Genomic DNA, 57,671 nt, shown 5'->3' with positions numbered 1-57,671 from the left:
GGCGCGGGACACGGCAGCCGGTGTGCCGGACGGCCACGCACCCGGGACGACGGGGTGCCTCCCGCCGTCATCGGCCTCCTCGCCGTGCCGCGCCCGACCGAGGGGCGGGACCGGGGGCGGAACCGGGAGGGGCGGCCTCAGGCCGGCTTGCGCCACACGGAGATGTGCTTCGCGGAGTCCTGGGCGAACGGCGCCCCGTCCCAGTCCGCGACGCGCCGCTCCAGCTCGAGCCCCGCAATCCGCGCCATCAGGTCGAGCTCCGCCGGCCACGCGTACCGGTGCCGGGATTCGCCGCGGCGGTAGCGGCCGTCCTCGCCGTCGCGGGTGAGGTGGTGCGAGACGAGGACCTGCGCGACCAGGTCGAAGGTGTCGAAGCCGAGGTGCCGGTCGGAGACGTCGAACGGCACCGCGACCTGCCCGGGCGGCAGGAACCGCAGGGGAGGGACACCCAGCTCGATGACGAACCGCCCGCCGGGCGCCAGGTGGCGTGCGGCATTGCGGAAGCACTCGACCTGCTCGTCCTGCGTGAGCAGGTTCGTGATCGTGTTGTAGACGAGATAGACCAGGGTGAACTCGCCGGGGACGACGGTCGTGGCCATGTCCCCGACGACGACCGGGAGCGCGTCCTCGTCGATCTTGCGCCGCAGGACCGCTGCCATGTGCTCGGACAGCTCGATGCCCGCCACGGGCACCCCCCGCTCCCGGAGGGGGACGCCCACCCGTCCGGTTCCGACGGCGAACTCCAGCGCACGGCCGCGTCCGGCGAGCCCGGCGAGGAAGTCGAGAGTCGGTCCGAGAACGGCGGCCGAGGACATCTCGCTCTCCTCGGCGTCGTAGCGTTCGGCGGTCGCACGGGTCCACAGCTCGCTGCTCGTCACGGGCGCCCACTCTGCCGGGAGCGGCGTGGGCTGTCCACGCAATTGCGACCTGCCCCGCGCCTGCGGCCCACGGGCCGCGACGGGACGGCGGCCGTGCCGGCCCTTCGAGCACGGCCCGGGGGCGGGCCTGCCCGGCCTGCTCCGTCCCGTCCGCACCGCCCTGTCCCGGCGGCGTCCCGGCGGTGTCCCGGCGGAGCCGCCCGGAAGCCCGCTCCGCCCCGCACCGGGATGCCCGGTGCGGGGCCCGGCGTCAGGGGCGGCGCGTCCGCGCGCCGACGGCGAGGGGGAGCCCGCCCGGCGCGGACCCCCCGCCCCGGCCGTGGGGTACGGACGGCACGGGTGGTGGGGGAGCTGCGTGGGACGCCGCCACGGGGGCAGGAGGTCTGCGTGCATCAGGGGACGGTGTGTCAGGAGAACCGGGGTGATCCGGCAGCCGCTCGGACCGCCCGCACCGGGGAGCACCCGGCGGGCGGTGCGGGGGGCGGGGCCGGTGCGGGCGACGGGCGGTGCGGTGGTGAGGGCGGCGCGCTGTCCGAGCTGGTCCGTCTCGTCGACCGCTACGCGGGCGCGTACGAGACGGCGGCCGGCGTCTGCTGGGCCGCCTGCACCGGGTCGGTGGTCCTCACCACCGGCCTGCTGGAGCTCGGTGCCCGCAGCCTGGCGCGTTCCGTGAAACGCCGACCGGCGGGCGAGGGCGGGCCGGAGCGTGCGGCGTGAGCGGCCGGGAGCAGCCCGACCTCGTGGCGTGGCTCGAACGCCGGGCCGCGCGGCCCCTGCAGCTGACCATCGACGGCGGCTCCGTCGCCTACCCCGACGAGCCCAACCCGGTGCCTCCGCCGGCACCGGCCGCACCGGCCGACGGCCCTGCCGACGCCGCTGCCGGCGACCCCTGACCCCGCCGCCGGAGGCTCCCTTTCCGGCGCGGCCGCCCGGTGCGCCGCCCGGTGGGACCCGCCCGCGGCCGCCCGTCGGGTGCAGCCGGGTGCCGTCCTCCGGTGCGACCGGAGGGGAGGGTCCCCGGGCGCGGGGGCATCCGGCTGCGCCCGCCCTGCTCCTGCCGCCGGGAGCGTGCGGCCCGGGCCGGTGTGCCTGGTCAACGGCTGTAGAGTGAGCGCCGTGGCAGAGGCATCTCCGATCCGGGCCGGACGCCGCGGCTCCGGACGGGCCGCCCTCGGCGGAGCCCGCCGCCCGTCCGGCGGTCCCGGCTCCGGGCGCACCCGCGCCCGTGCGGCCGCCGTGCCCGCCGGTGCCGCTCCCGTCCGCGCGTCTCCGTGTGCCGACCCGCTCGGCCGCCGGCCCGCCGCGGGGGTCCGCACCCGTCCGTGCGCCGTTCCCGCGCCCCTCCCCGAGAGCCGGGAAGCAGGCCTTGCCCGGAACTGACGCCCCGACTCCCCCGACGCCACGGGCGCGGTCCCGGTCCCGGGCGCTTCCTCCGGACCTGCCCGTCCCGGTCGCGGCCCTCGCCGGCCGACGGCCGCTTCCCGCGTCGGACGGCGCCCGGGCGCGCCTCGGCGCCGCCCGTGCGGCGGGCCGGGGCGGGTCTCTCCGGCGCGGGACGGTCCCCCACCCGCCCGACCGCTCTCGGAACGACTTGTAGGAGGTGGCCATGTCGGATGCGCTGTTCGACGCGGTCGACGCGCTGCTGGCCCGCGCCGGGGGAGAGGACCTGCCGCCGGCGGACGAGCGTGCCAGGCTCCGCACGGCGGCGCAGCTGACCCGGAGGCAGGTGGCCGACGCGCTCGGGGTGCGGCCGCAGACGGTCGCGGGCTGGGAGGGCGGGCGCAGCGAGCCGCGCTCTCCGCAGCGGGAGGCGTACGCGCACCTGCTGCGCCAGCTGGCCGCCCGCCACGGTTCGTCCTGGACCCCGCCCGGTGTCGCCCCGGCCGCCCCCGCGCCTGCCCCTGCTCCGGCCCCTGCGCCTGCCCCTGCCCCCGCTCCGGCGCCCGCTCCGGCCCCCGCCGGGGACCGGACGCCCGCGACGCCACGGGACGCCGGGGCCGAAGCCGTCACCGCCGGAGCCGACGCCGCCACCGCTCCGCCCGCCCCCGTGCCGGGCCCGGCCGCCCCTGCCGCCCCGGCGCCCGCCGCCCGCCCGGCCGTCGGCGGGGCGCCGGACGGACGGGACACGGCGGCAGCACCGTCGCCGGCCCGGACCCAGCCCCGGACCCCGGCCCGGGACCAGGGCCGGACCCGCACCCGATCCCAGGACCAGGACCGGCCCCAGGAGGAAGAGGGACGCTTCCCCGCCGGCCCGCTGGCGGTCCTCGACGCCGACGGCCGCCGGCTGGTCGCGCACCTCGCCGACGGCCGCACGCTGCCGGTGCCGGTGGCCGCCGCGTCGCTCGCCGAGGTCACGGAGTGGGCGTCGGAGGCCGGTCTGGGCTCGGGCCGGCTGCACCGGTTCGGCAAGGACGGCGACCCGCTGGTGGTGCTCACCGACGCGGCCGCCGAGTGCCTGGGCCTGCCGGCGGCGGGCGGCGGGAAGGGCGGGTTCGACCCCCGTACCGGCCGCCTGCCGGAGACCCACAGGGCGGTCAGGGCCCTGCTGCGGGCCGGATGGCTGCTGACCCGCCGCGGCTTCGGGCCGTGGGCGCGCGTCTACCGCACCCCCGAGGGCGGCCGCCGCGCGTGCGTGCAGTACTGCGTCCCGGCCTGGGGCGCCCTCTCCTCCGGCGGCTGGTCCGTCCCCGACGGCCTCGCCGCGCCCGAGCTGGCGCGCCTGCTGGGCACCTACGCCTCCCGCGTGCTCACCCCGCGCGGCTCGACGGCGGTGACGGGCCTGGAGCTGATGACCGCGCTGCGGCCGCCCACCCGCCCGGTGCGCACGCAGTCCGGCTGGACCTCCGGCCCGGTGGAGGGCTCCCTCACCCACCCGCTGGACCCCGCGCCGCCGGAGGCGCCGCCCGAGCACCCCCTGGCCGCCGGCCGCGCCGAGCACGACGTCCTGGAGGAGGAGGCGTGGGACTGGCACCGGCCGGTCGACCTCCTGGACCCCGGGGAGGTCGGGCTGCCGTACGCGGTGGGCGTCGACATCAACACCGCGTTCCTCGCCGCCACCAACCGGCTGCCGGTCGGCCTGTCGGAACCGGTCCACGAGCTGCGCCCGGCCTTCGACAGGAAGGTCCCCGGCTGCTGGCTGGTCGACCTGTCCGGGGTCGCCTCGGACCCCCGCCTGCCGAACCCCTTCACCCCCGACGGCCGTCCCCCCGCGGGCCCGGCCTGGTACGCCACCCCCACCGTCGCCTACGCCGTCGAGCTCGGCGCGGACGTCCGGCCGCTGGAGGGCTGGCTGCGCCACCGCACCGGCCCCTACCTCGACCACTGGCACGCCCGGCTGCGCGACGCCTACATCGCCGGCATGGACCGCCTCGGGGTCCCCCGCGACCTCGCCGACCGCGACCCGCACGCCTTCCTGGCCGCGATGGCCGCCCTCAAGGAGGCCGGCGACCCCGTGGAGGCGGCGGTCCTGGCCGCGGTCAAGGCCACCGCCAAGGGCGGCATCGGCAAGCTCCGCGAACGCCCCCAGGGCGCCGGCTACCGCCCCGGCCTGCCCTGGCCCGCTCTGGAGCGCCCCACCTGGCGTCCCGACATCCGCGCCGCGGTCATCGCCACCGCCCGGGTCAACATGCACCGCAAACTGCTCAGGACCGCCCAGGCCACCGGCCGCCACCCGATCGGGGTCCTCTCCGACTGCGCCGTCTACCCGGCCCCCGGGCCCTCGCCGCTGGACGTGCTGCCCTACCGGTCCGACGGCACCCCCGTCCCCGGCGCCCTGCGCCTGGGCGTCTCCCCGGGCCACGTCAAGCACGAGGGCACCCGGACCCTGGAGTGGGCGCTGGAGCTCCTCGCCGACGAAGCCAACCCCGCCCGCCACATCAAGACCGGCACCGACGCCGTCGCCGAAGGGGAGTGAGCCGCCGTGGGCGAGATCGAGGACGGCCTGGAACGCGCCCTGCACACCCGGCCCCTCCCGCAGTCCACCGCGGCCCGCCTGCGGTTCCTGCTCCGCCGGGAGAAGGGCTCCACCAGGGCGCTGGCGCTCCGGCTCGGGGTGTCCCAGCGCGCGGTGCAGCACTGGCTCAAGGGCGACCGCCACCCCAGGCCCGAGGCGGCGGCCCGGATCGAGGAGCAGGTGCGTGCCGACTGGCAGCCCCGGGTGCGCCGCCGCATCCGCCGGCAGGCGGAGGCCGGGGGCATGGTGATCCACACCCGGGCCCGGTTCGGTTTCACCGCGGCTCCCGGCTCCACCGACGACCCGCGGCTGCGGATGATCACCCAGCACGTCCCCGCCGAGACCGCGGCCGCGCTCTTCGCCGCCCGCGACGCGGGCGCCTCCGAGGACCACCAGGCCCGGATCCTCGCCCAGGGCCTCGCCCACGCCTACTTCCGCGACGGCGGCCGCCGGGCCACCGGCCTGGAGGTGGAGTTCACCGGCATCGACTTCGTCGACTTCGGCATCTGACCCTCCGCGGCGGCGCCGCCCAGGGGCTCCCGGGAGCCCGGGTGCGGCCGGACCCGGCGGGACGGCGCCCGGGACGCCCGAGCGGGTGTTCCGGGACGCCGGTCCCGGGTGCTCCCGGAATCGGCGCCCGCACCGGTCCGCACCGGGCGCTACAGGCGGACGCTCATCTCCACGGTCACCGTGTCCCCCGTCGCGAGGCCCTGCGGCCTGCGCACCGCGTCCTTGACCGGCAGCAGGTAGCCGCCGTCCCTCGGGAAGAGGGACGTGGTGAAGGTGCTCCCGCCGATCCGGGCCTCGACGGGGACGACGCCCCACCCGTACGTTGCCGCCGACGCCACGTCGCGGATGTCGGCGCACTGCTCCTCCGGCACCGGCACGAAGAAGAACGGGGAAGGCCCCCGCCATTCGACGACCTGCCCGGTGAAGGCGATGTCCATGGAGCCGGTCCGTTCTTCGAGGAGTGCGGGATCCCGCTCAGCGTACGGGTGGGGCCACCGTGCGGACCAGCGCCGACACCCGTCCCGGACGGTCCGCGTGACGGCTGTCCCCGCCGACGCCCCGCCCGCCGGGCGCCGTGCACGGGCGCAGCAGGCGTGTCCGGGCACCCGGGCCGAGCGCCGGGGCGCACACCGGACACCCCTGGGGGAACCGGATGTCCCGCCGCGCCCCGGCGGGCGGACGCGCTGCGGCGGCCGCACACGTCCGCCCCTACTTCTTCCTGCCCGTGGACCGGGCCTGGGACAGGGCGCTCGCGGCGGCGGACTTCTCGGCCTTGGTCGCCTTCTTGTCCGCCAGCGTCGCGGCCGCGGCGGAGGCGGCCTTCCTGCCGGTCCGGCCGGTGCTGTCGGGCGCCTGGGAGACGGCGCTGGCCGCCGCGGTCTTCTGCTTCCCGGTGGTCCTGGCGCTGCCGAGCGACTTCCCTGCGGCGGTCGCGGCCTTCTGCCCGGTCTGACGCGTGCCCTTCGTCATGGTCACATCCCTCGTGGTCCGGTGTCCTGACGGTCCGGCAGGACCGCTGTGGTGGAAGGCGCCTGCCCCGGACGGCGCCCGGCCAACACCCTTCCCGCGCCTCCGGTCCGCGTCCCTCCCCCGTCACGGCGCAGAGGAACCCGGACCGGCGCAGCTCACGCCCGCTGTCCGCATGCGCGCGCCTCCCGCCCCCGCCCGCCTCGCACCCGTTCGCCCGCCCCGCCCCTGCGCTCCCCGCCACCCCGCCCGCAGCCCTCAAAACGGCGGAAACTACCATCATCCCCATGCACCGCCTGCTCCACCTGCTGCGCCGCCTGGCCTACGCCCTGCCCGCCCCGCACGGCCCCCTCACCGAGTACCAGGAACTCAGCCAGCAGGCCGCCCTGCTGCGCCTGGACGCCGCCCTCGCACCCCGCCGCAACCCCGACCTGCAGCGACGCCTGGCCGTCCTCGAAGCCCGCCTGCGCCTTCTCGCCCCCGCCCAGCAGGAGCCCCCGCTCGGCCCGGCCGCCGTCTGGCGCCGTACCGTGCGCCAGTACCGCGCCCAGGCGCTCCCGCCCGCCTGACACCGGGCGACGGGGCTGCGGGCCCTCTGCGGCGAGCAGCCTCCCCTGCCCTGCCGGGCGGCCGCCCCGGCCGGACGCCGACGCGGACCGGGCCTCTCCGCCCGGCACCACCCGGGCGTGCCCCGGACGATCCGGCCGCACGGCCCACCCAGGGTGCGTCCGGCGGTCAGCCGCGCCGGACGAGCTGGTCGACCGGTCAGCCGCGCCGGACGAGCTGGTCGACCGGTCAGCCGCGCCAGACGAGCTGGTCGACGAGGACCCGCTCGGTGATGTCGTCGACCACCAGCAGGCAGGTGCCGCGATCGGAGAACTCCAGGATCCGCAGGTGCGGGGCGGAGTCGATGAGGGCCGGCAGCAGGTAGGGGTCGAGCGACGCCTCGAGGAGGGCCGTCTCGAGGTCCTGCCGGACGGGGTGGGGCAGCCGTTCGACCTGGGCGCGGAAGTCGCGGGGGAAGTCGATCACATGGGCCACCGGTCCAGGTTAGGGCCGCAGGCGGGGGAAGAGGGCCCGAACCTCGGCATCGGTGAGCACCTCGGGTGCGGGGGCGCCGGAGAGGCGTCGCTCCTCGGCACGGCCTGCGGCGTCCATCAGCTCGGGGGTGGCGAGGGCCCGCGCACGGACGTCCCAGGCGGCGAGGATCCGGGTGATCCGGTGCAGGGGGGTCTGCTCGATCTCGGCCTGGAACGCGGCGCGGTGGTCCTCGGGGAGCGCGTTGCGGATGCTGCGGATGGTGGGCTCGACCCGGGCTCGCGGGCGTGGTGCGGGCTCGTAGGGGTGGGCGCTCATCGTGGTCTCCGCATCTCGCGGGTGGCTGCCGTGGTCGGAGGCCCGGGTGCCGCACGGCATCCGGGCTTCGGGTTCCACGGTAGCGACTCGGGGGTGCGTTGGCAGGTGTCAGGGCGCGACTCGTGCCTCCGCTCCGCGCCGAGGACGCCCCCCGGCCGCCGCCCGTTCACCCCGAGGGCCCCCTCCCGTGACCGCCCGGGACCGGGGTGCCGGAACCGGCGGTCGTCCTGGATCCCGGTCCTGCCGGGGACCCTGCCCCGCCGCCCCGCCGCCCCGCCGCCCCGCCGCCCCGCTGCCCCGCTGCCCCGCCGCCCCGCCGCCCCGCCGCCCCGCCGCCCCGCCGCCGCTCCGGCGGCGCGGAGCCGGGCGGCCGGTGCCCGGGATCCCCGGCAGGTCCGCTCAACGGCCGTGCGCCGCTGGCAGGGCGACCGGTGCGACGGCGGGGCCGTGGGCACCGGCCGCCGGCCTGCGGCGGCGCCGGAGCGTCGTCCGGGCCGACCCGGCGACGGCTACGGCCGCCGCGCTCGCGGCGAGGACGGGGCCGCCGAGGGCGAGGGCGTGCTGGAGGGAGGCGGTGGCCGCGTACCCGGTGCCCGCCTCGGCGGCGGCCCACAGCGGGGCCGCGGCGATGCTGTGGCCGGCGATGCCGCGGTAGGGCAGACGGGCGGCGCCCGCGAGATGGGGGACGAGGGTGCGGACCACCGGGAGGAAGCGGGCCAGGAAGACGGCCCGCCCGCCGTGGCGGGCCGTCAGCGCTTCGGCCCGCCGCCACGCGGCGGAGGGGAGGCGTCGGCCGAGCCGGCCGGTGCGCAGGCGGCCGCCGAGGGCGCCTCCGGTGCGGTGGGCGAGGAAGTCGCCCGCCGCCGCCGCGCCCGCGGCCGCCGCGACCAGGAGGGGGAGGTCCAGCTGTCCCGCCCGTGCCAGCGCCCCGCCCGTCAGCAGCAGCGTGAACGTGGGGACGAAGGCCCCGACGAGCAGCACCGACTCGGCCAGGACGGCCGTGGCCACGATCGCGTAGGCCGCCGCAGGGGGCACGTGTCCGAGAGCGTCCGCCAGGGCGCTCAACGGTCAGCCCCGGACCCGGCCTCGGCCTCGGCCTCGGCCCCGGCCCCGGGCCGGGCGGGGCCGGACGCGGCCGTCGTGGGCCGCTCGAGCTGCCAGACCCTCGCCGGGGGGAGGTTGGCCCACACCGTCCGGCAGCCGGTGGCGCAGCGGCGCCGGTAGCCGGCCAGGACCTCTTCGACGGCCCGGTGCCGGAGCGTCCGGGCGCGGGAGGCGAGCAGGGTGCGGGCCTGCCGGGTGCCGAGGTAGGAGAAGTAGGTCAGCGTGCCGCCGGGGCGCAGCAGCTCCAGGTAGCGGCCCATGATCGTCTCGACCTGGCGGGGGGTGAAGTTGGCGAAGGGCAGACCGGAGACGATCACGTCGTACCGCCGGCCGGGGTCCAGGTCCTCCACCCGACGGGCGTGGACGCGGATCTGCCGCGTGTCCGGCCCCGTGTGCCCCGCCGGACGCGGGTGCGCGGCGGCGAGCCGGTCCAGGCGGGCGGCGAAGCGCGGATTGGCCTCGACGACGTCCAGGCTGCTGCCGGACGGCAGCCGGCCGATGAGGGAGCGGGTGACCGCGCCCGTCCCGGCGCCCGCCTCGAGGACGCTCAGCGGCCGCCCCGCCCGGGCGCGCACCGGTTCGGTCAGCGCGTGGGCCAGCGCCGTGCTGCTGGGGGCGACCGCGCCCGTGGTGCGGATGTCGCGGGCTGCCTCGATGAGGAACATCCAGCCCTCGGCATGGCGCTGCGCGACGGCACGGTCGTGCGAGGTGGTCCATGTGTCCATGGATCCGACCCTAGGAACGGGTTCGCGCCGACGGATCCGTCGCTGTGCGACGGCCTCCCCCTACGAAAGTGGGGGAGGGCCGTCGAAGATCGGCGGAGGCGTGCCCGGGGGCCCCTGCCTAGGATTTCCAGGTGAACCGCAAACGGAATTCCCGGTGGGCCGTCCCCGGACGCTCCCGGTGGGCCGTCCCCGGACGGTGCGGGGCGGTGCTGGTGCTGACGGCGGCCGCCGTCCAGAACGGCGCCGCGACCGCCGGCGGCCGGTACCTGACACCGTGCACCGCAGCCGCGGTGCTGTGCGGGACGGCCCTGCTGGTGCGCCGGCTCCCCTGGGCCGCCGCCCCGCTGCTCGCCACCGCGGCGACGGGGCTGTGCGGGTGGCCCATGCTGCCGCTGCTGCTCGTCGCCCTGTTCGACCTGGCCGCCCGCCGCCGTGTCGCGGCGGCCGTCGGCTGCTGCGCCGTCGCCCTGGCCGTCGGCGGGGTGGCGCCGGCCGCGGTCTCGCTGTGGCGGCCGCAGCCGTACGGCGCCGTCCTGTTCCTGCTGCTGGCCGTCGTGGGCGGGCTGTGGGCGGGGAACCGCCGCCGTCTCGTCGAGGCCCTCCACGCCCGGGTCGACCACCTGCGCGTCGAGCGCGAGCTGCGGGAGGAGGCCGCCCGGACCGCGGAGCGGTCCCGCATCGCCGCCGAGATGCACGACGTCCTCGCCCACCGCCTGAGCCTGATCGCCCTGCACGCCGGGGTCCTGTCCACCAGGGCCGACACCCTGCCCGCCCCGGTCGCCGAGCGCCTGGCCCTGCTGCGCACCGCCTCCACCGAGGCCCTGGCCGACCTGCGCGACGTCCTCGGGGCCCTGCACACCGGCCCCGCCGGGGACGGGGAGCCGCCCGCCCCCGTCCTGCGTGACGTGCGCGACCTGGTCGAGCAGGCACGCGAGGCCGGGCAGCAGATCGACCTGCAGGTCGAGGGCGTGCCCGAACACGCTCCCGCCTCCCACCGCCTGGCCCTGTACCGGCTGGTCCAGGAAGGGCTGACGAACGCGCGCAAGCACGCCCCGGGCGCGCCGGTGCACGTCCGCCTGGACCACGGGCCGCCCGCCACCCTCGTGGAGGTCACCAACGGCCCGGGCGCGGCGGCCGGGGACGCCGTCTCCTCCGGCTTCGGACTGGTCGGCCTGGGCGAGCGCGTCCGCGCCCTGGGCGGGCACCTGGACGCCGGGCCCCACGGCCCCGGCAGGTGGCGGCTGGCCGCCCGCATCCCCCACCCCGCACCCACCGAGCAGAACGGCACCCGTACATGATCCGCGCCATGATCGTCGACGACGACGCCCTGGTCCGCCTCGGCCTGGCCGACCTCCTCGACGCCGACGACGGCATCGAGGTCGTCGCCCAGGCGGCGGACGGTGTGCAGGCGGTCGAACTGGCCGCCGCCCACCGCATCGACGTCGCCCTGGTCGACGTCCGCATGCCCCGCATGGACGGCATCACCGCCACCGCCCGCCTGCGCGCACTGCCGCACCCGCCGAGGGTCGTCACCCTGACCACCTTCGACCTCGACGAGTACGTCTACAACGCCCTCGCCGCCGGTGCCGACGGCTTCCTCCTCAAGGACACCGACCCCGCCGAGATCCTGCGCGCCGTCCACCTCGTGGCCACCGGGTCCGCCATGCTCCACCCCGCCGCCGCCCGCCGCCTCATCGACCGCTACCACCGGGCCGGACGGCCCCGGGCCGCCGCCGCCCGCGCCCGGATCGAACGCCTCACACCTCGTGAACGCGACGTCCTGGCCCTCCTCGCCCGCGGCGACACCAACGCCGACATCGCCGACCGCCTCGGCATGCGGGAGAGCACGGTCAAGTCCCACGTCAGCCGCATCCTGACCGCCCTGGAGGTCTCCAACCGCGTCCAGGCCGCCCTCCTGGCCCGCGACGCCGACCTCGCCCCCTGACCCGCACCCGGCACCGGCGTGCGCCCCCGGCCCGGCGCGACCCCGCCGCCCGCCCCTGGACGCCCCCCTCCGGCCAGTACCGCGTCGAGGCCGCGGCGTACTGCGGGGATCCGCGGGCCGCGGCGGTCCGGCTCCGCCTCGGCGGCGGGTGAACCCGCGGACGGCCGAGCCCGGGGGCCCGGACGGCCGGGGGCGCGGTCGGCCGGGGCGACCGGGCGCGCCGCGCGTCCTCCCGACCCTCCCCGTCCGGCCCGGACGGCCCTGCCGAGCTGCAGGGGCGGGCAGTGGACGGGGAGTGGAGGAGCACCGCAACGGCCACCGACGCCGGTTCCGGGACGGGACCGCCGGCGCGCCGCAGGACGATGGCCCCCGTGACGGCGGACGGCACCGGCCGGCTCGCGCAGCCGCCATGCCCGCGGCCGCTCAGTCGAGACAGAACTCGTTGCCCTCGACGTCCTGCATCACGAGGCACGACTCGTTGAAGCCGTCGGCGCGCAGGAGCCGCACGCGTACCGCGCCGAGCGCGACCAGCCGCGTGCACTCGGCCTCGAGTGCGGCGACGCGCTCCTCGCCCACGAGCCCGGTGCCGACCCTCACGTCGAGGTGCAGACGGTTCTTGACGACCTTGCCTTCGGGGACGCGCTGGAAGAACAGGCGCGGGCCCACGCCCGAGGGGTCGGTGCAGGCGAACGCCGAACCCCGGCGTTCGGGCGGCAGCGAGCGGTCGAAGTCGTCCCACGTGGCGAACCCCTGCGGCGGCGGCGGGACGACGTACCCCAGCACCTCGCACCAGAAGCGGGCGACGCGCTCGGGCTCGGCGCAGTCGAAGGTGATCTGGACCTGTCTGATCGGCGGCATCGGCCCATCGTAGGGGCGGGGTCCCCCGCTGTCTCCGGGATTCCGACCCCGGCGGGGCCGTGACGCGTGCGGCCGACGGAAGGGAACCGCTGCCTGCCTGCCTGCCTGCCTGCCTGCCCGCCCGCCTGCCGGCACGGCCCGGTGGTCGCCCGTGCACGCCGCCGCCGGAGCGCCGCCGGGGGAGCGGCGGCCGGGCCGTGGCCGAGGCCGCGCCCCAGCAGCGCCGCCGGGCAGCCCCGGCCGTCCCCCGTCCCCCGCCCCTCCCGTCCCCCGCCCCTCCCGTCCCCCGCCCCTCCCGTCTGCGCCCCCGTCCTGGGCCTGCGCCGATTCTTGAAGGTCTTTTGACGACACCGCAGGACATGGAGGGCCGTCGCCGGGTGACGAGCGGGGGGTGATACGCATCGGATCGGTCGTCCGCACCCTGGCCGCAGCCCTCGCCGTGGCCGCCGCCTGGTGGATCTCCCCGTGGTGGTGGTTCGCCGCCGCCCCGCTGACCCTGCTGGGCCTGCTGGGCGCGCGGGACCTGGTGCAGCGCCGGCACGCGGTGCTGCGCAACTACCCCGTCATCGGGCATGCCCGCTTCCTCCTGGAGCGGATCCGTCCCGAGATCCAGCAGTACTTCGTCGAGCGGAACTTCGACGGCCGCCCCTTCGACCGGGACGTGCGCAGCATCGTCTACGAGCGGGCGAAGGGCACCGACGCCGAGCAGCCGTACGGCACCGAACGGGACGTCAACCAACCCGGCTACGAGTTCCTGATCCCGTCGATGGCGCCCCGGCCGGTGCCGCGGACGCCGCCGCGGGTGCGCATCGGCGGACCCGACTGCAGCCGCCCGTACGACATGGCGCTGCTGAACGTGTCGGCCATGAGCTTCGGCTCCCTGTCGTCCAACGCGATCCTCGCCCTCAACGGGGGCGCCGCAGCCGGGGGCTTCGCCCACGACACCGGTGAGGGCGGCCTGTCGGAGTACCACCTGCGGCCGGGCGGCGACCTGGTCTGGGAGATCGGCACCGGCTACTTCGGCTGCCGGACCCGGGACGGCGACTTCGACCCCGCCGAGTTCGCCGACAAGGCCGCCCACGACCACGTCAAGTGCGTCTCCCTCAAACTCTCCCAGGGCGCCAAGCCCGGTATCGGCGGGGTCCTGCCCGGGGCGAAGGTCAACGCCGAGATCGCGCGGGTCCGGGACGTCCCCGAGGGCCGGACGGTCGTCTCGCCCCCCTACCACCGGGTGTTCTCCACCCCGCGCGAACTCGTCCGCTTCATCGCCAGGATGCGGGAGCTGTCCGGCGGCAAGCCGACCGGCTTCACACTCTGCCCCGGCTCCCGCCGGCAGTTCCTCGCCGTCTGCAAGGCGATGCCGGAGGAGGGCACGGCCCCGGACTTCGTCATCGTCGACGGAGCCGAGGGCGGCACCGGCGCCGCCCCGCTGGAGTTCGCCGACCACGTGGGCGCCCCGCTCACCGAGGGGCTGCTCACCGTGCACAACGCCCTCGTCGGCGCGGGCCTGCGCGACCGCGTCAGGATCGGGGCGAGCGGCAAGGTCGCCACCGGCGCCGACCTGGTCAAACGCCTGGTGCAGGGCGCCGACTGCGCCAACGCCGCACGGGCGATGATGTTCGCCGTCGGCTGCATCCAGGCCCAGCGGTGCCACACGAACACCTGCCCCACCGGTGTCACCACCCAGGACCCCCGGCGCGCCCGCGCCCTCGACGTCGGCGACAAGACGGAGCGCGTCCGGCGCCTCCAGGAGGCGACCGTGGCCGGCGCCCTGCAGATCATGGCGTCCATGGGGGTCGCCGACCCCTCCCAGCTGCGCCCCCGCATGCTCCACCGCCGCATCGACCCGTTCACCGAACGCTCCTACGAGGAGCTCTGGACCTGGCTGGCCCCCGGGCAGCTGCTCGCCGAGCCGCCCGAGTCCTGGGCGGCCGACTGGCACGCCGCCGACCCCGACCGCTTCACCGTGTGATCTGGAGGATCCCGTGGCACGAACCGTTGCCCGCGTCATCGTGGACGCGCTGAGCGAACTTGGCGTGCGCCAGGTCTTCGGCGTGGTCGGCGACGCGCTCAACCCGCTGACCGACGCCATCCGCACCACCGACGGCATCGAGTGGGTGGGCTGCCGCCACGAGGAGGCCGCCGCGTTCGCCGCCGGCGCCCAGTCGCAGCTCGGCGCCACCCTCGGCGTGTGCACGGGCACCGTCGGACCCGGCTCCGTCCACCTGCTCAACGGCCTGTACGACGCGGCCAAGAGCCGCACGCCGGTCCTGGCGATCGCCGGCCAGGTCCCGCTCGCCGAACTCGGCAGCGACTACTTCCAGGAGGTCGACAACGACGCGCTCTTCGCCGACGTGGCCGTCTTCCGCGCGACGATCACCTCCCCCGACCAGCTCCCGCAGATGCTGGAGGCGGCCGTGCGCAACGCGCTGGGCCGCAAGGGCGTCGCCGTCCTCACCGTGCCGGGCGACCTCGGCGACCGCGAACTGACCGCCGACCGGCCCGCCCGCTTCTCCCTGAGCGCCCCCGTGAGCCGCCCGGAGGAGTCCGCCGTGCGCCGCGCCGCGGAGCTGCTCGACCGCGCCGAGCGGGTCACGCTGCTCGTCGGACGGGGCGCCCGTGCCGCACGCGAGGACGTCGTGGCCCTGGCGGACCACCTGGCCGCGCCGATGGTGCTCACCCTGAAGGCCAAGGAGGGCTTCGAGGGCGGGGCCAACCCCTTCCAGGTCGGCCAGACCGGCCTGATCGGCAACCCCGCGGCGGCCTCCGCCCTCCAGGACGCGGACACCCTCCTGCTGCTGGGCACCGACTTCCCCTACCGGGACTGGTACCCGGAGGGCCGGACCGTCATCCAGGCGGACACCGAGGCGGCCCACATCGGACGCCGGGTGCCGGTCGAGGTCGGCCTCGTCGGCGACACGGGCGCCACCGTGCGGGACCTGCTCCGCCACCTGGCCGCAGCTCCTCCCGGGACGGAGGGGGCACGCGACCGCTCGCACCTGGAGGACGCGCGCAAGAGCTTCGCGGAGTGGCGCGCGGGCCAGGCCCGGCTCGCCGACCCGGCCCACGACAAGGGCCTGGTCGGACGGGTCCGCTCCGCGCTGGACAACCGCGACCACGACATCCGCCCGGAGGCGCTGGCCGCCGTGGTGGACCGCCTCGCCGACGACGACGCCGTCTTCACCTCCGACACCGGCATGGCCACGGTGTGGCTCTCCCGGTTCGTCGAGATGCGCGGCGACCGGCGGCTCCTCGGCTCGTACAACCTCGGCTCCATGGCCAACGCGATGCCGCAGGCGCTCGGTGCCCAGTGCCTGGACCGGCAACGCCAGGTCGTGGCCTTCTGCGGCGACGGCGGGCTGAGCATGCTCCTCGGCGACCTCATGACGCTGAGGACCCAGCGGCTCCCTGTCAAACTCGTCGTCTTCGACAACCGCCGCCTGGGCATGGTGAAGCTGGAACAGGAACAGGCCGGCCTGCCGGAGTTCGGCACCGTGCTGGACAACCCCGACTTCGCCGCCGTCGCCACCGCCCTGGGCATCACCGGCATCCGCGTGACGGACCCGGCCGAGCTGGAGGAGTCCGTGCGCCGCGCCTTCGCCACCCCCGGGCCGGTCCTGCTGGACGTGCTCACCAACCCGGACGAGATCGCCGTCCCGGCCAAGCCGACCGTCGAGCAGGGCTGGGGCTTCGCGGTGGCCAAGGTGAAGGAGGTCGTGCGCAGCCACGGCGACACCGGCCGCCACTGATCCCGGGCCCGCCGCCCGCACGGCCTCCTGCCGGCCGCAGGCCGACCGGCCTCCCGACCGGCCTCCCGACCGGCCTCCCGCCGGCGGGCCGTGAGGCCGCCGGCCCCTCCCGGCCCGACCCTGCCCCGGCGCCCCGGCGCCCCGGCGCCCCGGCGCCCCGGCGCCCGGGCCGCACGGCCGCCGACACGGCCGGGAGGGCCGGCGCGCCGCCCCCGGAGGCCGGCCCGCCTCGGTCGGCGTGCAGGACGAGGAACAGGAAGCGGGCGGCGGTGAGGGAGCGGTACTCGCCGGGGCGGTGAGGGAGCGGTACTCGCCGGGGAGCAGCTCGCGGACGGCCGGTACGGGATGCGGCCCGCTGGTCCGGAGACCCGGAAGCCCGCCGGGGTGAAGGGGCCGCCATCGCGTGCAGCGGGCGGGACCGGAAGCTCGTGGGGCCGTCCGGCCGCCCATGGTCCCTTCCTCCGGACATCCTCGGAGTCGGAGCAGGAGATGTCCTCCCGAGCCGTGGGCGGAACGTCTCGTACGGCGGCCGTGCGCGGCAGCACCTCGGACGGCCGCCGTCCGAGGTGCTGCCGCAGGGCGAGGAGGCCCGGGGGCCCCGTGGTCAGACCGTCCGGATCCGGTCGGCGATCTCCGGCCTCGCCCCGAACCCGGCCGCCTTGTACGTGGCGACGCCGCCGGTGTTGGAGCTCGGTGTGCACACGCGCACGCTCGACGAGCCCATCTCCCGCAGTGCGGCCGCCCCGGCGACGGTGATCGCCCGGCCGCAGCCGCGGCCGCGGTGGTCCTCGTGGACGCCCATCGGCTCGACCAGTCCCGGCTTCCCCGGGCCGGCCGACCAGACCGTCACCACCGCCGCGGGGTTGCCCCGGTCGTCGTAGGCGCCCAGGCACCGGGCGTCGGCGTGGAACGGTGCCGCGGACATCCCGTACCGGTACTCGCGCGTGGGTCTCGTGGTGTTGAACGCGGACCGCAGGACGTCGGCGAAGTCCTGTGCCTGCTCCAGGCCGATCTCCTCGATCCGCACGCCGGGGTCCTCCACCGCCTCGGCGAGGTCGCGGAAGAGCGGCGTCCACGGCTCGCCGAGGCCCCAGCCCCCTCGGTCAACAGGTCGTGGAGCAGCAGGCCCCGCGGCGCCTCGACGGACACCGCTCCCTCCGGCAGCACGCCGCGTTCCGGCAGCGAGAAGTCCTCGACGAGCCGCCGCGCCAGGTCCTCGTCCTGGAAGGCGTCGGGAGCGACCGTCATCCGCACCAGCGTCGGCGAGTCCAGCATCCCGACGGCGAGGATCCGTCCGTCCCGGCTCCAGGTCCGGACCACCGCGGCCGTCCCGGCCGTTCCGAACCGGTGGTTCCAGCCGATGTCCCCGGGATGCAGCTGCATCGGCGCCTCGTCGTGCTGCCACTCCCGCAGCGCCGCCATGGCCTCGCGCACGCCGTCGGCCGTCGGCCCACTCAGCACAATCGTCATGGCCGGGATCCCACACCCCGTCCCGGTGGCGTGCAACCGGTTAACCGACTTCGGTCCGGCAGGGTGATGGTGGCGGGGTGCCGATGGCGCATCCGGTCCCGGCGAGGAGGCCCGCGAGGACATCGGGCGGTACCGGGAGGCGTCCGAGCCGGTTGCGCACGGGCGCGGTGAGCCGGTCGAGGGCGATGCCGGCGGCACCGGCCGCCGCACGGCGGACACGGGGGAGGGCGGCCGGCACGCGGACAGCGGAGCGTGCCGCCCGCCGGGCGGCCGGCGTCGGCCATGTCCCTGTACCGGTCACGTCCCGGGCGGCGGCACTCCCCGGGCGGTGGTACGTCCCGAGCGGCTGACGGACCGGTGGAGGGCGGCCCTCAACGCCCTCGGGACCACCGTTGAGGACCGTCTGTCCGCAGGCCGTCAGTGGTCGTGCGACCAGGGGAGTGCCCGGTGGTCCGACGCGTGCGGCGCCGGTCTCCGGCGCGGGGCTGCCGGTCGGGGTTCAGGCGGGAGTGCCGCCCGCGTAGTCGCTGTTGAAGGTGGTCTCGACGGTGGTGGCCACGGCCTCGGCCACTCCGGTGCCCGTGAGGGCGAGGCCCGGCTCCCGGTTGTTGTCCAGCGAGTTGCTGCTGATGTTCATGGAGCCGGCCTCCGCCTTCTGGGTGCTGAGACCGCAGTCGGCGATCATCGCCTCGGCGTGGATGGAGAAGCCGTCGGGGTCGGAGCACTCGACGACGGTGCCGCCCGCCGCCTTGATCGCGGACACCTGGCCGGAGTGGCTCGACGGCGTCTCGAGGACCACCCGCACCTTCACCCCGGCCTTCGCCCGCGCCACGATGGCGTTGACCACGGTGCTGTCGCCGAGCTCCAGCTCCTCGACGTCGAGCTTCGCGGTGGCGCCGTCGACCAGGGACAGCAGGCGGTTGCGGGAGTCGGTGGGGGACCGGAGCAGGTGGTCGCCGTCGGTGGGGGTGACCGAGGTGCCGGTGGAGACGGCGTTGAAGACCTTGAGGACACCGTGCAGGTCGGGGGGCAGTCAAGGCGCTTCCATGACATCGCAAAATCTTCCCGTGGCGGTGGAGCGCCCGGCAGCGTGGGGGTCTCCTGCGGTGCCCTCGCCCCTGACCCGCAACGCGGCCGTCGGGCACGGCGCCATCCCCGCGCGTCCTGGGGCTCCCGGCGGCGGCAGCGGTGGCGCCGTGCACACCGACGGGAAACACGGGCAGCGTGCGCACCGCCGGCCCGGTGCTGGAGGACGACCGGGCCGCAGAGGGCGGCGGAGCGGTCCTCCCCGCTGGAGGGACCGTCCGGCCCCCTGCGCATCGGCGGGTCCACCCTGCGCCGCAACGCCGGCGCGGGCTTCGGGCCCCCTCGCCTCCCCGGTATCCCCGCCTGCCGGCGGACAGTTGTCCGCTCGCAGGCGGGAGCGCACCTGGCGGGGGCGGCCGGGGAGCGGGCCGGGGGCGAGTACGACGAAGCTCCCGGCAGCCAGCGGGTGGTCGTGACCCCGGCTGCCGGGAGCTTCGTCGCGGCGTTCCGTCCGGGGCGCCGGCAGCCCCCGTTCCTCCTCGCCCCGGAGGCCGCCCCCTGCGTGAGCGGTGTCCTGCGGTCGGGCGGATCAGCAGGGCAGGGTGCCGCTGTACAGCGCGTGTCCGTAGGAGGAGCTCCCCGAGCCGAAGCCGTGGACGCCGTCGTCGCTCCAGACCGCTTCGCGCATGCCGTTGACGCAGGTCGAGGCCGGTGCGATCGCGAAGCCCTCCAGGTTGTCGACCGGCATGACGGCGGGGTTCGTGTAGGTCACGTCCGGGACGATCGCGCCGTTGGCGTCGACCTTCATGAAGGTGTGCGTCTCGCCGCAGGTGTTGTCGCAGGTCGCGACGATGCGCTGGGTGCCGGCGTCGAACATCACGTCCATCACGGCGGTCCTGCCGGTCGCGACGGTGCCGAAGGTGGTGAAGGTGCCGTCGGAGTTCAGGCCGTAGACGTGCAGCGTGCCGTCCCACTCCAGGCCGGCGAAGAACAGGCCCGACCCGTGCAGCGGGTAGTCCGCCGGGTTGTACGCGGCGTGGGTCAGCGGGTCGACCCAGCCGTTTGCGGTCAGCCAGCTGTCCGGCACGTAGCCGACGCCTTCGAATCCCAGGTTGGCCTCGGTCTTGCTGCCGGTGTCGAGCTGCGGGAACTGCGCGGTCATGTCCCACTGGTGGAGCGGGCTGAGGGTCGAGCCGGTCGCGGCCGGGTCGAACTCCATGATCGTGTCCTTGGGGACCGTGTTGTCGGTGTTGTCGCGCTCGGAGGTCACGTAGAGGTGGCCGTTGCCGCCGACCGTCAGGCCCTCGGAGTCCGGCTCGCCGGTGCCGCCCGCGAAGCGGATCTGCTTGCCGGCCGCACTCCAGGACGAGTCCGGGATCCACCTGCCGCTGCTCTTGACCAGCTTGTACAGCCAGTTCTTGTTCTTGACCGCCCACAGCACCGACGGGTTCGCCGGGTCGAAGGCCAGCCCGCTCACGTCACGGCCCTCGGGGCCGGTGGAGGTGATGAACGCGCAGACGTTGTCGGCGACGGTGACGTCCAGGCCGCCCGGCCACGCCGAGGTGCCCGCCGGGGTGGAACCCGTGCCGGTGGGCGCCTCGGGGGTGCAGCCGCTGGTGAGCGAGCCGCCTCCGCCCAGCAGATGCCCGGTGCCGCCGCCGGTGCCGCCGGTGCCCGAGCAGGAGTTGGCGCTGCCGAGGGTGGCGGTCGTGGCGGTCTGGAACCAGCCGCTGCCGGTGCCGCAGCGCTCGTCCGACGGCTTGGCGCCGCCGACGGCCCAGGTCACCGAGTCGACGGTGGTGGCATTGTTGTCGATGAGGAAGACCGAGTCGTTGTCGCCGAGGCCGAGGGCGGAGTCGAACGTGACGTAGCCGCCCGCGGGGATGCTGGTCGCGCTCGGCGAGGAGGACGAGATCGAGGCCGGGGAGTGGGTGGTGTCGTTGTCGACGTACTTCCACGACCCGATGCTGACCGCGCTCGTCCCGCCGTTGTACAGCTCCACGGTGTCCGCGCCGTCCGAGGTGACCTCGTTGATCCGCACCCGGCCCGCCGCCGGGACCGAGGCCGGGCAGCCCGAGGCGTTCGGGGCGCCGAACGTGGTCGCCGCGGCCGCGGCCACCCAGGCGCCGGTGCCGTCGCCGCCGCAACGCGCCATGGCCGGCTTCGCCTGGCCGGCGGCCCACTCGACGCGGTCGACCACCGTGCCGTCGGAGGTGTAGATCACCAGCTTGTCGGAGTCGCCGAGCCCCTTGGGCGAGTTGAAGGTGACGAAGCCGCCGGCCGGGACGGTTCCGGCGGACGGACTGAACGCCTGCGGTGAGAAGCCGTCGTCGGACATCCTCCAGCCGCTGATGCTCACCGCGGTCGACCCGGTGTTGTACAGCTCCACCGTGTCGTTGTTCGACGAGGTGACCTCGTTGATCCGAACATTCTGGTAGCCGGCCGGGTCCGCGGCGGCCGCGGGCTGCGCCGCAACCATCCCGGTGACGACCAGTCCTGACAATGTCAAGGCCGAGGCGCACACGGAGGCGATGCCGGCACGCGAGTGTGAGATAGGCACGGGGTCGAACTCTGGTGGCGCAACCTTGAAACGGCGTGTACAGCGGTTGAATGCCGCCTGCTGACCACCGGAACGCCGTACGCCCACCGCCGTCGCGCGCCGCCGCGGCTCAGCCGAGGACGGTCAGGAGCACCGGCCCGGCCCGCACCGTCCAGCGGAGCCCTCGTGCCGCCGCGGTGACGCACCGGAAGGGCGGCGTCGGGAGGACCCCGACGACGATCCACGTCGCCGGGGTGCCCGTCGCGGCCGGCCGCAACGTCCTGGTCGTCGCCCTCGACCCGCAGGGCCACCCGGCCTCGTTCACCTCCAGCGGCAGCGTATGGCGATGAGATGGAGCAGCGGCCTGTGGTCCGGAGGACCCCGGGTGTTCATGAGACATGACGGCGATGCGGTGACCGTGTCTCAGAAAAACTCCGGACGCTCAGCCCTGACCCTGAAGGCCGAGCAGCCAGTGGGCTGGAACCGGACTGTGCTCCCATGGCAGGGGAGACGCTGTTCCTCGACGCCCGGGGCGTGTTGCGAAAGCGGTGCCGCCGAAAAGGCGATTGACGCTCACCGGTGTCCGGCGGTCGAATGACGTGCCATGGACACAGGGCAGATGCATCCCGGCATGCACGCCATCGACGCCGACCTTGTACGGCGGCTGATCGCCGGGCAGTTCCCGCAGTGGGCGGCGCTGGCGGTCGAGCGGTTTCCGTCCGGCGGGACAGTCAACGCCCTGTACCGGCTGGGCGATGACATGGTCGTACGGCTGCCGCTCGTGCAGGGCGGGGCCAACGACGTCTCGGTGGAGCGGACGTGGCTGCCCCGGCTCGCGCCTCACCTGCCCACGGCCATTCCCGAGGCACTCGGGGAGGGGGAGCCCGCGGAGGGGTACCCGTGGCCGTGGTCGGTGTACCGGTGGCTGCCGGGGGGGAATCCCGAGGCGGGAGCCCTGAGCGAGCCGACACTGCTGGCTGAGGATCTGGCCGGGTTCGTGGCGGCGATGCGGAGCATCACCCTGCCGGGTGCGCCGCAGGCCCACCGCGGGGGGCCGGTCGCCTCGCTCGACGCGGAGACCCGGGCGGCGATCGAGGAGCTGCGCGGGATCCCGGAGGAGGGCGTCGACTGCGATGCCGCCGCAGCCGTGTGGGAGGAGGCGCTGCGGGCCCACGGCTGGGACAGGCCGCCGGTGTGGCTGCACGCCGATCTCATGCCCGGCAACCTGCTGGTGGACGGTGGCAGGCTCACCTCGGTGATCGACTTCGGGTGCCTGGGGGTGGGCGATCCGGCCTGCGATCTGTTCCCGGCGTGGAATCTGCTGCCGGCCGAGGCGAGGGGAGTCTTCCGCGAGGCGCTGAGCGTGGACGACGCGACCTGGATCCGCGGCCGGGGACGGACACTCTCGCAGGCACTGATCGCGCTGCCGTACTACCGGAAGACGAACCCGGCGATGGCGCACAACGCCCGGCATGTGATCCGGACGGTGCTGCAAGAGGGCTGAGGCCAGAACGTGTTGGGACTGTGCTGGTCACATCCACTCGTTGATCGCTGCGACCGGCACAGTGGCCAGGAAGCGGACCGCGCGCCTGTCGTGTCGTGCGGCCCTGGAGTCTGTTCAGCTGACGGTCCGCCAGAATGGTGAGGGTTCGTGACCCACCCGATCAGGGTCCGTCCGGCGTCGGCAGCGGCGGCGACACCGCAGCCGGGCTCGCGCTGCGCAGGGGGCCTTCAGCGCCTGCCGGAAACCCGGCGATCAGTAGGCTTCACGCCATGACCAGTGATCTTGGATTCCTCTGCTCGTGCTGCGGGTCACACCACACTGAGCTGCCCATGAACTACACGGCCGAGGCCCCGGCCGTGTGGGATCCGGCCTTCGCAGACGCGGATGACTGCCTGCTCTCGTCGGACCAGTGCGTGATCCGGGCACAGCACTACTTCGTCAAGGGTCTGATCGAGATACCGGTCATCGGCAGCGGCGAGGTGTTCTCCTGGGCTGTCTGGGTCTCGCTCAGCCGCGAGAACTTCTCCCGTGCGGCGGACTTGTGGGACACCGCCGGCCGGGAAGCGGAGAAGCCGTACTTCGGCTGGCTCACCACTGACCTCGCGGCCTACTCGCCCACGATCCTTCACCTGAGGACCCGTGTCCACACCCGGCCGGTCGGCGAACGCCCCTTCGTCGAGCTCGAACCCACCGACCACCCCCTCGCCGTCGAACAGCGCACGGGAATCACCCGGGACCGTGTACGGGAGATCGCCGAGGCGGTGCTCCACCCCTCCCACGACAGGAAGCAGGCGTGAGGGCTGGCGACGGCCGTCCGGCCGCCGGAAGGGTTGCCGAGCCGTCGCCGATGCACGGCCGACAGACGGGAGAGGTGGTCCACGACGTGGCGCGGGATGTCGAGCGTGGCAACGGAGGACAGCACTCACTCCTTGCCACTCTCAACGTACAGCGCGAGGGGGGCCTTGCGGCAAGGCCCCGGTCGTGACGCAGAATCGTCGGCCGAGGCCGGAACCTGGTGACATCGGAGATTCGCGAAGTACATGCACCTTTGCCGACTCCGGGTTCTGCAGGATGTGAAACCGTCGGCGGGACTCCCGGTGCGGGTGCGGGTGCGGGTGCGGGTGCGGCTGCGGATGCTCGGCGCGGAGGTGCGAGGTGCGCGTCGCCCGCCTGGGCGCAGCGACCGGCCGGCTCGTCAGAGGAAGGGCTGCCAGGGATGAGGACATGCGCGATGAGGGGTTCGGCGGAGGTGGGGGCACCGGTGGTCCGGCCGGCCACCGCAGTGCAACGGAGCACGGCTGCTCCTCGGGGGTGCCGCAATGACTGAGCAGTACGTGCTGGACCTCCACGAGGTCGACGAGACCCAGGTCGCGGTCGTCGGCGGCAAGGGCGCGCACCTGGGCGGGCTGGCGCGGATCGAAGGCATCCGCGTGCCGGACGGCTTCTGCGTGACGACGGACGCCTTCCGGCGGATCACGGCGGAAGCGCCGTCGATCGACGATCTGCTCGACCGGTTGTCGCGCCTGGACCCGGACGACCGGGAGGCGGTCCGCACCCTCAGCGCGCAGATTCGCAGGACCATCGAGGAGACCGCCGTCCCGGACGATCTCGCGTCGGCGATCACCCGCGCACTCGCCCGGCACGGTGGGCAGGCCGCCTACGCCGTCCGGTCCAGCGCGACGGCGGAGGACCTGCCGACGGCCTCCTTCGCCGGCCAGCAGGACACGTACCTCAACGTCGTGGGTCCGGCGGCTGTCCTCCGGCACGTCAGCCGGTGCTGGGCCTCGCTGTTCACCGAGCGGGCCGTGGCCTACCGCCGGCGCAGCGGCGTCGACCACCGTGCGGTCCGCATGGCCGTGGTCGTGCAGCGGATGGTCTTCCCGCAGGCGGCCGGCGTCCTGTTCACGGCCGACCCCGTCACGGGCAACCGGAAGGTCGCCACCGTGGACGCCGGCTTCGGCCTCGGCGAGGCCCTGGTCTCCGGCCTGGTGAACCCGGACGTCTTCAAGGTCCGCGACGGTGACGTCGTCGCCAGGGCGGTCGCCGCCGAACAGCGTGCCGTTCGCGCCCTGCCGGCCGGCGGCACGCAGGAGGTGGCGGTCGACGCGCAGCTGCAGGGGCAGCCGGCCCTGACGGATGCCCAGGTCGTGCGGCTCGTGGAGCTCGGGCGGCGGATCGAGGCGCACTTCGGCCGCCCGCAGGACATCGAGTGGTGCCTGGTGGACGACGGCTTCCAGATCGTGCAGAGCCGGCCGATCACGACGCTGTTCCCCGTCCCCGAGGCCGACGACCAGGAGAACCACGTCTACGTCTCCGTCGGCCACGGGCAGATGATGACCGACCCCATGAGGCCCCTGGGGCTCTCCGTGTGGCAGCTGACCGCGATGGTGCCGATGCACACGGCCGGCGGGAGGCTGTTCGTCGACGTCACCCGGCGCCTGGCCTCGCCCGCAGGCCGCGCCGCCCTCCTGGACGTCATGGGGAGGGGCGATCCGCTGACGAGGGACGCCCTGGAGACCGTCCTCGACCGCGACGCCTTCGTCCCGTCGCTCCCGGACGCCGGTCCCGGCGGGCCCCCGCTCCTCGGCGCGTCCGCCCCGGTCGAGACCGATCCGGCCGTCGTCACCGGGCTGATCGAGCGCAGCCGGGCATCCGTCGCCGCCCTGGAGCGCGACATCCGGGCGAAGTCCGGACCGGCGCTGTTCGACTTTCTGCTGGAGGCCTTCGAGGAGCACAAGCGGGTCCTCGGTGATCCACTGAGCCTGCAGGCGATCATGGCGGGGATGGAGGCCACGTGGTGGCTCAACGACAAGCTGCAGGAGTGGCTGGGCGAGAAGAACGCGGCCGACACCCTCACGCTGTCCGCCCCCGGCAACGTCACCTCGGAGATGGGACTGGCGCTGCTCGACGTCGCGGACGTGATCCGCCCGCATCCGGAGGTGGTGGCGTTCCTGCAGGACGTCGAGGACGAGGGCTTCCTGGACGGGCTGGCGAAGCTCGCGGGCGGGACCGAGGCGCGCGACGCCATCGAGGGCTACCTCGACCGGTACGGCATGCGCTGCGTCGGCGAGATCGACATCACGAGGCCGCGCTGGCGCGAGCGCCCCACCACGCTCGTGCCCGTGATCCTCGACAACGTCAGGAACTTCGAGCCCGGCGCCGCCCGGCGGCGCTTCGAGGAAGGGCTGCAGAGGGCGCGGAAGAAGGAACAGGACGTGCTGTCCCGCCTGCGGGCGCTGCCGGACGGGGAGCGGAAGGCCGACGAGGCCGAGCGGATGATCGACCGTGTCCGCACCTTCATCGGGTACCGGGAGTACCCGAAGTACGGCATCGTCAGCCGCTTCTTCGTCTACAAGCAGGCGCTGCTGAGGGAGGCCGAGCGCCTCGTGCAGGACGGCGTGCTCGCGGAGAAGGAGGACATCTTCTACCTCACGTTCCAGGAACTCCGCGACGTCGTGCGTTCGAACGAGGCGGACGACCGGCTCATCCGGCAGCGCAAGGACGCGTTCCGGGCGTACCACGCGCTCACACCGCCCCGGGTGCTCACATCGGAGGGTGAGGCCGTCACCGGGGCGCACCGGCGCGACGACGTGCCGGCCGGCGCCCTGGCCGGCCTGCCGGTCTCCGCCGGGACCGTCGAGGGGAGGGCCCGCGTCATCCTGGACATGGCGGAGGCCGATCTCGAAGCGGGCGACATCCTGGTCACGGCGTTCACGGACCCCAGCTGGTCGCCGCTGTTCGTCGCGGTCGCGGGCCTGGTGACGGAGGTGGGCGGTCCGATGACCCACGGCGCGGTGATCGCCCGGGAGTACGGCCTGCCGGCCGTCGTGGGCGTGGAGGGTGCCACCCGGCTGATCCGGGACGGGCAGCGGATCCGCGTGCACGGAACCGACGGCTACGTCGAGATCCTGCCCTGACCGACTCCACCGGCGAGCCCCGTCCGCAGCTCCCGAGGACCGGTTCGGGGGACATCGGGGCAGCCGTTCGTGCCGAGGACGATCGTGACCGGGTCGGGGTGAGGCCGCTGAGGCCGGGCCGCGTCCGGAACCGCGGACCGCAGTTCCACCGCGCGGCCGGGCTCTCGGCCGGGCCGGCCGGGCCGCCGACGCCTCGGTGACGTCGTTCGCCCACCGGGACGCCGAGCGGCCCGGCACCGGGTTGCCGGTGCCGGGCCCCTCGTGTGCCGGGCCGCTCGTGTGCGGAGCGCCGGCTGTCAGCCCTGGCGGGCCTTGAACCGCGGGTCCTTCTTGTTGATCACGAACGTCGCGCCGCGCCGCCGCACCACCTGGGCGCCGGGCCTGTTCTTCAGCGAACGCAACGACTTGCGAACCTTCACTGCGGTCTCCTTCCGTACGATCGAACCAGGTCCGCCGTCGACGGCGGACCTGGGCGGTGCCTCCGCAGCGCCGCCCGAGCCGTTGCACCCGTCCCGCGGTGTCGCGGTGTCCGCGGCACGGCAGCTGCCGTGGGGGAGCGGGTGGCTCGCCGACGAGACCTCGACGTCGACGACCGGATGCGTGCCGTTGCCCTTCCCCTCCGCCGTGCGCTGCGCTGCGACGGGTGGGGGTACGGGCCGTGCGAAGCCTGCCGCACGGCCGCGGAGAGCGGCGGTGCGGGAGACAGGATGAGTGCCGTGCCGTGTGGCGGTGCCCTTCCCGGATGCCTCCGTCGCCGGGCGACAGGGGCAGGGGTGGGGGCAGAGGCAGAAGGTCAGCGTTCCTCGCGGAAGACGACGTGCGCGCCGGCCACCGGGTCGTACTTGCGCAGGACCAGCCGGTCGGGGTCGTTGAGGCGGTTCTTGCGGGTCGTGTAGGTGACGCCGGTGCCGGCCGTCGACCTCAGCGTGACGACGGGCCGCGTGGTGCTGCGTGCCATGAGGTGCCCCTTTCACGTGCACCCGAGTCTGCTGACTCGAGCATGTCAGTCACGCTGCACAACGGCATCCACCGGTCCCGCATTCCCGGCGTCGCCGGTGGGCGGTCCCGGCACACGCGGACCACCGGCCCCCTGGAGCGCCTCTCCGCCCGCCGCGCCCCGCCCCGGGGGTACGGTGGCGTCTCCCGCGCCGGTATCCGCGCGGTCGGCGGGCAGGTGGTGGCCACCCCGATGCCCGGGCGGCTGCCGTGCAGCCCCCCGTTGCAGCGCCACCGGCGTCACCTGCGTGACCGGGCCTGGGCAGAGCCGTCCTCGCCCTGCACCCGGCGGCGTCGGGCCGAGGGCGGAAAAGCCGCAGTGGGTCCCGGCCGGCACACGCCGGTCGGGCCCCCCTGCGGTGCGGGTGTCGGCTCGTCGCCTGTCCCGCCTGTCCCGCCTGTCCCGCCGGTCAGACGGGCACAGGGGCGCCGAGCGTCACCGAGGCCTGCTGGAGCGGACTGAGGACGCGCGCGGGGGCGGCCTCGGGGAGGGTGCGGCAGGTGAAGCCGAGCCGGGTCATGGCCCGGATGACTTCGGCGGCGCTGAAGTCACGGCGGTCCTGGCGGGTGATGACCTGGCCGACCTGCTTGACGGGGTAGTGGCGCCGGCCGATGATCACCGACGCGCCGGTACCCGGTTCGGGCTTGACGCCCTTCATCGATTCCAGCACGCCGCTCCTGGTGAGTTCGAAGGGGAAGCGGGCGATGACGCAGCGCATGTGGCCTCACAGCGAGAGGAGGGGAACGGTCCGGCCGGGGTGGGGTCGGCGGGGGAGGCCGAGGACGCCCCGGGTGCCGCCCTCCGCACCGGCCGCGGACAGGGTGCCGGGACGGCGCGGCGCCTGCGAGCCGAAGCGGCTGCCGCCCTTCCCGGCGTCGTCACTGCCGTTGCGGGTGCGGGCGGAGCGGTCGTTCGTCCGTGTGCGGTTCATGCGGAACCCTCCTCGATGCGGCACCTATCAAGGAATTCCCGCCCCGATGAACGGCATGGAGAACAACACGTATGAACCGGCGGCAAAAGAATGCGGATCCGTCCGGCGGGGACCTCCGGGGGCGCAGGTGCCGGAACGGGTGACGCGACGGGGGATTCGGGATCCGGGCGCCGGCCGCGGCGCAGCCCCCAGGATGCGCCTGCATCCCCGAAGGGACGCCGCGCGCGGCGGGGCGGCGGATTCCTCCGGTCGTCCCGCGGGTGAATCTGCTGCGGGGGCCGCGTGCGGCTGGGGCCCGCACCCCGGAGGATGCGGGCCCCGGCTGCGGATGGTGCGCGGGCGTCAGGCCGGAACGATGTTCTCGGCCGTCGGGCCCTTCTGGCCCTGCGCGATGTCGAAGTTCACCTTCTGGCCCTCCTGAAGCTCACGGAAGCCCTGGGCGGCGATGTTCGAGTAGTGGGCGAACACGTCGGCGCCGCCGCCGTCCTGCTCGATGAAACCGAAGCCCTTTTCCGCGTTGAACCACTTCACGGTACCGGCGGCCATGTCATGTCTCCTTTGGGGCAATACATCGGAATCCACACCGTGAGGACACCGTGTCGCCGCGATGATCACCCCGCCCGGAAAACGACCGGAAATACAGAAGCGCTCCCGCCGGCAGGAGCCGGGCGGGGGCACTTGAAGTTTTGGGAACCACAACTGCAACCGAGATCGACGGTAGCACGCCGCGACGGGCCGTGCGCGCCGCGAAATTCCATTTCCTCCATCGCGGCAAGAACTCTCGCCGCGTGGTCGGTGGAACTCTCACCTCGCGGGCGCAGATACGGAGCGACTCGGTCGGTGATCCCGGGCTCGGCCGTCCGGCTCCGCGCGCCGGCGCGGGACTGAAGGTGGTCGCGTGGGGTCGGGGCTGGTCCCCCGGCGGCCGAGAAGCGTCCTCGGTGGTCCTGGTGCGGTGGGACATGCGCGGGTCGGCGGGTCGGCCGACGCCGGGAGGGGCGTGCGGGAGCGGGTCCGGCCTCGGGCCGTGGAGCGTGTCGAGGACGGGCAGAGAGGCCGGGAGGCCGCTGCCGCGTTGCCGGGGCCCGGGGTGTTCCGTGCTGGTGGGCGGCCCGGTGGGCTGGGCGTGTTCCGTGCTGGTGGGCGGCCCGGTGGGCTGGGCGTGTTCCGTGCTGGTGGGCGGCCCGGTGGGCAGCGGGCGGGGGTCCCGGGTGTCGTGCGCCGGGGGTTCCGGGATTCCGGTTCGCCGGGGGTGGCCGCGGCGGGCCGCGCGTGAACTTTTCCGGTCGGGTCTGCAACTCCCTGGTGCGGGGCCGCCGTGTGCGGCCGCCGTCACGTTGCCGACAGGAGTGGTGATTTGTCGATATTTCGGAGATCCGTGCCGCGTCGGCGGGGCTGGTCGGCCGCCTGTGCGGCGCTGCTGAGCACCGCCGTCCTGACCGCGTTCGGCGCCCCGGCCCCGGACCCGGCCGGCACCGGGGGGAGCGCGGAGCCGTCGGCCGCCGGTGGGCCGTCCGGTGGTGTCGAGCGGCTGTGCGGTCCGCCCGGGCCGCACGAGTTCACCTGCTTCGGCCTGCGCCGTACCGGCCTCACACCGCGCAGGGGCCTGCGGTCCGCCCAGGACGCCCCCCAGGGATTCGGCCCGGCCGACCTGCGCAGCGCCTACGGTCTGCCCGCCGACGGGGGGGCGGGTGCGACCATCGCGGTCGTCGACGCCTTCGACAACCCGAACGCCGAGGCCGACCTGGCCGTCTACCGCACGCAGTACGGGCTGCCCGCCTGCACCACCGCGAACGGCTGTTTCACCAAGGTCGACCAGCGCGGCGGAACCGGCTACCCCGCCCCGGACCCGGGCTGGGCCGGCGAGATCTCGCTCGACCTGGACATGGTCTCCGCCGTGGCCCCCCGTGCGCGGATCCTGCTGGTCGAGGCCGACACGGCCGGCATCGACGCGCTGGGGAGCGCCGTGGACCGGGCGGTGGCCCTCGGCGCCCGGTACGTCTCCAACTCCTACGGCTCCAACTACCTCTACTACCCCGAGGACCCCGCGGAGTCCGCGGCGGACGCGCACTACGACCACCCGGGCGTCGCGGTGGTCGCCTCCTCCGGCGACAACCGCTACGGCGTCGCCTACCCCGCCGCCTCCCCGCACGTCACGGCGGTCGGCGGCACCACGCTCGCCAGGGACCCGTCCGCCTCGCGCGGCTGGTCCGAGTCGGTGTGGAGCCACGACGGCGGCGGCACCGGTTCCGGCTGCTCCCGGTACGAGCCCAAGCCGGCCTTCCAGCGGGACACCGGCTGCCCCGGACGCACCGTCGCCGACGTCTCCGCGGTGGCCGACCCGGCCACGGGTGTCGCCGTCTACGACACCTACGGCGCGTCCGGCGGCTGGGGCGTCGCCGGCGGCACCAGCGCCTCGGCGCCGATCATCGCGGGCGTGTACGCGGACGCGGGAACCCCGGTCGCCGGGAGCTACCCCGCCGTCTACCCGTACGCCGCCGGCGGCTCCGGACTCCACGACGTGACGACGGGGTCGAACGGGAGGTGCGCGCCGGCGTACCTGTGCACCGCGGGCGCCGGCTACGACGGCCCCACGGGCCTGGGCACCCCGGACGGGACGGCGGCCTTCCGGATGGGGCCGCACGGCACGCTCTCCGGGACGGTCACCGACGGCGCCACCGGCGCGCCGGTCGCCGCGGCCCTGGTGACAGCGGGCATCCGCACCGCCACCACCGACGGCCGGGGCCGCTACACCCTGCCGCTGCCGGCCGGCAGCCCCGGGGTCCGGGTGACCGCCTACGGCTACGCGCCGGGCGGGGCGCCGGAGGTCCCCGTCGCCGACGGCGGCGCCACGACCCGGGACTTCGCGCTGCGCAGGCTCGCCACCCACCGTGTCTCGGGCACCGTCACCGACGGGTCGGGCCACGGCTGGCCGCTCCACGCGAGGATCACCGTGGACGGGGTGCCGGGCGCCCCCGTGTGGTCCGACGCCCTGACCGGGGCGTACCGCCTGGACCTGCCCGAGAACCACACCTACACCCTGCGGGTCGTCAGCGACGACACCCACTACCGCTCCCTCGTCCGGCAGGTGGCGGTGCGGGACGCCGACCGGACCCTCGGGCTGGCGCTGCCCGCCGACACCTGGGCGGACGGGAACCCGGCGTACACCCTGAGGGTGGACACCCTGGACACCCAGTCCTTCGACTCGCCCGCCGGGGCCCCGCGGGGCTGGGAGGTGGTCGACGCCGCGGGCACCGGGCACGGCTGGGCCTTCGACGACCCGGGCGGCCGGGGCAACACCACCGGGGGCTCCGGCGGGTTCGCCGTCGCCGACAACAGCCACGCCGGCCGGGACACGCCCCTGGACACCCTGCTGGTCAGCCCGGCGTACGACTTCCGCCGCGCGGGCGACCCCGAGCTGGCGTTCAGCACCGACTACGAGGGGGCCGCCGACCAGTCCGGCGACGTGGAGGTCACCGCCGACGGCGGCAGGACCTGGACCGCGGTGTGGCACCAGGACCAGCTGTGGGCGGGCGGCCGGGTGGAGATCCCGCTGACGGCCTACGCCGGGAAGGGGGCGGTGCGGGTGCGCTTCCACTACACCGGGCCGGGCATGCTGTGGGCCGTCGACGACGTGACGGTCGCCGAGCGGGTCCTCACGCCCGTCCGGGGCGGCGTGCTCACGGGCACCGTCACCGACGCGAACACCGGACGGGGCCTGGTCGGCGCGGTCGTGCGCACCGGTTCCCCGGACGGGCCCTCGGCGGTGACGGCGGCGACCGCCGGTGATCCGCGGGTCGGCGACGGCCTGTACCGGCTGTTCGTCCCCGGCGGCGGCCGGCGCACCTTCACGGCGTCCTCGCCCGCCTACCGTCCGGCCTCCCGCACGGTGGCCGTGGCCGACGACCGGGCCGCCGCGGCCTCCTTCGTCCTCGCCGCGGGCCGGCTGTCGGTCGGGGCCGCCCGCATCGAGGCGGCCGCCACCGCGCACGGCGTGGTGGTGCGGAGGGTGACGGTGCGCAACAGCGGCACCGCTCCCGCGACGCTGCGGATCGGCGAGCGCACCGGGGCCGGGCCCGGCGCCGCGGCTCCGGGCACCGCCTGGCGCGGGCTGCCCGACCTGCCCGTCCCCGTGATGGACAACGCGGTGGAGAGCTACCGGGGCAGGGTCTACTCCGCTCTCGGATCGTCGGACGGCCGCACTCCCACCGCGGGTCTCTACGTCTACGACCCGTCGGCGGGAGCCTGGACACGGGGTGCCGACGCCCCCGAGCCCCGGCAGGCCGCCGCGCACGGCCTCATCGGCGGCCGTCTCTACACCGTGGGCGGCTGGGCCGCCGGGGAGGCCGTGAGCCGCACCATGCAGGTGTACGACGTCGCCGGCGGCACCTGGACCCGGGGCCCCGGCATCCCCGAGGGGCGCTTCGGGGCGGCGGGCGCGGTGCTCGACGGGCGGCTCTACGTGGTCGGCGGATGCACCAACGCCCAGTGCTCGAGGACGGTGTACGTCTTCGACCCGGGTTCGCGCAGGTGGTCCAGGGCCGCGGACTATCCGCAGTCGGTCGGCTGGGCCTCGTGCGGCGCGGTCAGCGGCCGGCTGTACTGCGCGGGCGGCATCCACGACTACGTCGAGACCGGTGCCGGGTACGTCTTCGACCCGGGGTCCGACAGCTGGCGGCCCATCGCGGACATGCCGGTGGGGCTGGCCGCCGGCGCCTACGCGGCCGCGGACGGGCAGCTCCTGGTGTCCGGGGGCTTCAAGCGGGTCGGGGTGAACCGGGTCCTCACCGCGCAGGGGTACGCCTACGACCCGGGCGCGGACGCCTGGAGCGCGCTGCCGGACGCGCCCACCGCGGTCTACCGCGGCGGAGGCGCCCCCGGCCTGTACCGGGTGGGCGGCAGCGCCCAGAGCCGCTTCCCCGTCCCGGTGGCCTCCGCGGACCTGCTCCCGGGGTACGACGGGACCGAGTCGGACGTGCGCTGGCTGTCGGAGAGTCCGCGCCGGCTGACGCTGCGGCCGGGGCGGAGCGCCTCGTTCACGGTGAGGCTGAGCGCGCGCGGGGCCGGCGGGTCCGGTGACTGGTCGGCCTCCCTGGTCCTGGGCAGCGACACCCCGTACTGGGTGCCGGCCGTCCCGGTCCGCCTGCGCGTGGTGGGGCGCCGCACCCGGTAGCGCCGTGCGGTCCGTGGGACCGCGTCCCCGGGCGGGCGGTCGCGCCGCCCGGGGGCGCGGCGGCCGCCGTGGGCTGCGCCCCGGTCCTCGGGCCTGCCGGGTTCGGCCGCCCGCCTGCGCCTCCGTGCCCGGGCGGGGCTGCGTCGGAGGGCTCCCGGCCGTCGTCCGGCCGGGGGACCTGCACTGCCGGGTCCCCGCCGGCCCCGCGGCGGCCGGCCGGTCACCGTCCCGCCCCGCCCCGCCCCGGGGTGCGGGTGCGGTGCGGGACGGGACGGGACGGTGCGGGTGTGTTCGCTGTCAGGCGGTGAGGCCGTGCTTGAGGGCGGTGGCGATCTTGACGACGCGCTCGGCCTGGATGCGGGCGGCGGTGCGGGTGGCGTCGCCGACCGGGTTGTTGCCCTGGGCGTCGACGTGGGAGGTGCCGTAGGGGTTGCCGTCGACGAACTTGGCGGGGTCGGTGTAGCCGGGGGCGACGATGATGCCGCCGAAGTGGTGGAAGGAGTTGTAGAGCGCGAGGAGGGTGGACTCCTGGCCGCCGTGGGTGGTGGCGGAGGAGGCGAAGCCGCTGTAGACCTTGTCGGCGAGCTTGCCCTGGGCCCACAGGCCGCCGAGGGTGTCGATGAACTGCTTGAGCTGGGAGGCGATGTTGCCGAAGCGGGTGGGGGAGCCGAAGATCACGGCGTCGGCCCACTCGATGTCGGCGGCGGTGGCCTCGGCGACGTCCGCGGTGGCGGCGCGGTTGGCGGCCCAGGCGGGGTTGGACTCGATGGCGGCCTGGGGGGCCAGCTCGGCGGCCTTGACCAGGCGGACCTCGGCGCCGGCCTTCTCGGCGGCCTGGGCGATCTCCTTGGCGATCTCGGTGATGGTGCCGGTCGAGGAGTAGTAGACGACGGCGAGCTTGACGGGGGTGGTCATGGCGGTTTCCTCCTGGGGGGTGTGCGGGGCGGTGGTGGTGCGGGTGCGGCGGAAGAGGCCCATGGCGGTGGCTTCTCTGTGTGCGGGCCGGTGGGGCGGGTGGGCGCGGCGGGGCGGCGGGGCGCCGCCGTGCCGACTGGTTGAAGGATAAACAGTTGTGGCGGGAGATGTCGACCCGGCAGGCCGGGTGCGGACTGCGACCGGCGGATGAGCCGCAGCGGCCGGGCCGACGGCCGTGCGCGACGAGCGCCAGGGGGCGGTCGGCGGGTGAGGTCGCCCCCTGGGTGCGGACACCTCTGGCCACCGGGTCCGCGGATCCCTGAGGGGGCCCCGGGTGGGACGTCCGTCGAAGTGCGGCGGCGAGTTCCTGCGGGGTGCGGTGGCGCTGCTGCGGTCCGCAGGAGGGGTGGGACGGGGCGGCCGGGTCGCCGGCGTGGGGCTCGAGGTGCACCGGGAGGCGCTGCGGATGCGGGTGCGCCGCTTCGAGCACGTGGACACGGCCTGCGGCGGGGTGTGCGCGGACGGGCACGCTGAGTCGGCCTGCCGGGCCGGCGGTCCGCATCGGGTGGGCGGTGCGGCGCCGTTTCCGGGCGGCGGGTGCATGCCGGCGGCCTGCTCGGCGGACACCCCTCGGCGCCGACGGCCGGAGCGGCATCTCGCAGCGTGGAGCGGAGGCCGTCGCCGTGTTCGAAGGACCGCCACAGGGGCGACCGGCTCGGATGCCTCGAGGACGATCAGCGGAGGTCGGCCGCCGAACTCGGTCCGAGGGGCGGGTGCGTCATCGTGATCTGCGGGTTCCTGTGGGCCGGGCGTCAGGCGGGGGAGAGTCGAGGGCTTGGAGGATGCGCCGCCCGATGCTGCCCACCCGGGCGAGCTCCTCGCGGCTCATCGTGTCGATCACGAGGCGCCGCACGGTCGCGACATGGCCGGGCGCCGTCTCGACGACCTTCCGCCATCCCTCGTCGGTGAGTGTGGCGTTGGTGAAGCGTCCGTCCTCCGCGCAGGGTTCGCGGTGCACCCAGCCATGTCCTTCCAGGCGGTCCACCACGTGGGCGATCCGGGAGGAGGAGGCGCTGACCTGGGCTGCCAGCTCATGCATGCGCAAGGTTCGCGCCGGTGCCTGGGAGAGCTGGGTGAGGACCTGGAAGTCGAAGTGCCGAAGGCCGGCGTCGCGGACCAGCTGTGCGTCGAGCGCGTGGGGCAGTCTGGTCAGGACGTGGGCGATCTGCAGCCAGGTGTCCATCTCCTGCTCGTCCAGCCAGTCCGGTTCGGTCACGGGGACCACGGTACCGGCGATCAGTTGACGCTTCAAATACCTCGGACGTACGGTGAGCTGAAGCTTCAGTTCACCGTGTGACCGATGAGCTGAACCTTCAGTTCACCGACGGAGCGCGGACCCCCCGAAAGGCGCAGCCATGACCTCCATCGCAGTGCGGGGAGCGCCCGGACATGCCGGGGCCGCATCGTCGAAGGAGCGCTGCGCCGGGGCCGTGATGCGAGGGCGGTCGACCGCGGAGGGGCACACGGGGCCAGGCCGGGAGTGGCCGTCCGCGCCGGACCGGTCTGCGACCCGGCCCCCTGGCCGACCCGCCGCCACGTCCGACGTGATCGTCTCGTCGCGGCCCCGGGCCCGAACGCCGGCACCCTCGCCACGGCCGTCCCCTCCGTGCTGGGGACGGTCCCGCGCACCGGGCCACGGCTGGCCGCAGCGGGGGTGCCGGCAGCCTGCGCGCGGGTCCCGACGGACCGCTGTCGCCCGACACTCCCGCCGTTCCCCGAGTGCCTGCACCTGGTGGTCGCACGGAAGGAAGTCCTGGACGTCCTGCGTGCCGCAGGCTCCGGAGCAGGCCGGTTCCTCCCCGGCGCGGCTGCCGACTTCGGCAGCCGTGCGCCCGGTGGGCCAACGGGCACCCACCGCGTCGGCAGGGACCGGCTGCTGGCCGGCGCGCAGGGGAAGTCCATGACCCCCGGGCCTGATGCCGCCATGGCGCCGGTCGACGAGATCGGGACCCCGCCCGCCGCAGCACCCGGTTCTGCGTCGCCCGCTGAACCGATTCCCCGCCATCAGAGAAGGAAGCCGTCATGACCCCACCCGCCACCCCTGTCCTCTACCTGAGCCACGGCGCACCGTCACTCGCCGACGACTCGTTGTGGACCTCGGAACTCGCGACCTGGTCGGCGGACCTGCCGCGGCCGACCGCGATCCTCATCGTCTCGGCGCACTGGGAGGCCGCCCCGGTGACACTCGGGGCCACCGAGACGATCCCCCTGCTCTACGACTTCGGCGGCTTCCCTCAGCGCTACTACGACGTGCGGTACCCGGCGCCGGGAGCCCCGGCCCTCGCGTCGACCGTGCGGCGCCTTCTGGGCGCGGCCCAGGTGCAGGTGCACGACGAACCCCGACGCGGCCTCGACCACGGGGCCTACGTACCCCTGGTGGAGATGTACCCGGACGCCGACATCCCCACCCTGCAGATGTCCATGCCCTCCCTCGACCCCCGCATGCTGTACAGGGTGGGCACCGCCCTGGCCCCGCTCAGGGACGAGGGTGTCCTGATCGTCGGAAGCGGGTTCACCACCCACAACATCCGGCTGGCCTTGCGGAACCCGTCGCCCGGGGCGGTACCCGCATGGTCCGCAGAGTTCGACCAGTGGGTCCACGAGGCGATCGCCTCGAAGGACCTCGACAGTCTCTTCGACTTTCGGCGGAAGGCGCCTGCCGCAGGCATCGCCCACCCCACGGTCGAGCACTTCGCTCCCTTGTTCGTCAGCCTCGGAGCCGCGGCGCAGTCGTCGGACAGCGGACGGTCGGTGATCGACGGGTTCTGGTACTCGATGTCCAAGCGGTCCTGGCAGTTCGGCTGACATCGCCGCGCACCCGGCGGACACAGCCGTCCCGCCTCCGTGGCGGGCGGTGGCAAGGGGGGCGATGAGCCGTCCTGTACGGCGGGCTCCCGGCCGTCGGCGGGCCTCTCCCCGGAGCCCGCCGCGACGGCACCGTCTGCCGGGAATCGGGGCCGGCCGGTGCGGTACGCGCCGGCATCCCCGTGTCCCGCTGCCGTGCCGGCCTCGGCGGCGGGGCCGGCCTCGGCGTCGGGGCCGTTCTCGCGCATCCACGTCGTGCAGACCTGCCGCCCGCGGACCGCCGGGCGCCGTGCCCGGCGGGCGGCGGTCGGGCCCTCCGGTCAGCGTCTCCGAGGGCGTCCCCCGGCCCCGGTGACGCCCTCTCGGGCCACCCGGTCGCCGAGGGTCCGGCAGCCGTGCCGGCCCCCGGGGCCGGCGGCCCCGTCGCAGGACCGCGGACGACGTGACGGGGCCGTCACGGCGTCGGTGGCCGGACGGCTCCGGCCGGCCCGCGCCCGGCCCGCCCTGCCGGGCGGGCCCGCGTACGACGGCCCACCCCGATCCCGTCGCCGACCGCGGCGCCCTCCCGGCGCCACGGGCGTCGATCCGCGGTCCGGCTTCACCGGGCGAGAAGCGCCGCCTCGTCGGCCCGTCGGGCGACGTCCGCCGCGGCGCTGCCGGCGCGGCCGGTGACCTTCCACGCCGCCATGCGCAGGGCGACGGCGGGTGAGGGCGGGAAGACGCCGAGCTGGCCGAGCATGGTGATGTCGTCCCGTACGGCCTCGTGGCCCGTCACCCGGCCGTCGCGGACGTCGAGCACGTGGATCTGCTCGAAGTCGATGTCCCTGCCGGTCGGGGGCACGGCCTGGTCGAGCGATCCGTCCTTGAAGCGGACGAAGGGGCCCGTGTGGTGTCCCTGCATCCGGAGCCGGACCCACACCTGGCGGTCGTTGCCGGCCACGTCGAGGATCTCGAAGTGCAGGCCGGTGAACGCCGAGCGCATCCAGGCCCCCGAGGCCAGGACGCCGGCCGGTCCCGGCGCGGCGCAGGCGGCGGGTGCGACGGTCGCCTCACGGTTGCGGAAGTCGTCGGAGACCACCGCGGCGGCCAGGGCCGCGTCGCCCGTCTCCAGGACGCGGAAGAGGCCACGGGCGAGGTCGTCGGTGTTCATGGTCATGATCGTGGGTGTGCCTTTCGTCCAGCGGTGAATCTGCGCGGTTCGGACACGCGCACTTATTGAGGTTTCATACTACCTAATCATTTCTTGTTGGATGTATCGATGTAGGGTGGACCTGTGTCTCCGAAGCGTGCCTACGTGTCTCCCCTGCGTGAGCAGGCCGCCGCCCTCACCCGGGAGAAGATCATCGAACGGGCCACCGGGCTGTTCGCGAACCGCGGCTACGGGCTGGTCACCGTCGCCGACATCGCGGCCGCCGCCGGCGTCTCGGCGAAGACGGTGTTCGCGAGCGTGGGCAGCAAGAGCGACCTCCTGGACGAGATCGTCACGCGCGGAGTGGCCGCCTCGGGCTACCAGGAGGCCGTGCGGCAGGCCCTCGCCCTGGAGACGCCCGAGGCGGTCCTGGAGGTCCTCGCGCGCGGCACGCGGGCGGGCAACGAGCAGCACTTCCGCGTGCACGAGGCGATCCACAAGGCGCTGCCGACCCATCCGGACGGTGAGGCGCTCCGGCTCCGCGCCACCGCCGACTACCGCGACGCGCTCGACACCGTCGCGCGGCACCTGCACACCCTGCTCCCCGCGCCCTCCTGCACGCAGCGGGAAACCGCACAGGCACTGTGGTTCTGGTTCGGCCCCTCGGGCTGGCGCACCCTGGTGGTCGAGAACGCGTGCTCGTGGGAGCACGCCGAGCACTTCCTGCGCCGGACCGCCGCCGCCACGCTGTACGGGAAGTCCTGACCGGCCCGAAGAGGGCAGGCGCCGGTACCGGCGACGGGCCGCCTTCCGCCGAGGGGGCCGGCGGTGCCCAGGACCTCACGGACCCCTCCGCCCCCGCGGACTCCCCGACCCCGCCGCACCTGCACACGCGCTGCGAGGAACGGCTCCGGGCGGCGCCAGGGTCGCTGGCGGTGCGGTCCGGGACAAGGAAGGCCGACGCCCGGGTCGGGCGACTCCCCCAGGATGCCCGCACGCATGACCCACGCCGTCAGAGCCGGCCCCGAGGGGGCCGGAGTGCTGGACACCGCCCCCGGCGGGATCCGCGGAGTCGATGCCGCGCAGTGCCACGCCTCTTCGCACCGCGACGCCCGGAGCCGGACTTCACGCGGGACCGTCCACGGCCGTACCCGAGGAGCCGGGGGACGTCACCCGGGGGCCGCCCGGCATGATTCCCGAGGACCTCGCCCCCCAGGGCTGAGTCGTGGAGGACGTCTCACGTGGTGCCCCGGGTCCGTGCCCCTGGACGCTGCCGGGCCGCCGCGTTCATCCGGCCGGGCGCCAGCCCAGCGCGGGGCCGAGTCCCTGGGCGATGTCCGTGAGGATCTGGACGTAGTCCTCATGGGCGAAGGTGAGGGGAGCGCGAAGGCGACCTCGTCGACCTCCTGGAACGCGGCGTGGGCGTGGAGCCGAGGGCCGATGCTGACGCCCGGGTTGAGCCGGCCGCCGGACAGCAGGTCGACGGTCGCCAGATCCTCCGCCAGCCGCAGCGGGTTCTCCCAGCCGACCGGGATGACCGCGGTGCCGAGCTCGATCCGGCTGGTCCGCCGGGAGGCCGCTGCCAGGACGGCGACCGGGGAGCCCGCTCCTGGGGATCCCGGTGTCCGCGCGGAGGGTGCGGACCAGGTCGTCGACCGGGCGGGTGGACACGCCGGGGGCGCAGGCCCCCATGATCACCGCGTGCAGGGCCTGGCCGATGCGGCGCCGGCGCTCGGGCCGGCGGGGGAGCGGGCTGCCCGTGCGGATCCGGGGGTGGCCAGGTCCAGGTGGCCTGCCTGCGGGGTCAACGCTTTGCTGCGGTACCCGTTGCGGTGGCCGGTGCGGGTGCCGGTGTGCTGGTTCCCCCGGGCGCCGATCCGGGCGCCGATCCGGGCGCCGACGGTGCGAGGCGCGGGCACCGCCACTTCCGTCCATGCGTGAGGGAAGGGGCCGACCCGGGCCGCGGTCGAGGTCCCGGTGCGGACCGGCTCCGGAGCTGGTGGACCGTCAGACCCTGACCTGCAGAGAGAAGTCGGCTGCACGCTGGGGCGGTGCCGCGGGAGGGCGGAGATCATGGCGCAACCTCTTGACGTGTTCCCTCTAAGAACCTAATTTCACGCTGTGTGAAAAGGGTGCTGCGGCCCTTCGGGGCGCTGCCCCCGCGCTTTCGGCCCGCCCGCGCCCCGGCCTCGTCCCACCCTGCTGGCGCTCTCGTTCCCGGCCCCCGCCCGAACGCCACCACCCTGGCGCATCGCCACCCAGCACAGGAGCCAGCCATGACAACCTCCGCCACACCGGCGGCCGGTGCCCCGGGCACCGGCCGCACCCGGCGCCGCGCCGCCCCGGCCGCCCTGGGCGCGCTGCTCGCCTCGGGCCTGCTCGCCTCGGGCCTGTCCACCGTCCTCCTGGGCGCACCGCAGGCCCAGGCCGCCCCGCTCCCCACCGGGTGGGTGACCGTCACCGCCGGGAACAGCGGCAAGTGCGTCGACGCCGCGGCCGCCGGGACCGCCAACGGCACCGCCGTCCAGCAGTACACCTGCAACGGGACCGCCGCCCAGCAGTGGCGCCTCCAGCCGACCAGCGACGGATACGTCCAGGTCGACACCCGGAACGACGCCGCGAAGGCCTGGGACGTCACCGACGTCTCCACGGCCGACGGCGCCCCGATCCAGCTCTGGTCCTACTCGGGCGGCGCCAACCAGCAGTGGCTGCCGGTCGAGGAGGCCGGCGGGACGTACCACTTCGTCAGCCGCAACAGCGGCAAGTGCCTCGACGTGCCCGGTGCCTCCACCGCCGACAGCGCGCGCCTCCAGCAGTACACCTGCAACGGCACCGCGGCGCAGTCCTTCACCCTCCGCTCCGCCGACCTCCCGCAGAACCCGCCGGGCACCCCCGACCTCGGCCCCAACGTCTCGGTCTTCGACCCGTCGATGTCCTCGGCGTCCATCCAGGCCCGGCTCGACCAGGTCTTCGCCCAGCAGGAGTCGAACCAGTTCGGCCCGCAGCGCTACGCCCTGCTCTTCAAGCCGGGCAGCTACAACGTCGACGCCGACGTCGGCTTCTACACCCAGGTCGCCGGCCTGGGCCTGTCGCCGGACGACGTGACCGTCAACGGCGCGGTGCACGCCGAGGCCGACTGGTTCCAGGGCAACGCCACCCAGAACTTCTGGCGCTCCGCGGAGAACCTCTCCGTCAACCCGGCCGGGGGCACCGACCGCTGGGCGGTCTCGCAGGCCGCCCCGTACCGCCGGATGCACGTGCGCGGCAACCTGCAACTGGACGACGGCGGCTGGTCCAGCGGCGGCTTCATGGCCGACTCCCTGATCGACGGGCAGGTGCGCTCCGGCTCGCAGCAGCAGTGGCTGTCGCGCAACAGCCAGTGGGGCAGCTGGAGCGGCTCCAACTGGAACATGGTCTTCGTCGGCGACGTCAACGCGCCCGCCGGCACCTTCCCCAACCCGCCCTACACCACGGTCGCGCAGTCGCCCGTGACCCGTGAGAAGCCCTTCCTGTACGTCGACCAGGCCGGCGCCTACAAGGTCTTCGTCCCCGCGCTGCGCACCGGCACCCAGGGCACGACGTGGGCGGGCGGCAACCAGGCGGGCACCTCGCTGCCGATCGACCAGTTCTTCATCGTCAAGCCCGGCGCCACCGCGGGCGACATCAACGCCGCACTCGCCCAGGGCAGGAACCTGCTGTTCACCCCGGGCGTCTACCACCTCGACCGCACCCTGCAGATCGACCGCCCCGACACCGTGGTCCTGGGCCTGGGCCTGGCCACCCTCGTCCCCGACAACGGCGTCACCGCGGTGACCGTGGCCGACGTCGACGGCGTGAGGATCGCCGGACTGCTCGTCGACGCCGGCACCACCGGTTCGCAGACGCTGATGCAGATCGGCCCGGCCGGCTCCTCCGCCCGGCACACCGCGAACCCGACCTCGCTGCACGACGTCTTCTTCCGCATCGGCGGCGCGGGCGTCGGCAGGGCCGCCCGGAGCCTGGTGGTCAACAGCTCGGACGTCATCGGCGACCACATGTGGCTCTGGCGCGCCGACCACGGCAGCGGCGTCGGCTGGAACACCAACACCGCCGCCAACGGCCTGATCGTCAACGGGGCCGACGTGACGATGTACGGGCTGTTCGTCGAGCACTACCAGCAGCACCAGGTGGTCTGGAACGGCAACGGCGGGCGCACGTACTTCTTCCAGAACGAGATGCCCTACGACCCGCCCGACCAGGCCGCCTGGATGAACGGCGCCACGCGCGGCTACGACGCCTACCTGGTCGGCCCGTCGGTGACCACGCACGAGGCCTGGGGCCTGGGCAGCTACTGCTACTTCAACGTCAACCCGTCCGTCGTCGCCGACCGGGCCTTCGAGGCCCCCGCCGTCCCCGGGGTCCGCTTCCACGACATGGTGACCGTCTCGCTCGGCGGCACCGGCACCATCAACCGCGTCATCAACAACACCGGCGGCACCTCCAACGCCGCGAACAACGTGACCGACCTGGTCTCCGGTCCCTGATCCCGCCCGGCCGGGCACCCGGCGGGGCCGCCGTCCGCACGGCGGCCCCGCCCCCCGTTCCTTCCTCCCCTTTCACCGCGCTCCTCGGCCCCGCCCCCGCCCCTCCCTCCCACCGCAGTCCCAGGTCCCGGCACCACCCGCCCGCCCACCGTCCGCCCCGGCGGCGTCGCGCGGACCGGTGCGAGGTGGCGGTAGGCCGTCACCGCTGCCTGGACGGGGCGCTGTCCGCTGCGCTCCCGACGAGCGGATGGCCGCCCGCGTCGAGGAAGCGGGCGAGCGGCAGGGTGGCGGCGCCGACGGTGACGGCGTCGGCGCCCAGCAGGCCGAGTTCGACAGAGGTCCGGGCGAAGGGGCGGTGCAGCGCATAGGCGGCCGCGGCCGTGCGGACGGCGTCGAGCAGCCGGGGCCCGATCATCAGCCCGGCCCAGCCGCAGAGCACGATGCGTTCGGGGGCGAAGAGGTTGACCAGGTCGGCGATGCCGGCGCCCAGGTACTCGGCGGTCTCGTCCAGCAGGGTGACGGCGGCCGGGTCGCCGCTTCCGGCGGCCTCGAGCAGCGCACCGACGGCCGCCTCCTCGCCGGCGCCGGTGTGCACGCCCCAGCGCTCGGCCAGCGCCTCGGCGCCCACGTACGCCTCCAGGCAGCCGCGGGCCCCGCAGCGGCAGCGGCGCCCGCCGACCTGCAGGGTGGTGTGCCCCCACTCCCCGGCGCTGGTGCCGGTCCCGCGGTACGGCTTGCCGTCGGTGACCACGCAGGCGCCGACGCCGGACCCCAGCAGGGCGATGACGGCGTTGCGGGCGCCGCGGCCCGCGCCGAACCACATCTCGGCCTGGCCGAGAGTGATGGCGCCGTTGTCGATGTGGAGCGGCAGCCGGGTGCCCTCGGCGAGCAGCGCGCCCAGGGGCACGGCGTTCCAGCCGATGGTCTGTCCGTGCACGACCGCCCCGGAGCCGTCCGTGCCCTGCTCGACGATGCCGGGGACGCCGATGCCGACACCGAGCACCAGGGCGGGGTCGACGCGGGCGTCCCGCAGCACGGCGGACAGGCCGTCGAGGACGAGCCGGACCACCGTGGCGACCTCGTGGCCGCTGTCGGCCAACGGCCGGTCGGCGGAGGACAGCTCGGTGAGGGCGAGGTCGAACAGGGCGACCCGGACGCGGGTCTCGCCGACGTCCACGCCGACGAGGAGGCCGTGCCGGGGGGCGACCTTGAGCATGATGCGGGGGCGGCCGCCGTCGGAGCCGACCGAGCCGGCCTCCTCGACGACGCCGTCGGCGAGGAGCTCGGAGACGACGTTGCTGATGGATCCCGTGCTCAGCCCGGTGTCCCTCGCCAACTCCTGCCGGCTGAGGGGGCCTTCGAAGTACAGGTGGCGCAGAAGCGCCGATCGGTTGCCGCGCCGCAGGTCGCGCACTGTCCGACTGTCCCGCTCTGCCATGTCGGCCCTTTCCCCCTGGCGGTCCGGTGCTGTTCCGGACCTTGACGCCGGGTTTTCCCCCATGTTAAATCACGCCTTGAATTAAGACGTGACGCACCTCACTTCCACGGTTCACCCCGGAGGCGATCCCGGTCATGCGCACCACTCGTATCACGGCTCCCGCGGCACTCGCGGCCGTACTCCTCGCCTGCACCACCGCCTGCGGCGGAGGCTCACCGACCGGCGGCAGCGCCCAGGGCGGTCCCGAGGAGCTCACCTACTGGGCCAGCAACCAGGGCTCGAGCCTCGAGGCCGACAAGCAGGTCCTCACACCCGAACTCAAGAAGTTCCAGCAGCAGACCGGCATCAAGGTCAAGCTCGAGGTCGTCCCGTGGAGCGACCTGCTCAACCGCATCCTCGCGGCCGCCGCCTCCGGCCAGGGCCCCGACGTCCTCAACATCGGCAACACCTGGTCCTCCTCCCTGCAGGCGACCGGCGCCCTGCGCCCCTTCGACGCGAAGGCCTTCGAGGCCATCGGGGGCAAGGACCGCTTCGTCGCCTCCGCGATCGGCGCGACGGGCGCCCAGGGCAAGGACCCGGCCGCGGTGCCGCTGTACTCCCTCGCCTACGGCCTGTACTACAACAAGAAGATGTTCGCCGACGCCGGCATAGCCGAGCCGCCCGCCACCTGGGACGAGCTGGTCGCCGACGGCAAGAGGCTCACCAAGGACGGCACGTACGGCCTCGCGGTCGAGGGCGGCAACCCGTCCGAGAACGTCCACCACGCCTTCGTCCTCGGCAAGCAGCACGGCGCCGACTTCTTCGACGCCGCCGGCAAGCCGGACTTCACCGCCCCCGGGGCCGTGGCCGCCGTCAAGCAGTACGTCGACTTCATGGCCGCCGACAGGATCGTCGCCCCGGGCAGCGCCGAGTACGCGGCCAACCAGGCGGTGACCGACTTCGCCACCGGCAAGGCGGCCATGCTGCTGTGGCAGGCCGCCGGCTCCTCGCTGAAGTCCCACGGCATGAAGCCCGGCGACTACGGCGTCGCCCCGGTGCCCATGCGGACCAAGGACGCCACCGGCCCCACCGCGGTCAACTCGATGGTCGCCGGCATCAACCTCGCCGTCTTCAACAAGACGGCCAACGCCGACGGCGCGCTGAAGTTCGTCAAGTTCATGACCGGCGACGACGAGCAGCGGATCCTCAACGCCGCCTACGGATCGCTCCCGCCGGTCAAGGCGGCCCAGTCCGACCCGGCCTTCGCCACCCCCGACCTGAAGGTGCTCGCCGACGCGCTCGCCCGCAGCGCCGCACCGCTCCCGCAGGTCGCCGACGAGAGCCAGTTCGAGACCGCCGTCGGCACGGCCGTGAAGGACCTCTTCGCCGACGCCGCCGCCGGCCGCCCGGTCACCACCGACAGCGTCAGGACCGCCCTCCAGAAGGCCCAGCAGCAGATGCCGGCCTCGTGAGGACGCGCAGACCCGTGGCCCGCCCCGCCCTGCCCGCACAGCACGGCCCCACCGCCCCCTCCCCCGGCACCCCCCGGCCGCCGCAGGAGAGGGCCCCGGGCCGGTCCCCGCTGGCCCGGCTGCTCCCGCCGGCCCGGCTGCGGCGCGCCTGGCTGCCGTACGCGCTGCTCCTGCCGGCCCTCGCCCTGGAACTGCTCGTCCACCTGGTGCCGATGCTCGTCGGCATCGCCATGAGCTTCAGGCAGCTGACCCAGTTCTTCATCGGCAACTGGTCCGCGGCCCCCTGGGCGGGGCTGGGCAACTACCGCGTCGTGGTGGACGTCGACGCGCCGGTCGGCGCGGACCTGCTCGCGTCCTTCGCCGTCACCTGCCGGTTCACCCTGCTGTCCGTCGGCCTGTCCTGGCTGCTCGGCACGGGCGCCGCGCTCCTGATGCAGGACGCCTTCCGGGGCCGCGGCCTGCTGCGCACCGTCTTCCTGGTGCCCTACGCGCTCCCGGTGTACGCGGCCGTCATCACCTGGGCGTTCATGTTCCAGCGGGACACCGGCATGGTCAACCACCTCCTGCACGACCAGCTGCACCTCACCGGGGAGCGCCCCTTCTGGCTCATCGGCGACAACAGCTTCGCCGCACTGGTGACCGTCTCGGTCTGGCGCCAGTGGCCCTTCGCCTTCCTGTGCCTGACCGCCGGACTGCAGAACATCCCCCGCGAACTGTACGAGGCGGCCGCGATGGACGGGGCGGGCGTCCTGCGGCAGATCCGGTCCATCACCCTGCCGTCGCTGCGCCCGGTCAACCAGGTGCTGGTGCTGGTGCTGTTCCTGTGGACGTTCAACGACTTCAACACGCCCTACGTGCTGTTCGGACGCGCCGCACCCGACGCGGCGGACCTGGTGTCCGTCCACATCTACCAGTCGTCCTTCGTGACCTGGAACTTCGGCTCCGGCTCGGCGATGTCCGTGCTCCTGCTGCTGTTCCTGCTCGTCGTGACGGTGCTGTACCTGGCCGTGACCTCCTCGAGGAGGAAGGATGCCTGACGCCCGCAGCCCCATGGCCCCGCCGCGCTCGTTGGTGTGGACCCGGCGCGTCGTCCTGGGCGCGCTCACCGCCTTCGCGCTCGCACCGGTGTTCGTCATGGCCGTCTCGTCGCTGAAACCGCTCCAGGACGTGCAGGGACCCTTCCACTGGCTCCCCAGCCACCTGACCCTGCGCCCCTACCGCGACATCTGGCACACCGTCCCGCTGGCCCACTACTTCCTCAACTCGCTGATCGTGGCGGCCGGCGCGACGGCCTGCTCGGTCACCGTGGCCGTCCTCGCCGCCTACGCGGTCAGCCGCCACCGGTTCCGCGGGCGCCGTCTGTTCTCGCTGACCATCCTGTCCACCCAGATGTTCCCCGGCATCCTCTTCCTGCTGCCGCTCTTCCTGATCCTCGTCAACCTCGGCAACGCCACCGGCATCGCGCTGTACGGCAGCCGGGGCGGCCTGATCCTGACCTACCTGACCTTCTCGCTCCCCTTCTCCGTCTGGATGCTCGTCGGCTACTTCGACTCGATCCCCCGGGACCTGGACGAGGCAGCCCTCGTCGACGGCTGCGGCCCGCTCGGCGCCCTGCTGCGCGTGGTCGTCCCCGCCGCCGTACCCGGCATCGTCGCCGTGTGCGTGTACGCCTTCATGGCGGCCTGGGGCGAGGTGCTGTTCGCCTCCGTCATGACCACCACCGCCACCCGTACCCTCGCCGTCGGCCTGCAGGGCTACGCCACGCAGAGCGACGTCTACTGGAACCAGGTCATGGCCGCCTCGCTCGTGGTCAGCGTGCCGGTGGTGGCCGGGTTCCTGCTCCTTCAGCGCTACCTCGTCGCCGGACTGACCGCCGGCGCGGTCAAATGAGGCCCCCGGCGGCCGGCCCCGCGCAACCCGCCCCTGACCACCCGGCGAACGAAAGGCAGCCCGTGTCCCCCGACCTCAGCGACCTCCCCGACACCTTCGTCTGGGGCGCCGCGACGGCCGCCTACCAGATCGAGGGGGCAGCGGCCGAGGACGGCCGCGCCCCCTCCATCTGGGACACCTTCTCCCGCACACCGGGCAAGGTCGCCGACGGCGACACCGGCGACACCGCCTGCGACCACTACCACCGGTGGCCGCAGGACATCGCCCTGATGCGCGGCCTCGGCCTGGACGCCTACCGCTTCTCCATCGCGTGGCCGCGCGTGGTGCCCCAGGGCGGAGGACCGGTCAACCCCGCGGGCCTGGCCTTCTACGACCGCCTGGTCGACGCACTGCTGGAGGCCGGCATCACCCCCTTCCCCACCCTCTACCACTGGGACCTCCCGCAGGCCCAGCAGGACCGCGGCGGCTGGCCGCAGCGGGAGACCGCACTGCGCTTCGCCGAGTACGCCTCGGTGGTCGCCGAACGGCTGGGGGACCGGGTCACCCACTGGGCGACGCTCAACGAACCGCTGTGCTCCTCCTGGATCGGCCACCTGCAGGGGCTCATGGCCCCCGGCCTCACCGACATCACCGCCGCCGTCCGCGCCTCCTACCACCTGCACCTGGGCCACGGCCTCGCCGTCCAGGCGCTGCGCGCCGCCGTCCCGCAGGCCAGGATCGGCATCGTCAACAACCTCAGCCCCTGCACACCCGCCTCGGACCGGCCGGAGGACGTCGCCGCCGCGCGGCGCGCCGACGGCCACACCAACCGCTGGTGGCTGGACCCCGTCCACGGCCGCGGCTACCCCCAGGACATGGTGGAGCTGTACGGCGTGCAGCTGCCGGAGCGCCCGGGCGACATGGCGGCCATCGCCGCCCCGCTGGACTGGCTGGGCCTGAACTACTACTTCCGCGAGGTCGTCGCCGACGACCCCTCGGGACCGCTGCCCCGTGCACGTCCCGTGCGCCTGCCCGGCGTCCGGCGCACCGCGATGGACTGGGAGGTGCACGCCGACGGCCTGGAACAGCTGCTGCTGCGCCTGACCGAGGAGTACGGCGCCCGCAGCATCTACGTCACCGAGAACGGTTCGGCGTACGAGGACCGCCCCGGGCCCGACGGACAGGTGCACGACCCCGAGCGCACCGCCTACCTGGAGGAGCACCTCGCCGCCTGCGCCCGCGCGGTGCGCGGCGGGGCCCCGCTGGCCGGCTACTTCGCCTGGTCGCTGCTGGACAACTTCGAATGGGCCTACGGCTACCGCAAGCGCTTCGGCCTCGTCCACGTCGACTACCCGACACAACGCCGGACCGTGAAGGACAGCGGGCGCCGTTACGCCGACATCATCGGTGCCCACCGGCGGCGCCGCGCCGGCGGGGCCGCGCCGGGCCGGCCGGGCGCCCCGGGTCGCACTCCGCCGGTGACCCTGAACGTGCATCCGTGAGGCCGGTCGGCCGTCCGCGCCGGTCGGCCGGAAGTCCCACGCCCTCTCCGGCGTCCCCGGGGCCGCCCGGCTCATGCACCGGTGGGGCTCCGGCCCGCCGCTCCCCTGCGCAGGTTGCGGCAGCGCCCTCGCCCGCGCTCGGCGAGGCCCAGCCGCCCCACGGCCGCCGCAGGCGCCCCGCCGGGTCGGCGCGCACCCTCCACGCACGGGTGATCCCGCGCGTCCCGAACGGAAGGCCGCCGCGCGGAAGGGCGGATACGGCGTCGGGACCGGCGCCTGCATGCCGCCGCGTCGGTCGCGTACACCTGCGGCATCGCGGAGACCCGCTGGGTCAGGCACGCGCCGACGGCAGCCGCCTGACCCCGGACCGGAGGATCGACCCGGGCCGGTTCCGGCGGCCGGCCCGGCGGATCCGGCATCAGCAGAGCGCTGCGGCCTCCGCGCTCGCCGAGGGCGTGCTCACCGGTGCGGCCCTGGCCGCCACCGCCTGGGCCCGGGTCCTCGGCAAGAAGGCCGAACTGGCCACCTCCACCGGCCCCGAGCACCGGGACAGGGCAGCCGAGCACCCGGTCAAGCCGGACCAGGCCGAGCACCAGCCGGCCCCGGTCCAGTGGACCGTACCGCTGCTCACCGCCGGCATCGTGGTCCTCAACGCCCTCCACGGCGAACAGCAGCGCCCCTCCCAGCAGAAGAAGGGCATGCTCCGGCACGCCGCCCACCTCAACCAGCGCGGACCCTTCACGGGCCGCTCGTCCACGATTCGGCGAGGAGCCGTGCGTACGCGTCGGCCGCCGTCTCGTGGAGGAAGTGCCCGGTGTCGAGGACGATGCTCTTGACCCGGGAGAGCCTGCTGGTGAGGTACTCGCCGTTGGCGGGGAGCAGGATGTCGTCGTGGGCTCCGACGACGTTGAGGACCGGGGCAGTGATCCCGGGCAGCTGTCCGGCGAGGGTGCGGAGGTCGGTGGGGAAGGAGCGCACGTAGCGGGCCGACTCGATGAACCGGTCGCCGTCGTACGCCGCCAGGTAGTCTTCCCTCACCACGTCGGGCGCCGCGTAGCCCTGGCGCTCCATCTTCTCCAGGACGCCGAGCACCAGGTCCCGGCCGGTGATCCGGCGGAGCGCGTCCAGGCCGGGCGCCTCGACGAAGTCCTTGAGCCTGCCGCTCAGCTGCAGCGGGTAGGCGACGCCGCCGTTGCCGACGGCCAGGGACCTGAACCGGTCGGGCGCCGCCGCTGCGGCGAAGAGGAGCGCCGAGGTGGCGATGTCCGGACCGACCGCGTGGGGATGCGGCAGGTCGAAGGCGTCGGCGATCCGCAGGATGAAACCGCTCATCGCCGACGGCGACATCAGGTCGCCCCGGCCTTCCGAGTGCCCGAAGCCCGGCAGGTCGACGGCCACCAGCTGAACGTCCTCGGCCAGCCTGCTCCAGGCCGGCGCGAAGGCGTAGAGGCTTTCCGGCCACGGGCTCAGCAGCAGGGCCTGGTCGCCACCGCCGACCGGCCTGCTCGTCGCGTACCGGATGCGCAGCCCGTCGATGTCGCGGAAGCGCGGTTCGATTCCGACGTCCATGGTGCAGCCACTCCTCGTGTTCCGGCTCCTGCACACCCGCGTCTGCCGGTCGCCTCGATGCGCAGGGTGCAGGAGAGGGGCCGGGCGTCCGTCCGCCCTCGACCGGGACCGTCCCGCGGGGGAGGGCAGGGCCGTCCACCGGAAGGACGGATCGCGGGGCAGCGGCGCCACCGCTGAGCCGTACGGAGCCGGGTCGGCGATCAGGGCAGCGATGCCGCCTGAACCCGTGCCGGTCGTTCCCGGCACTCGAAGACCGTATGTTCGCCCTCCATCCCCGGCAAACCTCATCTGCCCGGACCGCTCCCACGCCGTCCCCGGCCGTCCGCGCCCGGGGACCCCCCGACAGCCCCGCGGCGGGGCCCTGCGGCGGCTGCCGTGCATGCCCCGGTCCGACCGGGTCCGGTGTTCCGGCCCGGTAGGTCGACCGACCGGTCGCGCCCCGGTTGCACGCGAGGCACGATGGACGGGCGACCCGCAAGGGCGGCTGTCCGATGCTGCGTGCTGCCGCACTGCCCGGCCGCCGGACCGCCGACCCGGCCGGGCGCCGGGCGTGAACGGGCCCGTGGTCCGTCCCCTCCGGGGTGGAGGCCGGGTCCCGGAGGGGCCCGCGCCCGAGCCCGCCGAGATCGTCACTGCAACGACGGCCTCCCCGCCGAGGACCGCGTACGCCACGAGGGACCCGAACCGTGGAACACGCCGGGACCACCGCCGACGCCCCCGGTGCCGGGGGGCCGCCCCGCTCCACCGGTTCGCGCCCCCCGACCGCACGACGGCGCCCTGCCGCACCCCCGGCGATCGCCGGCCTCGGCACGCAGGACGCCGTACGGCACCCCGGATGCCTGCGCGCGACCCGGGGCGGGGCAGGGTGCGACCGGCCCGTCCGGCAGAGGAGGCGCACACATTGATGGACCCGTTGAGAAGCGCCCTGTCCACGACGCCCGCCCGCTGGCTGCGGGCGCGTGATCCCGACCTGGCGGCCACCCGGCGCGCCGCGCGCACCGCCATCGTGATGCCCGTCCTCCTCGTCCTGTGCCAGGTGGTGGTCCGCTCCCCGGCGGTGGCGACGTTCGCCTCGTTCGGATCGTTCTCCATGCTCCTCCTGGTCGACTTCCCCGGTTCCCGGATGCAGCAGCTCCGGGCCTACTCCGGGTTCGCGGCGGCGTGGGCGGTGCTGATCTGCCTCGGCACGCTGACCGCCCGGCCGACCTGGCTCGCGGTGGGGGCCACGGCGGCGGTCGGCTTCCTCGTCCTGTTCTCCGGAGTCGTCAGTTCCGTACTGGCGGGTGCGACGAACGCGCTCCTCCTGGGCTTCGTCCTCCCGGTCACCTCGCCCGCGCCTCCGGCGGACCTGCCGGGGCGCCTCGCCGGCGTCGGCCTCGCGCTGTCCGCCGCCCTGCCCGCGGTCTGGTTCCTGTGGCCCCGGCGTGCCACCGAGCCGCTCAGCACGCCCGCCGCCCGCACCTGCCGGACCGTGGCGGCGCTGCTGCGTGCCGACGCCTCCCGCGTGGGAGGCGACGGAGACGCCCCCACGGCCCACGCGTGGGACGCCATGACCGCGGAGGCCCTGGCCGCGTGGACGGACCTGCGGGCCGCGTTCGACGCCACTCCCTACCGGCCCGCCGGACTCTCCACCGGCTCCCGCGCGATCGTGCGCCTGGTGGACGAACTCACGTGGATCAGCGCCATCGCCACCAGGAGCGGACGCGTGTTCCGTGACGCCCCCGCCTGCGACCCGGTCGCCCACGTGGCGCTGGAACGCACGGCATCCGTCCTCGACCTGGCTGCCGGCCTGCTCGAGAACCTCCGGTCCGGCCCGGCCGCGCTCAGGACCGCCTCGACGGGCCTCCGGAGGGCACTGGACGCCCTGGAACGCGGCGCGGCCTCACGGATCCCCGTACACCGCCGCCCCGGGAGCGACCCAGAGGTCCACTCCTTCCTCGAGGCCCTGGACGTGTCCTTCCGCACGCAGGAGATGGGCTTCGCGGCACTCCAGGTCGCGGACAACGTGCACCTGGCTGCGCGGGCCGAGCAGCGGAGCGGGCGCGAACGTCTGGCGGGGCGCGACCCCGGGAGTCCCGGCGCCCCCCTGTCCGTCGCCCGTGAACGGGCCGTCGCCCACCTCCGGCCGCACTCCGTCTGGCTGCACAACAGTCTGCGGGGAGCGTTCGGCCTGGGCATCGCGGTGGTCGTGGCGAACCTCACGGGCCTCCAGCACTCGTTCTGGGTGCTGCTCGGCACCCTGTCCGTCCTGCGCTCGAACGCCCTCAGCACCGGCCAGAGCGCGGCGCGCGCCCTGGCCGGCACACTCGCAGGCTCCCTGATCGGCGCCGGGCTGCTTGTCCTCGTGGGCCCGCACGGCATCTTGCTGTGGCTCCTGCTGCCCCTCGCCGTCCTGGTCGCGGGGACAGCCCCCACCGTCATCTCGTTCGCGGCCGGACAGGCGGCCTTCACCGTCACCCTCGTCGTCCTGTTCAGCATCGGCAGGCCCTCCGACTGGCACATTGCGCTGGTGCGTGCGGAGAACATCGCCCTCGGCTGCGCGGTCAGCGTGCTGGTGGGCATCGTCTTCTGGCCCCGTGGCGCCGCTGCCGCCGTCGACCGCGCCCTTGCCGTCGCCTACGCGGACAGCGCCCGCTACCTCGCCGCTGCCGTGGAGTACGCCGTCGGCCGGTGCGGCGCCGGTTCCGCGACGTCGGGGACCCCTGTCCGGATGGGCCGCCAGGCGGCCGCCGCCGCCCGACGGCTGGATGACGCCTTCCGCAGCTATCTGGCGGAACGGGGGCCGAAGCCGACCTCCCTGGCGGACATCACCACCCTCGTCACCGGGGTCGTCGGGCTGCGTCTCGCCGGGGATGCCGTCCTCGAGCTGTGGCAGCGCGCCGGGCCGCCATCGGACGGCAGCACCGGGGCCGACGCCTGCCACGTCCTCCTCGGCACCTCCGGCAGGGTCGCCGGCTGGTACGCGGGACTGTCGTCGCACCTGCGGGAGCCGGGACCGGCCCCGCACCCGATGCCGCACAACCCCGCGGCCGAAGCGGCCATCGTCGGGGCCGTCCGGTGCGACCTGCGCGACCCGCACGGCCGGGCCACCGACACCGCGGTCCGCGTCATCTGGACCGCCGACCACCTGAACGCGGTCCGCCGGCTGCAGCCCGTCCTGGCCGCCGCGGCGGGGCGGCACCTCGCGCGGCGCGGCGGCACCGGCCCATGAAGGGGCGGCAGTGCCGGGACCGCCGCGCTGCGGTGCACGGGGGAGCGGGCGGGACGGGCCGGTCCGGCCGCGCCGGCCGACAGGGTCAGACCCGGCCCGGAAGCCGCTCGGTGATCTCCTGCAGGATCCAGCGGTTGCCCTCGCTGTCGTGGAACGAGGCGTACGTGGCGTAGGACCGGCGCTCCGGGTCGTGGCCGGGAGCACGCCCCTCGTCACCGATGCGGAAGCCGCCGGCGAGGCCGCCGCCCTCGTCGTGGAAGGGCTCGCCGACCTCGACGCCCCGCGCGGTGAGCGCATCCCGGGCCGTGTCGATGTCGTCCACGACGAGGATCAGGCCGTCGGCCGACCCGGGCGGCGCGGCGGTGACCTGCGTGCCGAAGATGACCGAGGCGGGCGAGCCCGGCGGCGTGACCTGCATCAGCCTGTAGCCGTCGTCCGTGCTGACGTCGGCGTCGACCCTCCAGCCGAGGCCGGTGTAGAAGTCCCTCGCCCGGTCGTGGTCGGCCACCGGGACGACGACCACCTCGAGGCGGAACGGAACGGCCGTGGTGTCGTGCTGCGCCGAGCCCTCGGCGCGCTGCGGAGTACCCATCGAGGCTTCCTCTGGTCGTGGATCACGGAGGGCCCCTCCCGACCGGTCCGGCCCGGACGGGTGCTGTGCGCCCGGACGCCCGTTCCGGGCCGGACCGCCCGTGCGTCGCCAGCCACGGGTCCGGGCTCCCCGCGGCGCCTCTCGGAGGGTGTCCGGCCGGTCGGCGGCGGACAGCAACGGGACCGTCGCTGCCGATGCAAGCACAGCCCGCCCGGTCCGGCCACCTCAGCGTCCCGCTGCGCGGCCGGGCGGCCCTCCGCCCGAGCACCGGACCGCCCGCGGAGGGGGGAGACCCGCCGCAGCCCCGGTCTGACGGCAGGCGGCCTGTAGGCTAGGGTTCTTAGCGTTACATCCCTTTTGTGAAGTTCGTGAGGAACGGCACCATGTACGGGATCGCTGACATGGGGGGATCCGCGGAATGGGCCTCCGCCCGTCCCGTGAGGGGCGACGAACCGGTGTTCCCGGAGCGGTGGCAAGGCCGGGCGTTCGCGCTGGCGCTCCTCTCCAGCCGCCTCGCGTGCGGAGGTTCGAACATCGACGCCTTCCGACATGCGCTGGAGCGCCTGGACCGGGCGGCCTACATCGGCGAGGGCTACTTCGGCCGCTGGCTCAACGGGGCGGAGCTGATGCTGACCGAGAGCACCGTCCTCGCGCCGGGCGCGATCGAGGCCCGCAGCCGCAACCTGCGCGGGGAGCACGTCGAGGAGCCGCCCGCCCCGAGGCGGTCCCGACCCGACTACACGCCCGCCCCCGGTTCGCTGCGCACCGTCGACGCCGAGCCGGCCTTCGCCGTCGGTGAGCGCGTGCGGGCCAGGAACATCTCGCCGCCCCGGCACACCCGGCTGCCGAACTACGTGCGGGGGCGCCTCGGAGTCGTCGACGCCGTCCAGCCCGCCTCCGTGCTCCCGGACACCAACGCCCACTTCCTGGGCGAGCACCCCCAGCACGTCTACTCGGTCCGCTTCGACTCGCGCGAGCTGTGGGGCTCCGCCGCCGACCCCTTCGTCATCACCGCAGAGCTGTACGAGAGCTACCTGGAGGCCGCTCCGTGACCACCGCCGGCGACACGGCAGGGCGGCCTCCCGCCGCCCTGCGCACCGAGGCGCTCGAACAGCTGCTCACCGAACGGGGTCTGATCGACCCCGCCGCACTGGACGGCATCATCACCGAGTACGAGACGAACGTCGGCCCGCTCAACGGCGCGAAGGTCGTCGCCAAGGCCTGGACCGACCCGGAGTACCGGCGGCGCCTGCTCGAGGACGGCACCGCCGCCATCAAGGAGCTCGGCTTCTCGGGACCGCAGGGGGAGCACATCGTCGTCGTGGAGAACACGGCGACCACCCACCACGTGGTGGTGTGCACGCTGTGCTCCTGCTACCCCTGGCCGGTGCTCGGCCTTCCGCCGAGCTGGTACAAGGACCCCGCCTACCGCTCGCGCGTCGTCAGGGAACCCCGGGCGGTCCTGTCCGAGATGGGCCTGGAGCTCGACGACGACGTGCAGATCACCGTCCACGACTCCACCAGCGAGGTGCGCTGGCTGGTGCTGCCGGAACGTCCGCCCGGAACCGAGCACCTCTCCGAGGAGGAGCTCGTGCCCCTGGTGACCCGCGACTCGATGGTCGGCGTGGCGAAGGCGGAAGCGCCGTGAGCGCGCAGCTGGACGTCGACGGCCCTGCCGCACCCCCCCGGTCCAACGGCGAGCTGGTGTTCGCCGAGCCGTGGCAGAGCCGCGCCTTCGGCATGGCCGTCGGCCTGTGCGAGGCCGGCGCCTTCACGTGGACCCGGTTCCAGGCCGCGCTGATCGCCCGGATCGCGGCCTGGGAGGCCGCGGCGGCCCCGGACGAGCCCTACGACTACTACCAGCTCTGGCTCGCCGCCCTGGAGGACGTGCTCGTGGAGCGGTCTGCGGTGTCTGCCGGCGAGGTCGCCGAGCGCGCCGGCGCCCTCGCCCGACGGCGTCCGGGCCACGACCACCCCGACCGCCCCGGCCCCGGGCACGCGCACTGAACCGATCCGCACGCCCGTCCGTCCTCCGCACGACGCCGGCCGGCCCCGTCCCGCACGATCGGCGGAGGCGGGCGCCCCGTCCGCTGCGGAGGCCCGGAAGGCGCGGGCGGCGGTGTCGGCGTGCGGTCCGTCCGCCGGCGGGCCCGCAGGGCGGTCGGCCCGTGCGCAGGCCGGCAGGACGGCGGCGGCCGTACACGGGTGGCGGGTCACCTGTCCCGCAGGTGCCCGATCGCCGAGCCGGGCGCCCCGCGTTCCGGCCGGGCCCGGTGAGCGGGGCGCCGACGCCGGGTGCCGGTCGAGGAGCGCGTCCGTGTCCCCCCGTCCCGCGGCCGCCTTCGGGTGAGCGGCGACGTGTCGTCCTGGTCGCATCCGGCCGCCCCGGCCCGACCGGCGGCCGCCTGCGGTGCGAGGCCGGTCAGGTGGCCACGTTCTGCAGGGCGGCTGCGAGCTTCTTCAGGTCCAGGCCCTCCAGGTGGTCGAGGAAGTGCCTGCCCACGGCGGCCAGGTTGCTCGGCCAGGCCTCCTCCAGGCGGGCGAGGCCGGTGTCGGTGAGGACCGCGTTCCAGCCTCGGGCGTCCTTCTCGCACTGGACGCGCCGGACGAAGCCCTGCTCCTGCAGCCGGGTCACGACACGGGTCGTACCGCTGAGCGACATCTCGACACGGTGAAGTGCCCGTGGAGCGGCTGGGGCACGCCGTGCCGGCCTTCCCGACGATCAGTGAGGTGTGGCTGCGGCTGCTCGAGGCGCACCGGGACGGCTGAGCGCTGAACCGGCCCGAGGAGCCCGGCGTCCCTCTCGCTGTGCCCGTCCGGCATGCACGGGCGCCCGGGGTGCGGATCCACCCCTGGCGCTGCCCCGGCGGAAGCGCGCCCCGCCCGCCCGCCCGCATCGCCGGGCCGGGTGGGCCGCTACTCGGCCCAGGGGTCGAAGCCGGTGCGGAGGACGGCTTCGAGGGAGGCGCGCAGCCGGGCGGCCTCCTGGGTGCCGAAGCTCTCCTCG

47 protein-coding genes and 2 pseudogenes are annotated in these 57,671 nt (G+C 74.9%); 25 read left to right on the top strand and 24 right to left on the bottom strand.

Annotation, left to right across the window (positions count from 1 at the left end; translation table 11 throughout):
- Positions 1–137 precede the first annotated feature (137 nt).
- Positions 138–878, bottom strand: coding sequence for a class I SAM-dependent DNA methyltransferase (locus ACFY07_RS19965; RefSeq protein WP_390870199.1), 741 nt, complete (start codon positions 876–878; stop codon positions 138–140).
- A 387-nt stretch (positions 879–1,265) separates the two neighbouring features.
- On the opposite strand from ACFY07_RS19965, the gene ACFY07_RS19960 reads away from it, so the two are divergent.
- From ACFY07_RS19960 to tpg, 4 genes are all read left to right on the top strand, one after another.
- Positions 1,266–1,595, top strand: coding sequence for a hypothetical protein (locus tag ACFY07_RS19960; protein ID WP_390870197.1), 330 nt, complete (start codon positions 1,266–1,268; stop codon positions 1,593–1,595).
- Positions 1,592–1,771 carry a hypothetical protein gene (locus ACFY07_RS19955; RefSeq protein ID WP_390870195.1) on the top strand — a complete coding sequence of 60 codons (180 nt, stop codon included), beginning with the start codon at positions 1,592–1,594 and terminating at the stop codon, positions 1,769–1,771. The genes ACFY07_RS19960 and ACFY07_RS19955 overlap by 4 nt, the downstream gene beginning before the upstream one ends.
- Positions 1,772–2,484: 713 nt before the next feature.
- Positions 2,485–4,791 (top strand): telomere-associated protein Tap, encoded by a 2,307-nt coding sequence (gene tap, locus ACFY07_RS19950; protein WP_390870194.1) that lies wholly within the window; start codon positions 2,485–2,487, stop codon positions 4,789–4,791.
- A 6-nt stretch (positions 4,792–4,797) separates the two neighbouring features.
- The gene (tpg, locus tag ACFY07_RS19945) at positions 4,798–5,340 is read left to right on the top strand and encodes a telomere-protecting terminal protein Tpg (protein WP_230652387.1); all 543 of its coding nucleotides are present in this window, start codon (positions 4,798–4,800) and stop codon (positions 5,338–5,340) included.
- Between the two features lie 149 nt (positions 5,341–5,489).
- Here the strand turns inward: tpg and ACFY07_RS19940 are convergent, their stop codons facing one another.
- Both ACFY07_RS19940 and ACFY07_RS19935 read right to left on the bottom strand, forming a co-directional pair.
- Positions 5,490–5,777 carry a DUF1905 domain-containing protein gene (locus ACFY07_RS19940; RefSeq protein WP_390870191.1) on the bottom strand — a complete coding sequence of 96 codons (288 nt, stop codon included), beginning with the start codon at positions 5,775–5,777 and terminating at the stop codon, positions 5,490–5,492.
- A gap of 271 nt (positions 5,778–6,048) precedes the next feature.
- Positions 6,049–6,309, bottom strand: a complete 261-nt coding sequence (locus ACFY07_RS19935) for a hypothetical protein (protein ID WP_390870190.1) — start codon at positions 6,307–6,309, stop codon at positions 6,049–6,051.
- A gap of 284 nt (positions 6,310–6,593) precedes the next feature.
- On the opposite strand from ACFY07_RS19935, the gene ACFY07_RS19930 reads away from it, so the two are divergent.
- Positions 6,594–6,875 (top strand): hypothetical protein, encoded by a 282-nt coding sequence (locus ACFY07_RS19930; RefSeq protein ID WP_390870188.1) that lies wholly within the window; start codon positions 6,594–6,596, stop codon positions 6,873–6,875.
- Positions 6,876–7,101: 226 nt separating this feature from the next.
- On the opposite strand, the gene ACFY07_RS19925 is transcribed toward ACFY07_RS19930, so the two are convergent.
- The 4 genes from ACFY07_RS19925 to ACFY07_RS19910 form a co-directional block, all read right to left on the bottom strand.
- Positions 7,102–7,347 (bottom strand): hypothetical protein, encoded by a 246-nt coding sequence (locus ACFY07_RS19925; protein ID WP_390870186.1) that lies wholly within the window; start codon positions 7,345–7,347, stop codon positions 7,102–7,104.
- 9 nt (positions 7,348–7,356) lie between these two features.
- Complete coding sequence (locus ACFY07_RS19920; protein WP_390870184.1) at positions 7,357–7,662, bottom strand: hypothetical protein; 306 nt, start codon at positions 7,660–7,662, stop codon at positions 7,357–7,359.
- A gap of 399 nt (positions 7,663–8,061) precedes the next feature.
- Entirely contained in the window at positions 8,062–8,697 is a 636-nt protein-coding gene (locus ACFY07_RS19915; RefSeq protein ID WP_390870183.1) for a DedA family protein, read from the bottom strand.
- A gap of 26 nt (positions 8,698–8,723) precedes the next feature.
- Positions 8,724–9,491 (bottom strand): class I SAM-dependent methyltransferase, encoded by a 768-nt coding sequence (locus ACFY07_RS19910; protein ID WP_390870181.1) that lies wholly within the window; start codon positions 9,489–9,491, stop codon positions 8,724–8,726.
- A gap of 206 nt (positions 9,492–9,697) precedes the next feature.
- Here ACFY07_RS19910 and ACFY07_RS19905 point away from each other — a divergent pair, with 206 nt between their 5' ends.
- Positions 9,698–10,789, top strand: coding sequence for a sensor histidine kinase (locus ACFY07_RS19905; RefSeq protein ID WP_390870352.1), 1,092 nt, complete (start codon positions 9,698–9,700; stop codon positions 10,787–10,789).
- The gene (locus ACFY07_RS19900; RefSeq protein WP_390870179.1) at positions 10,786–11,436 is read left to right on the top strand and encodes a response regulator; all 651 of its coding nucleotides are present in this window, start codon (positions 10,786–10,788) and stop codon (positions 11,434–11,436) included. Before ACFY07_RS19905 ends, ACFY07_RS19900 begins: the two co-directional genes overlap by 4 nt.
- Positions 11,437–11,859: 423 nt before the next feature.
- Here the strand turns inward: ACFY07_RS19900 and ACFY07_RS19895 are convergent, their stop codons facing one another.
- Entirely contained in the window at positions 11,860–12,294 is a 435-nt protein-coding gene (locus ACFY07_RS19895) for a VOC family protein (protein ID WP_390870177.1), read from the bottom strand.
- A 391-nt stretch (positions 12,295–12,685) separates the two neighbouring features.
- On the opposite strand from ACFY07_RS19895, the gene ACFY07_RS19890 reads away from it, so the two are divergent.
- Together ACFY07_RS19890 and ACFY07_RS19885 are read left to right on the top strand one after the other, a co-directional pair.
- Positions 12,686–14,266 carry an FMN-binding glutamate synthase family protein gene (locus ACFY07_RS19890; RefSeq protein ID WP_390870175.1) on the top strand — a complete coding sequence of 527 codons (1,581 nt, stop codon included), beginning with the start codon at positions 12,686–12,688 and terminating at the stop codon, positions 14,264–14,266.
- 13 nt (positions 14,267–14,279) lie between these two features.
- Positions 14,280–16,043 carry a thiamine pyrophosphate-dependent enzyme gene (locus ACFY07_RS19885; protein ID WP_390870173.1) on the top strand — a complete coding sequence of 588 codons (1,764 nt, stop codon included), beginning with the start codon at positions 14,280–14,282 and terminating at the stop codon, positions 16,041–16,043.
- A gap of 604 nt (positions 16,044–16,647) precedes the next feature.
- On the opposite strand, the pseudogene ACFY07_RS19880 reads toward ACFY07_RS19885, so the two are convergent.
- From ACFY07_RS19880 to ACFY07_RS19870, 3 genes and pseudogenes are all read right to left on the bottom strand, one after another.
- Positions 16,648–17,513 (bottom strand): annotated as a pseudogene (locus ACFY07_RS19880) (GNAT family N-acetyltransferase).
- Between the two features lie 499 nt (positions 17,514–18,012).
- Positions 18,013–18,420, bottom strand: coding sequence for a phospholipase D-like domain-containing protein (locus ACFY07_RS19875; protein WP_390870350.1), 408 nt, complete (start codon positions 18,418–18,420; stop codon positions 18,013–18,015).
- Between the two features lie 708 nt (positions 18,421–19,128).
- Positions 19,129–21,099 carry a lamin tail domain-containing protein gene (locus tag ACFY07_RS19870; RefSeq protein WP_390870171.1) on the bottom strand — a complete coding sequence of 657 codons (1,971 nt, stop codon included), beginning with the start codon at positions 21,097–21,099 and terminating at the stop codon, positions 19,129–19,131.
- Positions 21,100–21,275: 176 nt separating this feature from the next.
- On the opposite strand from ACFY07_RS19870, the gene ACFY07_RS19865 reads away from it, so the two are divergent.
- The 4 genes from ACFY07_RS19865 (at position 21,276) to rph (ending at position 26,499) form a co-directional block, all read left to right on the top strand.
- Entirely contained in the window at positions 21,276–21,428 is a 153-nt protein-coding gene (locus tag ACFY07_RS19865) for a ParA family protein (protein WP_390870169.1), read from the top strand.
- A 254-nt stretch (positions 21,429–21,682) separates the two neighbouring features.
- Positions 21,683–22,582: an aminoglycoside phosphotransferase family protein gene (locus ACFY07_RS19860; RefSeq protein WP_390870167.1), complete on the top strand. Its 900-nt coding sequence runs from the start codon at positions 21,683–21,685 to the stop codon at positions 22,580–22,582.
- Between the two features lie 329 nt (positions 22,583–22,911).
- Positions 22,912–23,379 (top strand): DUF2199 domain-containing protein, encoded by a 468-nt coding sequence (locus ACFY07_RS19855; protein WP_390870349.1) that lies wholly within the window; start codon positions 22,912–22,914, stop codon positions 23,377–23,379.
- Between the two features lie 522 nt (positions 23,380–23,901).
- The gene (gene rph, locus ACFY07_RS19850; RefSeq protein WP_390870165.1) at positions 23,902–26,499 is read left to right on the top strand and encodes a rifamycin-inactivating phosphotransferase; all 2,598 of its coding nucleotides are present in this window, start codon (positions 23,902–23,904) and stop codon (positions 26,497–26,499) included.
- A 296-nt stretch (positions 26,500–26,795) separates the two neighbouring features.
- On the opposite strand, the gene ykgO is transcribed toward rph, so the two are convergent.
- From ykgO to ACFY07_RS19825, 5 genes are all read right to left on the bottom strand, one after another.
- The gene (gene ykgO / locus ACFY07_RS19845; protein ID WP_390870163.1) at positions 26,796–26,918 is read right to left on the bottom strand and encodes a type B 50S ribosomal protein L36; all 123 of its coding nucleotides are present in this window, start codon (positions 26,916–26,918) and stop codon (positions 26,796–26,798) included.
- A 374-nt stretch (positions 26,919–27,292) separates the two neighbouring features.
- On the bottom strand, positions 27,293–27,457 hold the full coding sequence (gene rpmG, locus ACFY07_RS19840; protein ID WP_230652302.1) for a 50S ribosomal protein L33: 165 nt from the start codon (positions 27,455–27,457) through the stop codon (positions 27,293–27,295).
- Positions 27,458–27,905: 448 nt separating this feature from the next.
- Complete coding sequence (locus tag ACFY07_RS19835; protein WP_230652300.1) at positions 27,906–28,214, bottom strand: SCO5918 family protein; 309 nt, start codon at positions 28,212–28,214, stop codon at positions 27,906–27,908.
- 6 nt (positions 28,215–28,220) lie between these two features.
- Positions 28,221–28,427: a hypothetical protein gene (locus ACFY07_RS19830; protein ID WP_390870161.1), complete on the bottom strand. Its 207-nt coding sequence runs from the start codon at positions 28,425–28,427 to the stop codon at positions 28,221–28,223.
- Positions 28,428–28,769: 342 nt separating this feature from the next.
- Positions 28,770–28,973, bottom strand: a complete 204-nt coding sequence (locus tag ACFY07_RS19825) for a cold-shock protein (protein ID WP_390870159.1) — start codon at positions 28,971–28,973, stop codon at positions 28,770–28,772.
- Between the two features lie 832 nt (positions 28,974–29,805).
- Between ACFY07_RS19825 and ACFY07_RS19820 the strand changes: the two genes are divergently transcribed.
- A complete protein-coding gene (locus ACFY07_RS19820) occupies positions 29,806–33,600 on the top strand; it encodes a carboxypeptidase regulatory-like domain-containing protein (protein WP_390870157.1) in 3,795 nt (1,264 codons plus the stop codon).
- 297 nt (positions 33,601–33,897) lie between these two features.
- Here the strand turns inward: ACFY07_RS19820 and wrbA are convergent, their stop codons facing one another.
- Positions 33,898–34,515, bottom strand: a complete 618-nt coding sequence (gene wrbA / locus ACFY07_RS19815) for an NAD(P)H:quinone oxidoreductase (RefSeq protein ID WP_390870347.1) — start codon at positions 34,513–34,515, stop codon at positions 33,898–33,900.
- A gap of 778 nt (positions 34,516–35,293) precedes the next feature.
- Positions 35,294–35,791, bottom strand: a complete 498-nt coding sequence (locus tag ACFY07_RS19810; RefSeq protein ID WP_390870155.1) for a MarR family winged helix-turn-helix transcriptional regulator — start codon at positions 35,789–35,791, stop codon at positions 35,294–35,296.
- A gap of 806 nt (positions 35,792–36,597) precedes the next feature.
- On the opposite strand from ACFY07_RS19810, the gene ACFY07_RS19805 reads away from it, so the two are divergent.
- Positions 36,598–37,380, top strand: a complete 783-nt coding sequence (locus tag ACFY07_RS19805) for a dioxygenase (RefSeq protein WP_390870153.1) — start codon at positions 36,598–36,600, stop codon at positions 37,378–37,380.
- A 598-nt stretch (positions 37,381–37,978) separates the two neighbouring features.
- Here ACFY07_RS19805 and ACFY07_RS19800 read toward each other — a convergent pair.
- Positions 37,979–38,530 carry an ester cyclase gene (locus tag ACFY07_RS19800; protein WP_390870152.1) on the bottom strand — a complete coding sequence of 184 codons (552 nt, stop codon included), beginning with the start codon at positions 38,528–38,530 and terminating at the stop codon, positions 37,979–37,981.
- A gap of 144 nt (positions 38,531–38,674) precedes the next feature.
- Between ACFY07_RS19800 and ACFY07_RS19795 the strand changes: the two genes are divergently transcribed.
- Positions 38,675–39,274: a TetR/AcrR family transcriptional regulator gene (locus tag ACFY07_RS19795; RefSeq protein ID WP_390870150.1), complete on the top strand. Its 600-nt coding sequence runs from the start codon at positions 38,675–38,677 to the stop codon at positions 39,272–39,274.
- Positions 39,275–39,933: 659 nt separating this feature from the next.
- Here ACFY07_RS19795 and ACFY07_RS19790 read toward each other — a convergent pair.
- Positions 39,934–40,119: pseudogene (locus tag ACFY07_RS19790) on the bottom strand (LLM class flavin-dependent oxidoreductase); the annotation flags it as partial.
- Between the two features lie 666 nt (positions 40,120–40,785).
- Between ACFY07_RS19790 and ACFY07_RS19785 the strand changes: the two are divergent.
- The gene (locus tag ACFY07_RS19785; RefSeq protein ID WP_390870149.1) at positions 40,786–43,032 is read left to right on the top strand and encodes an RICIN domain-containing protein; all 2,247 of its coding nucleotides are present in this window, start codon (positions 40,786–40,788) and stop codon (positions 43,030–43,032) included.
- A 199-nt stretch (positions 43,033–43,231) separates the two neighbouring features.
- Here the strand turns inward: ACFY07_RS19785 and ACFY07_RS19780 are convergent, their stop codons facing one another.
- Positions 43,232–44,470, bottom strand: a complete 1,239-nt coding sequence (locus tag ACFY07_RS19780) for an ROK family protein (protein ID WP_390870147.1) — start codon at positions 44,468–44,470, stop codon at positions 43,232–43,234.
- Between the two features lie 134 nt (positions 44,471–44,604).
- Between ACFY07_RS19780 and ACFY07_RS19775 the strand changes: the two genes are divergently transcribed.
- The 4 genes from ACFY07_RS19775 to ACFY07_RS19760 all read left to right on the top strand — a co-directional run bounded on the left by ACFY07_RS19775 (position 44,605) and on the right by ACFY07_RS19760 (position 49,292).
- Positions 44,605–45,921, top strand: coding sequence for an ABC transporter substrate-binding protein (locus ACFY07_RS19775; protein WP_390870146.1), 1,317 nt, complete (start codon positions 44,605–44,607; stop codon positions 45,919–45,921).
- 14 nt (positions 45,922–45,935) lie between these two features.
- Positions 45,936–46,958: a carbohydrate ABC transporter permease gene (locus ACFY07_RS19770; RefSeq protein ID WP_390870144.1), complete on the top strand. Its 1,023-nt coding sequence runs from the start codon at positions 45,936–45,938 to the stop codon at positions 46,956–46,958.
- Complete coding sequence (locus tag ACFY07_RS19765) at positions 46,951–47,811, top strand: carbohydrate ABC transporter permease (RefSeq protein ID WP_390870142.1); 861 nt, start codon at positions 46,951–46,953, stop codon at positions 47,809–47,811. Before ACFY07_RS19770 ends, ACFY07_RS19765 begins: the two co-directional genes overlap by 8 nt.
- 62 nt (positions 47,812–47,873) lie before the next feature.
- A complete protein-coding gene (locus ACFY07_RS19760) occupies positions 47,874–49,292 on the top strand; it encodes a GH1 family beta-glucosidase (RefSeq protein WP_390870140.1) in 1,419 nt (472 codons plus the stop codon).
- Between the two features lie 738 nt (positions 49,293–50,030).
- Here ACFY07_RS19760 and ACFY07_RS19755 read toward each other — a convergent pair.
- Positions 50,031–50,861 (bottom strand): alpha/beta fold hydrolase, encoded by an 831-nt coding sequence (locus tag ACFY07_RS19755; RefSeq protein ID WP_390870139.1) that lies wholly within the window; start codon positions 50,859–50,861, stop codon positions 50,031–50,033.
- Between the two features lie 904 nt (positions 50,862–51,765).
- On the opposite strand from ACFY07_RS19755, the gene ACFY07_RS19750 reads away from it, so the two are divergent.
- On the top strand, positions 51,766–54,072 hold the full coding sequence (locus ACFY07_RS19750; protein WP_390870137.1) for an FUSC family protein: 2,307 nt from the start codon (positions 51,766–51,768) through the stop codon (positions 54,070–54,072).
- A gap of 85 nt (positions 54,073–54,157) precedes the next feature.
- Here ACFY07_RS19750 and ACFY07_RS19745 read toward each other — a convergent pair whose 3' ends face one another.
- Positions 54,158–54,664 carry a VOC family protein gene (locus ACFY07_RS19745; protein ID WP_390870135.1) on the bottom strand — a complete coding sequence of 169 codons (507 nt, stop codon included), beginning with the start codon at positions 54,662–54,664 and terminating at the stop codon, positions 54,158–54,160.
- A 359-nt stretch (positions 54,665–55,023) separates the two neighbouring features.
- On the opposite strand from ACFY07_RS19745, the gene nthB reads away from it, so the two are divergent.
- The 3 genes from nthB to ACFY07_RS19730 are packed head-to-tail and all read left to right on the top strand — an operon-like array spanning position 55,024 to position 56,671.
- A complete protein-coding gene (gene nthB, locus ACFY07_RS19740) occupies positions 55,024–55,716 on the top strand; it encodes a nitrile hydratase subunit beta (RefSeq protein ID WP_390870132.1) in 693 nt (230 codons plus the stop codon).
- The gene (gene nthA, locus ACFY07_RS19735) at positions 55,713–56,312 is read left to right on the top strand and encodes a nitrile hydratase subunit alpha (RefSeq protein ID WP_390870130.1); all 600 of its coding nucleotides are present in this window, start codon (positions 55,713–55,715) and stop codon (positions 56,310–56,312) included. The genes nthB and nthA overlap by 4 nt, the downstream gene beginning before the upstream one ends.
- Positions 56,309–56,671, top strand: coding sequence for a nitrile hydratase accessory protein (locus ACFY07_RS19730; protein WP_390870128.1), 363 nt, complete (start codon positions 56,309–56,311; stop codon positions 56,669–56,671). The genes nthA and ACFY07_RS19730 overlap by 4 nt, the downstream gene beginning before the upstream one ends.
- 415 nt (positions 56,672–57,086) lie before the next feature.
- On the opposite strand, the gene ACFY07_RS19725 is transcribed toward ACFY07_RS19730, so the two are convergent.
- Entirely contained in the window at positions 57,087–57,299 is a 213-nt protein-coding gene (locus tag ACFY07_RS19725) for a hypothetical protein (protein WP_390870127.1), read from the bottom strand.
- Positions 57,300–57,671 lie beyond the last annotated feature (372 nt).

The sequence above is a fragment of the Streptomyces sp. NPDC001380 genome (assembly GCF_042895785.1).
GTDB lineage: Bacteria > Actinomycetota > Actinomycetes > Streptomycetales > Streptomycetaceae > Peterkaempfera.
The sequence above is the reverse complement of the archived record's forward strand: the minus strand, read 5'-3'. Positions and strand labels throughout refer to the sequence as shown.

Coding starts and splice junctions, on each gene's coding strand:
- tap (WP_390870194.1), top strand. CDS start 2,485: ATGTCGGATGCGCTGTTCGACGCGGTCGACGCGCTGCTGGCCCGCGCC.
- ACFY07_RS19940 (WP_390870191.1), bottom strand. CDS start 5,777: ATGGACATCGCCTTCACCGGGCAGGTCGTCGAATGGCGGGGGCCTTCC.
- ACFY07_RS19935 (WP_390870190.1), bottom strand. CDS start 6,309: ATGACGAAGGGCACGCGTCAGACCGGGCAGAAGGCCGCGACCGCCGCA.
- ACFY07_RS19930 (WP_390870188.1), top strand. CDS start 6,594: ATGCACCGCCTGCTCCACCTGCTGCGCCGCCTGGCCTACGCCCTGCCC.
- ACFY07_RS19920 (WP_390870184.1), bottom strand. CDS start 7,662: ATGAGCGCCCACCCCTACGAGCCCGCACCACGCCCGCGAGCCCGGGTC.
- ACFY07_RS19910 (WP_390870181.1), bottom strand. CDS start 9,491: ATGGACACATGGACCACCTCGCACGACCGTGCCGTCGCGCAGCGCCAT.
- ACFY07_RS19900 (WP_390870179.1), top strand. CDS start 10,786: ATGATCCGCGCCATGATCGTCGACGACGACGCCCTGGTCCGCCTCGGC.
- ACFY07_RS19895 (WP_390870177.1), bottom strand. CDS start 12,294: ATGCCGCCGATCAGACAGGTCCAGATCACCTTCGACTGCGCCGAGCCC.
- ACFY07_RS19860 (WP_390870167.1), top strand. CDS start 21,683: ATGGACACAGGGCAGATGCATCCCGGCATGCACGCCATCGACGCCGAC.
- ACFY07_RS19855 (WP_390870349.1), top strand. CDS start 22,912: ATGAACTACACGGCCGAGGCCCCGGCCGTGTGGGATCCGGCCTTCGCA.
- rph (WP_390870165.1), top strand. CDS start 23,902: ATGACTGAGCAGTACGTGCTGGACCTCCACGAGGTCGACGAGACCCAG.
- rpmG (WP_230652302.1), bottom strand. CDS start 27,457: ATGGCACGCAGCACCACGCGGCCCGTCGTCACGCTGAGGTCGACGGCC.
- ACFY07_RS19835 (WP_230652300.1), bottom strand. CDS start 28,214: ATGCGCTGCGTCATCGCCCGCTTCCCCTTCGAACTCACCAGGAGCGGC.
- ACFY07_RS19830 (WP_390870161.1), bottom strand. CDS start 28,427: ATGAACCGCACACGGACGAACGACCGCTCCGCCCGCACCCGCAACGGC.
- ACFY07_RS19825 (WP_390870159.1), bottom strand. CDS start 28,973: ATGGCCGCCGGTACCGTGAAGTGGTTCAACGCGGAAAAGGGCTTCGGT.
- wrbA (WP_390870347.1), bottom strand. CDS start 34,515: ATGACCACCCCCGTCAAGCTCGCCGTCGTCTACTACTCCTCGACCGGC.
- ACFY07_RS19805 (WP_390870153.1), top strand. CDS start 36,598: ATGACCCCACCCGCCACCCCTGTCCTCTACCTGAGCCACGGCGCACCG.
- ACFY07_RS19800 (WP_390870152.1), bottom strand. CDS start 38,530: ATGAACACCGACGACCTCGCCCGTGGCCTCTTCCGCGTCCTGGAGACG.
- ACFY07_RS19785 (WP_390870149.1), top strand. CDS start 40,786: ATGACAACCTCCGCCACACCGGCGGCCGGTGCCCCGGGCACCGGCCGC.
- ACFY07_RS19780 (WP_390870147.1), bottom strand. CDS start 44,470: ATGGCAGAGCGGGACAGTCGGACAGTGCGCGACCTGCGGCGCGGCAAC.
- ACFY07_RS19775 (WP_390870146.1), top strand. CDS start 44,605: ATGCGCACCACTCGTATCACGGCTCCCGCGGCACTCGCGGCCGTACTC.
- ACFY07_RS19765 (WP_390870142.1), top strand. CDS start 46,951: ATGCCTGACGCCCGCAGCCCCATGGCCCCGCCGCGCTCGTTGGTGTGG.
- ACFY07_RS19755 (WP_390870139.1), bottom strand. CDS start 50,861: ATGGACGTCGGAATCGAACCGCGCTTCCGCGACATCGACGGGCTGCGC.
- ACFY07_RS19750 (WP_390870137.1), top strand. CDS start 51,766: ATGGACCCGTTGAGAAGCGCCCTGTCCACGACGCCCGCCCGCTGGCTG.
- ACFY07_RS19745 (WP_390870135.1), bottom strand. CDS start 54,664: ATGGGTACTCCGCAGCGCGCCGAGGGCTCGGCGCAGCACGACACCACG.